At 49.9% G+C, this 57671-nt stretch carries 43 protein-coding genes and 1 pseudogene (1 of these 44 running past the window's edge); 13 read left to right on the top strand and 31 right to left on the bottom strand.

Going from position 1 to position 57671, the window contains the following annotated elements:
• Nucleotides 1-1386, bottom strand: the 5' end (the start) of a protein-coding gene (locus ACFSUS_RS20925; RefSeq protein ID WP_381525699.1) for a VCBS repeat-containing protein. The gene continues 2244 nt to the left of window position 1, outside the view; 1386 of the gene's 3630 nt are visible here — the first part of the coding sequence; its start codon is at nucleotides 1384-1386; its stop codon lies off the left edge, out of view.
• 569 nt (nucleotides 1387-1955) lie between these two features.
• Here ACFSUS_RS20925 and ACFSUS_RS20920 point away from each other — a divergent pair.
• The 9 genes from ACFSUS_RS20920 (at nucleotide 1956) to kynU (ending at nucleotide 14574) form a co-directional block, all read left to right on the top strand.
• On the top strand, nucleotides 1956-5300 hold the full coding sequence (locus ACFSUS_RS20920) for a SusC/RagA family TonB-linked outer membrane protein (RefSeq protein ID WP_381525698.1): 3345 nt from the start codon (nucleotides 1956-1958) through the stop codon (nucleotides 5298-5300).
• Between the two features lie 94 nt (nucleotides 5301-5394).
• Nucleotides 5395-7146 (top strand): RagB/SusD family nutrient uptake outer membrane protein, encoded by a 1752-nt coding sequence (locus tag ACFSUS_RS20915; protein ID WP_381525697.1) that lies wholly within the window; start codon nucleotides 5395-5397, stop codon nucleotides 7144-7146.
• Nucleotides 7147-7321: 175 nt separating this feature from the next.
• On the top strand, nucleotides 7322-7771 hold the full coding sequence (locus tag ACFSUS_RS20910; protein ID WP_381525696.1) for an HYC_CC_PP family protein: 450 nt from the start codon (nucleotides 7322-7324) through the stop codon (nucleotides 7769-7771).
• Between the two features lie 77 nt (nucleotides 7772-7848).
• Nucleotides 7849-10071: a TonB-dependent receptor gene (locus ACFSUS_RS20905; RefSeq protein ID WP_381525695.1), complete on the top strand. Its 2223-nt coding sequence runs from the start codon at nucleotides 7849-7851 to the stop codon at nucleotides 10069-10071.
• Nucleotides 10072-10088: 17 nt separating this feature from the next.
• A complete protein-coding gene (locus ACFSUS_RS20900; RefSeq protein WP_381525694.1) occupies nucleotides 10089-10655 on the top strand; it encodes an AraC family transcriptional regulator in 567 nt (188 codons plus the stop codon).
• Between the two features lie 130 nt (nucleotides 10656-10785).
• On the top strand, nucleotides 10786-11136 hold the full coding sequence (locus ACFSUS_RS20895; RefSeq protein ID WP_381525693.1) for a four-helix bundle copper-binding protein: 351 nt from the start codon (nucleotides 10786-10788) through the stop codon (nucleotides 11134-11136).
• Nucleotides 11137-11193: 57 nt separating this feature from the next.
• Complete coding sequence (locus ACFSUS_RS20890) at nucleotides 11194-12702, top strand: hypothetical protein (RefSeq protein ID WP_381525763.1); 1509 nt, start codon at nucleotides 11194-11196, stop codon at nucleotides 12700-12702.
• A 64-nt stretch (nucleotides 12703-12766) separates the two neighbouring features.
• On the top strand, nucleotides 12767-13129 hold the full coding sequence (locus ACFSUS_RS20885) for a heavy-metal-associated domain-containing protein (RefSeq protein WP_381525692.1): 363 nt from the start codon (nucleotides 12767-12769) through the stop codon (nucleotides 13127-13129).
• 134 nt (nucleotides 13130-13263) lie between these two features.
• Nucleotides 13264-14574, top strand: coding sequence for a kynureninase (kynU, locus tag ACFSUS_RS20880; protein WP_381525691.1), 1311 nt, complete (start codon nucleotides 13264-13266; stop codon nucleotides 14572-14574).
• On the opposite strand, the gene ACFSUS_RS20875 is transcribed toward kynU, so the two are convergent.
• Both ACFSUS_RS20875 and queG read right to left on the bottom strand, forming a co-directional pair.
• The gene (locus tag ACFSUS_RS20875; RefSeq protein ID WP_381525690.1) at nucleotides 14551-15243 is read right to left on the bottom strand and encodes a TetR/AcrR family transcriptional regulator; all 693 of its coding nucleotides are present in this window, start codon (nucleotides 15241-15243) and stop codon (nucleotides 14551-14553) included. The two genes, kynU and ACFSUS_RS20875, sit on opposite strands and share 24 nt — an antisense overlap.
• 154 nt (nucleotides 15244-15397) lie before the next feature.
• Nucleotides 15398-16339, bottom strand: coding sequence for a tRNA epoxyqueuosine(34) reductase QueG (gene queG, locus ACFSUS_RS20870; RefSeq protein ID WP_381525689.1), 942 nt, complete (start codon nucleotides 16337-16339; stop codon nucleotides 15398-15400).
• Nucleotides 16340-16541: 202 nt separating this feature from the next.
• Here queG and ACFSUS_RS20865 point away from each other — a divergent pair, with 202 nt between their 5' ends.
• The 3 genes from ACFSUS_RS20865 (at nucleotide 16542) to ACFSUS_RS20855 (ending at nucleotide 20279) form a co-directional block, all read left to right on the top strand.
• Nucleotides 16542-17147 (top strand): nucleotide exchange factor GrpE, encoded by a 606-nt coding sequence (locus ACFSUS_RS20865; protein WP_381525688.1) that lies wholly within the window; start codon nucleotides 16542-16544, stop codon nucleotides 17145-17147.
• Between the two features lie 113 nt (nucleotides 17148-17260).
• The gene (dnaJ, locus tag ACFSUS_RS20860) at nucleotides 17261-18430 is read left to right on the top strand and encodes a molecular chaperone DnaJ (protein WP_381525687.1); all 1170 of its coding nucleotides are present in this window, start codon (nucleotides 17261-17263) and stop codon (nucleotides 18428-18430) included.
• Nucleotides 18431-18680: 250 nt separating this feature from the next.
• On the top strand, nucleotides 18681-20279 hold the full coding sequence (locus ACFSUS_RS20855) for a Na+/H+ antiporter (protein ID WP_381525686.1): 1599 nt from the start codon (nucleotides 18681-18683) through the stop codon (nucleotides 20277-20279).
• A 177-nt stretch (nucleotides 20280-20456) separates the two neighbouring features.
• Here ACFSUS_RS20855 and ACFSUS_RS20850 read toward each other — a convergent pair whose 3' ends face one another.
• The 15 genes from ACFSUS_RS20850 to ACFSUS_RS20780 form a co-directional block, all read right to left on the bottom strand.
• Nucleotides 20457-21515 carry a winged helix DNA-binding domain-containing protein gene (locus tag ACFSUS_RS20850; protein WP_381525685.1) on the bottom strand — a complete coding sequence of 353 codons (1059 nt, stop codon included), beginning with the start codon at nucleotides 21513-21515 and terminating at the stop codon, nucleotides 20457-20459.
• Between the two features lie 441 nt (nucleotides 21516-21956).
• Entirely contained in the window at nucleotides 21957-24236 is a 2280-nt protein-coding gene (locus tag ACFSUS_RS20845) for a tetratricopeptide repeat protein (RefSeq protein WP_381525684.1), read from the bottom strand.
• Between the two features lie 49 nt (nucleotides 24237-24285).
• Nucleotides 24286-25953 (bottom strand): thiamine pyrophosphate-binding protein, encoded by a 1668-nt coding sequence (locus tag ACFSUS_RS20840; RefSeq protein ID WP_381525683.1) that lies wholly within the window; start codon nucleotides 25951-25953, stop codon nucleotides 24286-24288.
• Nucleotides 25954-26055: 102 nt separating this feature from the next.
• Nucleotides 26056-26769, bottom strand: coding sequence for a DUF6733 family protein (locus ACFSUS_RS20835; RefSeq protein WP_381525682.1), 714 nt, complete (start codon nucleotides 26767-26769; stop codon nucleotides 26056-26058).
• Complete coding sequence (locus ACFSUS_RS20830; protein ID WP_381525681.1) at nucleotides 26769-28307, bottom strand: flavin monoamine oxidase family protein; 1539 nt, start codon at nucleotides 28305-28307, stop codon at nucleotides 26769-26771. The genes ACFSUS_RS20835 and ACFSUS_RS20830 overlap by 1 nt, the downstream gene beginning before the upstream one ends.
• 89 nt (nucleotides 28308-28396) lie before the next feature.
• Nucleotides 28397-28684, bottom strand: a complete 288-nt coding sequence (locus ACFSUS_RS20825) for an antibiotic biosynthesis monooxygenase family protein (protein ID WP_381525680.1) — start codon at nucleotides 28682-28684, stop codon at nucleotides 28397-28399.
• Between the two features lie 79 nt (nucleotides 28685-28763).
• A complete protein-coding gene (locus ACFSUS_RS20820; protein WP_381525679.1) occupies nucleotides 28764-30827 on the bottom strand; it encodes a tetratricopeptide repeat-containing sensor histidine kinase in 2064 nt (687 codons plus the stop codon).
• A gap of 44 nt (nucleotides 30828-30871) precedes the next feature.
• Nucleotides 30872-31537 carry a cyclic nucleotide-binding domain-containing protein gene (locus tag ACFSUS_RS20815; protein WP_381525678.1) on the bottom strand — a complete coding sequence of 222 codons (666 nt, stop codon included), beginning with the start codon at nucleotides 31535-31537 and terminating at the stop codon, nucleotides 30872-30874.
• Between the two features lie 14 nt (nucleotides 31538-31551).
• Complete coding sequence (locus ACFSUS_RS20810) at nucleotides 31552-32667, bottom strand: hypothetical protein (protein WP_381525677.1); 1116 nt, start codon at nucleotides 32665-32667, stop codon at nucleotides 31552-31554.
• A gap of 58 nt (nucleotides 32668-32725) precedes the next feature.
• Entirely contained in the window at nucleotides 32726-33349 is a 624-nt protein-coding gene (locus tag ACFSUS_RS20805; RefSeq protein ID WP_381525676.1) for an SET domain-containing protein, read from the bottom strand.
• A gap of 464 nt (nucleotides 33350-33813) precedes the next feature.
• The gene (locus ACFSUS_RS20800) at nucleotides 33814-35472 is read right to left on the bottom strand and encodes an aminotransferase class V-fold PLP-dependent enzyme (RefSeq protein WP_381525675.1); all 1659 of its coding nucleotides are present in this window, start codon (nucleotides 35470-35472) and stop codon (nucleotides 33814-33816) included.
• 160 nt (nucleotides 35473-35632) lie between these two features.
• Nucleotides 35633-36862, bottom strand: a complete 1230-nt coding sequence (locus ACFSUS_RS20795; RefSeq protein WP_381525674.1) for a 4-hydroxy-3-methylbut-2-enyl diphosphate reductase — start codon at nucleotides 36860-36862, stop codon at nucleotides 35633-35635.
• A gap of 222 nt (nucleotides 36863-37084) precedes the next feature.
• A complete protein-coding gene (locus ACFSUS_RS20790; RefSeq protein WP_381525673.1) occupies nucleotides 37085-38179 on the bottom strand; it encodes a hypothetical protein in 1095 nt (364 codons plus the stop codon).
• Nucleotides 38176-38763 carry a hypothetical protein gene (locus ACFSUS_RS20785; protein ID WP_381525672.1) on the bottom strand — a complete coding sequence of 196 codons (588 nt, stop codon included), beginning with the start codon at nucleotides 38761-38763 and terminating at the stop codon, nucleotides 38176-38178. The genes ACFSUS_RS20790 and ACFSUS_RS20785 overlap by 4 nt, the downstream gene beginning before the upstream one ends.
• Before the next feature lie 128 nt (nucleotides 38764-38891).
• On the bottom strand, nucleotides 38892-40763 hold the full coding sequence (locus ACFSUS_RS20780) for a tetratricopeptide repeat protein (RefSeq protein WP_381525671.1): 1872 nt from the start codon (nucleotides 40761-40763) through the stop codon (nucleotides 38892-38894).
• A gap of 140 nt (nucleotides 40764-40903) precedes the next feature.
• Between ACFSUS_RS20780 and ACFSUS_RS20775 the strand changes: the two genes are divergently transcribed.
• Complete coding sequence (locus tag ACFSUS_RS20775; protein WP_381525670.1) at nucleotides 40904-44041, top strand: ATP-binding protein; 3138 nt, start codon at nucleotides 40904-40906, stop codon at nucleotides 44039-44041.
• Between the two features lie 74 nt (nucleotides 44042-44115).
• On the opposite strand, the gene ACFSUS_RS20770 is transcribed toward ACFSUS_RS20775, so the two are convergent.
• The 13 genes and pseudogenes from ACFSUS_RS20770 to ACFSUS_RS20710 all read right to left on the bottom strand — a co-directional run.
• Entirely contained in the window at nucleotides 44116-45243 is a 1128-nt protein-coding gene (locus ACFSUS_RS20770) for a Kelch repeat-containing protein (protein ID WP_381525669.1), read from the bottom strand.
• Between the two features lie 364 nt (nucleotides 45244-45607).
• Nucleotides 45608-46225: a DUF6624 domain-containing protein gene (locus ACFSUS_RS20765; protein ID WP_381525668.1), complete on the bottom strand. Its 618-nt coding sequence runs from the start codon at nucleotides 46223-46225 to the stop codon at nucleotides 45608-45610.
• Between the two features lie 95 nt (nucleotides 46226-46320).
• Nucleotides 46321-46956, bottom strand: a complete 636-nt coding sequence (locus tag ACFSUS_RS20760) for a transposase (RefSeq protein WP_381525667.1) — start codon at nucleotides 46954-46956, stop codon at nucleotides 46321-46323.
• 100 nt (nucleotides 46957-47056) lie between these two features.
• Nucleotides 47057-47218: a hypothetical protein gene (locus ACFSUS_RS20755; RefSeq protein WP_381525666.1), complete on the bottom strand. Its 162-nt coding sequence runs from the start codon at nucleotides 47216-47218 to the stop codon at nucleotides 47057-47059.
• Nucleotides 47219-47401: 183 nt separating this feature from the next.
• Nucleotides 47402-49045: a DUF7133 domain-containing protein gene (locus ACFSUS_RS20750; protein WP_381525665.1), complete on the bottom strand. Its 1644-nt coding sequence runs from the start codon at nucleotides 49043-49045 to the stop codon at nucleotides 47402-47404.
• Between the two features lie 73 nt (nucleotides 49046-49118).
• Complete coding sequence (locus ACFSUS_RS20745; RefSeq protein WP_381525664.1) at nucleotides 49119-49391, bottom strand: DUF4242 domain-containing protein; 273 nt, start codon at nucleotides 49389-49391, stop codon at nucleotides 49119-49121.
• 95 nt (nucleotides 49392-49486) lie between these two features.
• Entirely contained in the window at nucleotides 49487-52084 is a 2598-nt protein-coding gene (locus ACFSUS_RS20740) for an ATP-binding protein (protein WP_381525663.1), read from the bottom strand.
• 271 nt (nucleotides 52085-52355) lie between these two features.
• On the bottom strand, nucleotides 52356-53213 hold the full coding sequence (locus ACFSUS_RS20735) for an Rpn family recombination-promoting nuclease/putative transposase (RefSeq protein ID WP_381525662.1): 858 nt from the start codon (nucleotides 53211-53213) through the stop codon (nucleotides 52356-52358).
• 58 nt (nucleotides 53214-53271) lie between these two features.
• Nucleotides 53272-54192, bottom strand: a pseudogene (locus ACFSUS_RS20730) (DUF4062 domain-containing protein); the annotation flags it as partial.
• Nucleotides 54193-54602: 410 nt separating this feature from the next.
• Nucleotides 54603-55622, bottom strand: coding sequence for a transposase (locus ACFSUS_RS20725; RefSeq protein WP_381525661.1), 1020 nt, complete (start codon nucleotides 55620-55622; stop codon nucleotides 54603-54605).
• Between the two features lie 43 nt (nucleotides 55623-55665).
• Nucleotides 55666-55878 (bottom strand): hypothetical protein, encoded by a 213-nt coding sequence (locus ACFSUS_RS20720; protein ID WP_381525660.1) that lies wholly within the window; start codon nucleotides 55876-55878, stop codon nucleotides 55666-55668.
• 506 nt (nucleotides 55879-56384) lie between these two features.
• A complete protein-coding gene (locus tag ACFSUS_RS20715; protein ID WP_381525659.1) occupies nucleotides 56385-57110 on the bottom strand; it encodes a DUF4369 domain-containing protein in 726 nt (241 codons plus the stop codon).
• Between the two features lie 364 nt (nucleotides 57111-57474).
• The coding region (locus tag ACFSUS_RS20710) for a PIN domain-containing protein (protein WP_381525658.1) at nucleotides 57475-57671 on the bottom strand (197 nt) is incomplete at its 5' end.

The following is a 57671-nucleotide window of genomic DNA, read 5'->3' as shown; positions in this document are numbered from 1 at the left end:
ATCGTCGGGCTGGCTTCCTATTTTATTGCGAAAGGCGTAATTATTGATTTTAATAACCGGAATCTGATTCAGCATAAATTCGCGGGTGGCTACGGCTCCGCTTTCGGCCCGGAAAGCCATAAAATCCCGGTCAGTCACATCTTTTGGATAGCCATTGGTGACAATCAGGTCCCGGTATCCGTCGTGATCAAAATCGGCAACCATGGGTGTCCAGCTCCAGTCGGTTTCGGCGACATCGGCCAACAAACTAATGTCGCTAAATACGGGATGAGCCGAGTCAGGATGAGCCGCTGGTCGATTGCCTTGATTTAGCTGAAGCGTATTACGAACGAACTGATAGGCGTGGTGATATTCTTCATTATTAAGGTACGTCTGGTAATCATTCGGCCCCAGCAACATCTTCTTCCGCTGGTTGTTACGCGACATCATGTCCAGCACCACAACGTCTACCAGACCGTCGTTGTTAATATCAGTCACGTCGTTACCCATGGCCGTGTTGCTGGTGTGCTTAAAATATTGGGGAGCTCGGTCGGTAAACGTACCGTCGTGATTGTTGATGAAGAGAAGGTCGTCGGAGAGGTAATCGTTGGTGACGTAGATGTCTTTCCAGCCATCGCGGTTAATATCACAGATATTGAGGCCCAGCCCATAACCTTCCAGCTTGACTCCAGCTTTCTGCGATACGTCCGTAAAAACTGGATGACCAAGCTTTGGGTCGAAATCGTTACGGTACAGATGGTCGGCATTGGGTGATGAGCCGTCAGTTATTTTAGCGCGATAAACGTTGGGGTACTGATCAATCATGTCGGTCAAGACGTACAGATCCAGATCGCCATCGTTGTCGTAATCGAAAAATGCGGCATTCGTGGTGTGGCTATCATCAGCAATACCATATTCTTTCGCCATTTCACGGAATACAGGAGGCTGGCCGTTTTGGGCACCCTGGTTTACGTAAAGCAGGTTTTCGCGCTGGCTGGCGATCTTACTCAGTGTGGCTCCGACGTAAATGTCCAGCCAGCCATCGTTATTGATATCGACCAGGGCAATTCCTGAGCACCATTTACCACCCCCGCCTACGCCGGCTGTTTGGGTAATATCGGTAAACTTGAAATCTCCCTTGTTTAGATACAATCGGTTCGTTACCTGATTACCGGAGAAAAACACGTCTGTACGGCCATCGTTATTGAAGTCGCCCAGAGCTACGCCACCACCGTTATAGAAATATTCGACGTCGAGAATGCTCATCGAATCATTGTCGGTGATCCGGTTGGCGAAGGTGATGCCTGTTTCTTCAGCAGGTAAAAGAGAGAAGAGGGGGTTTTGCGTAAACTGGCAGGAGCATACTATCCAGCCGAAAACTATACAAATACACAAACGTCGAATCATTGTCAGGACTTTACAACTAAGTGGGTATATGTCAAAGGTAGACTGAGAGAGGCTCAGGTAACACAAAATTAGCGTCCAATTTACGGTATTTCCGGCTACTATATGTAGAGTATGATTACTCTTATTAACCAAATCGTATTAGGCTTATAAGGCAATTGTTGCGTTAACATGTATATAAACGGTGCTTTAAATAGTCTTGCATATTAGTAGAGAATATAATTTGAGCAATCTTTTTTAGTGACAAAGCCACTGTTAAGAAAATAATATCGCGTTAAAAGATAATTTTAATCGAATTTTAATCTCTTTATTAGAACACTTAGTAAATATACTATTTGTTGAAATAGTGTTAAGTAATAATACTTAAGAAATAGTGTTTAAACTATTGATTGTCAAATTAATGCTTTTTAATGTCAGCATTAATGTAAAAAAAGTACGATATCTCTATATTCATACTACATTAAGATAAAGTTAAATTCTAAAATAGCTTCTTAGAAAAGTCCACTTGGAACATAACAGAACTCATACAAAATTGCATTGAAAACTAATCCTAGTAATTTCTATCTGGCATTATGAAAATGAGGTTTTACCAGTTTCTGCCGACAATTTTGTTAAGTACAATCATGCTGCTCATCAGTATGACTGTGTCGGCTCAGGACCGTCGTGTGACGGGCAAAGTTACAAGTGCTGAGGGACCGGTTCCCGGCGCTAACGTAGTGTTGAAAGGAACTACGACCGGGGTGGCGACCGACGCTAATGGCAGTTTCTCGCTGGCGCTGCGGGGCGACAATCCTGTTCTCGTGATTTCTGCGATCGGGTTCAAGACTCAAGAGGTAACGGTCGGAAATCAATCGACAGTTAATGTAACGTTAGCTGACGACGCAACGGCCCTCAACGAAGTCGTTGTAACGGGTTATACCACCGACAGCAAACGTGACAATACAGGTGCTGTATCAACTGTGAAAGCGAGGGACTTAACGGTTGTTCCATCGGCCAACGTAGAAACGCAGCTGCAAGGCCGCGTGGCCGGTGTTACCGTTATTGCCAGCGGACAGCCCGGCGCTAATAATACTATTCGCGTACGTGGTTTTGGTTCATTTAACAACAACCAGCCTTTGTACGTTGTTGACGGTGTGCCATCGGGCGGTAGCGGTTTTATCAGCCCTGATGATATCGAATCGACCACTATTTTGAAAGATGCCGCAGCAGCTTCCATTTACGGAGCGCGTGCTGCTAGTGGAGTAATTGTAATCACGACCAAGAAAGGCCAGCGCAAATCCCAGAAACTGTCAGTTTCTTACGATGGTTTATATGGCTTCACTGACCCTGGTAAAGGACAGCCTATTCTTACTCCCCAAGAGCAGGCCGACTGGACCTGGAACGCCTATCGCAACGGACTAACTGCTATAGGTCAGCCTGTTGGACCTAATAGCTTCACGGGTATTGCCAACGGCCAATACGGCTCAGGAGCAACCCCTGTTTTGCCAGAGTATCTGATGGTTGGTAACCGATTTGGTGTAACGGGCGGAGTTGACCTAGCCGCTGAGCGATTGAAATACAATATTGATCCTTCTGTTGGACCCATCTATCAGGTAGTACGGGCGAACAAGGAAGGTACCGATTGGTACGGTGCTATTACCCGTACGGCTCCGTTGATGCGTCATACGCTGGGCTTTTCGGGTGGTAGTGAAACTAGCCGCTATTACGTTAGCGTTAGTCAGCAGACCCAGGCGGGTATCTTGTTGAATAACAATTTCAGCCGCTATACCTTCCGAGCTAACTCAGAGTTTGACATTCTTAAAAGTAAGAAGCTGAGATTTGGCGAGAATTTGCAGGCTACCTATATCGATAACACCGGTCAGATTGGAGGAAGTAGTGGACAAGCGCTTGCGCAGGAAGAAAGCGAAATTTTAACTGCGTTCCGAATTGCCCCCATCATCCCAATCTACGATGAATTTGGTGGATACGCTGGTACGGCGGCTAAAGGATTCAACAACCCGTCGAACCCAAGAGCTAACCGCGATGCTACTAAAAATAACAGAAACTTCAATTTCAGTATGTTCGGTAACGCGTATCTTGAGTATGACGTCATTCCGGCGCTGACATTGCGGAGTAGCCTTGGTGGTTTTATATCAAACTATTACAACAAAACCACCCGGCGTAACACGTACGAGAATGCCGAAGGTAATGGAAGTGGTTTCCAGATCAGCGAAGGAGCAGGCTACTCGATTGGCTGGACGTTTACAAATACGGCTCAGTATAAGCAGAAATTTGGCATTCACAGCATTGACTTGTTAGCGGGTATAGAAGCGCTAAATACTGGCTTCGGCCGTAACATCAGCGGGTCGGGTCTCAACCCATTCTCTACTGATCCAAACTACGCCAGCATTTCTACCGCAGCGGCTGGTGGTCGTCAGTCAAACAGTGATCTCTTTAACGGAATAAACTTTTATTCGACGTTTGGTCGTGTCAACTACATCTTGTTAGACAAGTACATCTTCACCGGTGTTGTTCGCCGGGATGGTTCGTCCCGCTTCGGCCCGTCGAGCCGGTACGGTGTATTCCCTGCTTTTTCTGCAGCATGGCGCATATCGGGCGAAGAGTTCATGAAAAATTTGCCCTGGATAACGGATCTGAAAATTCGTGGGGGCTGGGGTCAAATGGGTAACTCGAACAACGTCGATCCCAACAACCAGTATAGCCTTTACCAATCGAACGTTGCCAACTCATATGACATTGCTGGTACAAACTCGCCGAACGTAGCGGCTGGCTTCTTCCGTAGCCGAATCGGTAACCCCGACGCTAAGTGGGAAACCAGCGAAACAACGAACGTAGGTATCGATGGATCATTCTTAAATGGTAAACTGGATGTTGTATTCGACATCTGGCGGAAAGACACCAGAGACCTCCTGTTTCAGGTTCCTATTGCTGGCGTAGTTGGTCAGCGTGCCACAGCTCCGTCGGTGAATGTCGCTAGCATGCGGAACCAGGGTGTTGATATTCAAGTCACTACCCGAGGTAAAGTGGCTAATGACTTTGGTTACGAATTGAACGTGAATGGTAGTTTTCTGAGTAACAATGTTCGCTCGCTCGCTCCTGGTATTTCTTACGTTGATGTGTCGCCGACGAGTACCAACCGGCTGTCCGGGACTTATACCCGGAACCAGCCTGGACAGCCTTTAGCTTCGTTCTTTGGCTATCAGGTAGTTGGCTTATGGCAGAATCAAGGAGAAATCGAAGCAGCAAACTCAGTTGCATTGGCAGCTGCTAAAGCTGGTTCGACAAACCCTGCCTCAGTAACGGCCGCTACCTTTCAGGAAGGTGCCGGCTTAGGTCGTTTCCGCTATGCGGATGTTAACGGTGATGGTAAAATCACAACCGATGACCGCACATTTATTGGTAGCCCAATTCCTAAGTTTACGGGTGGTTTAAACTTTCGTGTGGATTTCAAAGGGTTTGATTTGGCGACTTATCTGTATACGTCGTTGGGTAACAAGATTTTTAACGCATCGAAGTGGTTCACCGATTTCTATCCTTCGTTCCCAGGGGGAGCTATCAGTGCACGCGTGAAGGATTCTTGGACACCTACTAACACCAATACGACACAGCCAATTTTCGAAAACGTTGCTGCTAACTTGAGTACTAACCAGGTGCCTAACTCTTTCTATGTAGAAGATGGGTCGTATTTACGGATGCAGAACATTACGCTGGGCTACACCTTACCTGCCGGATTGTTAGATAGGATTGGCCTGAGCCGTGTTCGGGTTTCGGTCTCGGCTAACAACATCTTCACCATCACAGGCTACAAAGGATTAGACCCTGGCGTAGGTGGATCGGCTGACCAGAACTTCGGTGTTGACATTGGTAACTACCCAGTTACTCGGAGCTATAATGCTGGTCTGAGCATCGGTTTCTAAAAACTAGTTTGGTCAAGTAATCTTGCTTAGACAGCCTGAACAAGGTTACTTGACCCAGACTTATGATTAACCTGTTTTTTGAAAACAAAATAATATGAAAAAGACAATCACAAAAGGAGTGGGTTTAACGCTTCTTTTGACTATAGGTTCATTAGCTTGTAAAGATTCGTTTCTTAACGTAGCTCCAACTGGCCAGTTAGTGGGTTCGCTCCTTAACACTAAGGATGGTCTTGAAGGGTTGCTCATTAGCGCTTACGCTGAGTTAAACGGGCGCGGATACTCACAAACGTCTAGCCCAACGAACTGGATGTATGGAAGCATCATGGGTGGAGACGCCAACAAAGGCTCCAACCCTGCTGACTTTAGTGCTATAACCCCTTTCCAAACTTATCTGGTGAACTCAGTTAGTTCGGAGTTAAACCCTCGGTGGCAGGCCTTATACGAAGGCGTTAGCCGGGCTAACTCAGTGCTTCGGACTATACCCACTGCGGTAGCTTCGGTGAATGACGCTATTAAGCAACGGATTGGAGGAGAAGCTCGCTTCCTAAGAGGGTTGTATTATTTCGACCTTAAACGGACGTTCAATATGGTTCCTTATATTGATGAAACCGTCGATTATGGTACTGGTATTACAGCCGTACAAAATAATGTAGATATATGGCCGAAGATCGAAGCTGATTTTAAATATGCTTATGATAATCTGCCTGAAACGCAGACGCAGGCCGGACGGGCTAACAAGTGGGCTGCCGCTGCTTATCTGGCTAGGACATACATGTATCAGAAGAAATATGCAGAAGCAAAGGCGTTATTTGATCTAATTATTGCGAACGGCAAAACCACCAACGGTAAGAAATATGGCCTGGTGCCGCAGTATGCCAACATATTCAATGTTGACAACGAAAACAACGAAGAAGCCATTTTCTCTACGCAGAACGTAGCTAACGCGGGTAGTACGGATGTGGCATCGAACGATTTGAACCTGAACTATCCCTACAGCCCAGGTATTGGTGCTACTTGCTGTGGTTTCTTTCAGCCAACGTTTGATCTGGCTAACTCGTACCGCACCGATGCGACTGGTTTGCCGCTTGATGTAACATTAGCGAATGGAGCTTATGACAGAGCTGAAAACGAGTTGAAAACCGATCAGGGCTTAGCCGCTGATGCTGCCTATACACCCGACACCCGTCCGGTAGATCCTCGCCTTGACCATTCAGTTGGTCGTCGTGGTATTCCTTATCTCGACTATGGAGTTTTTCCTGGTGTTACCTGGATTCGCGACCAAGCGTTTGGTGGTCCATATTCTAACAAGAAATATGTCTTCTTGCTGTCGCAAAAGGATCGCGTAGGTGATAAATCAAGCTGGACAACGGGTTGGGCGTCAACTAACGTCATTTTGTTGCGTTATGCTGATGTGCTACTTATGGCAGCTGAAGCCGAAATTGAAGTAGGAAGCCTGGAAATAGCTCGTAGTTATACGAATCAGGTTCGCCGACGGGCCGCTAACCCCGCTGGTTATGTAACGACCGCTGCTGGTCAACCGGCTGCTAACTACGTAATTAGTGAATATCCTGCTTCGGCTTTTGCTTCGCAAGATGCGGCCCGTGCTACGGTTCGATTCGAGCGTAAGCTAGAACTATCGGGTGAAGGTCAGCGGTTCTTTGATCTCGTTCGTTGGGGAGTTGCTGCACCAACCTTAAACGCCTTCCTGGCTTATGAGAAAGCAAAGTTGCCTGTTGCTTATGCGGAAGCTAATTTCGTAGCTGGCAAAAATGAGTATCTGCCAATCCCACAAACTCAGATTGACCTTCAGGGGACAAGCGTCCTGAAGCAAAACCCTGGCTATTAAGCCAAATACACCCGTCAACGAAAAAAGGTGCTCCAAACTGTGGGCACCTTTTTTCGTTGATAAAAGGTCAATATATAAAAATTAAGTATAGAATTCAGGATCGGGTTTACAGAATTAATGCCTTTTTCATCATCTGTTTGCTTTTTTTACTGGTTGGGTATACATTTGAGCCGTCATGAAACGCACTCTGTTCCAACTGTTCAATGTCCTGATGGCCTGCATCGTACTGCTAAGCAGCACGGGTTTTGGGCTGGTTGAACATTCGTGCCAGATGCGTGGCAAGAAAAAGACCGTAGTGGTTGCGTTCAGCAGCGTTGGCGCACAAAAAGGCTGCGCTGAGGGCAAGCAGCCAATGCCGTCGGACCAAACGGTTGTCAAAAAGACCGAATGCTGCCAGGACGATCATCAATACGAAAATGTTGACATTTCGTCGTCGCTGAGCCAGTACGTTGCCAAGTTTGTAAAGAGCGTCACAGAAGCGGTTTTTACTGGTGTTACCGTTTTATTGACTTGGTTGGTCGAGTGGATTTTCCAGAAAGAATCGTCGACCCTTTCCGTTGTCACGTCTCCACCGTCCCTTTCTGGTCGTGATATTCTCACGCTCATTAGTAGCCTCCTGATTTGATTTATTGATTGATAGCTCTTCTGCCTGTGTCGTAATGACATGGGTCGGTTGTTTTTGTCTATTCAATCAATACATTCATGCGATTCATACCACTATGGATGCTGCTCATTGGGTACACACCCGTGTTTGCGCAATCCGACTCAACATCTATTCAAGGCACTGTTGGCGAACTTGTCAATAATAAACGGGTACCACTGGTGGGAGCCACCGTTCTGTGGGCCGGAACGCCAACCGGTACTGTAACCGATTCAGCCGGACGCTTTCAGCTGCAACGGGAGGGAGCCACAAATCAATTGGTGGTCAGTTATGTCGGCTATCAATCCGATACGATCAGCGTCACAAATCCGGCCCCGCCACTGACCGTGACACTACGTTCTGAACGAACCTTACAGGAGGTTACCGTGTCTGGCACACCGGGCCAAATTGACCGCATTAACCCAATTCAAACCGAGTACATTTCACAACGTACGCTGGCTAAAGCGGCCTGTTGCAATCTCTCCGAAAGCTTTGAGACAAATGCATCGGTAAGTGTGTCGTACAGCGATGCGGTCACGGGGGCGAAGCAAATCCAGTTTCTGGGACTGGGTGGACAATACGTGCAGACGAATGTCGAGAACATTCCAACCGTACGTGGATTAGCTACCACCTTTGGCCTGAACTACATTCCCGGTACCTGGATTACAGGCATCGACGTGGGAAAAGGAGCCGGGTCGGTGGTTAATGGTTATGAGTCCATGAGCGGCCAGATGAACGTTGAGCTTCAAAAGCCCGACGATAAGCAAAAGCTATTTTTAAACGGTTATGCCAATAGTTTCGGGCGGCTGGAAGGGAACGCTAACTGGTCAACATCGCTCAGCCCTAAGTGGAGTATGGGCGTGTTAGGACATGTCAGTACCCTTCGTAATGAGATTGACCAGAACGGCGACGGTTTCCGCGATTTACCCCTGTATACGCAGGTTAACGCTATAAACCGCTATAAGTATAGCAGCGAGCGATTCATGGCCCAGTTTGGGGTCAAAGCACTCTATGAAGATCGGGATGGCGGGCAATTATCGAGCTTCGGATCTTCGCGCTATGCGTTCCTGAACACAACAAAACGGCTGGAGTTTTTCTCGAAGACCGCCAAACTATACCCGGAGAAGCCGTATAAAGGTCTGGGCTTAATTATTAACGGGGTGCATCATGAACAGAATGCTCAGTTTGGGTTTGTTCCTTACAATGGGCAGCAGCAAACGTTATACGCCAATCTGATTTATCAGAGCATAATCGGTAACACAAATCATAGCTTTAAAGCGGGTCTGAGTTATTTGCTGGACGATTATCAGGAGCAATACCGGGCCACTCAGACAGCCCGGACCGAATCTGTACCCGGTGCCTTTGCCGAATATACCTACGTGTACCCTGAGAAACTGACTATTGTAGCGGGCGGGCGGGTTGACGTTCATAACTTATATGGCACGCAGTTTACTCCGCGGCTGCATCTGAAGTACAACCTCAGTCAAAATGTGGCGCTCCGGGCGTCGGCGGGGCGCGGGTTTCGGGTGCCGAATCCGTTTGCCGAAAACTTTGGCTATCTGGTTAGTTCGCGGGCGGTGTTCCTGATGGAGCCGTTACGTCCGGAAGTATCCTGGAATTATGGAGTAAGCCTGACCAATGATTTCACGCTTTTTACCAAGAAGGCGTCGCTCGTGCTCGACTACCACCGGACCGATTTTCAGAATCAGCTAATTGTGGATCTCGAACATCCGCAGGAACTTCATTTCTATAACCTGCGTGGTGCTTCGTTCGCCAATAGTTTTCAGGCAGAGCTGAATGTACAGCCCGCCAGGCGATTTGACGTGAAAGCGGCCTATCGACTCTTCGATGTACGCCAAAGTATGGGTGGGCCGTTTGGCGAGGAGCGATTGCTACCTAAAATGATGGTTAGCCGAGATCGGGTACTGCTCAATGTCGGTTATGCGCTCCCGTTCGACAAGTGGAAATTCGACGCTACGTTGCAATGGAACGGGCCACGACGTATTCCGTACCTGCAGGAAGGCTACGTACATACGAGTTATCAGAACATGCCGCTTGCGTTTGCACCGAGCTTCTACAATTTGAACGCCCAGGTTAGTCGGGCCTTCCGCAGTGGGTGGGAAGTGTATTTGGGGGGCGAAAACCTGACTGGATTCCGGCAGACCAATCCGATCGTGGCGGCTAACGATCCTTACAGCGCAAGTTTCGACGCTGGCGCACGTGTGTGGGGTCCCATCACGGGACAAATGGTGTATGTAGGATTCCGATTTAAACCTCAATACTAGTCTGAACCGAGAATAATATGACACTAACCATCCGAAATATGGTGTGCGACCGGTGCAAGCGGGTCGTGCGCGAAGAACTCGAAAAGCTTGGATTGACCGTTAACCGAGTCGAGCTAGGGGAGGTCGACGTAGATCAGCTACCTTCAGCCATTTCGCTGGAAGCGGTTCGGGAAACCTTGCAGGCGAATGGGTTTGACCTGGTTGAAGACCGAAAGCAATCGTTGGTTGAGTACATGAAAATACTGATTATTAACGAGATACAGCATTTAAAAGGTGAACGGCTGGCAACTGAGAACTACTCGGCGTTTCTGGAGCGTAAGCTTGGGTATGAATACTCCTATTTAAGTGGGTTGTTCTCCGCCAGCGAAGGGCATACACTAGAAAAATACATCATCGCGCTGAAGATAGAAAAGGTGAAGGAGTGGTTGCGCTACGATGAACTGACGCTGAGCGAAATCGCCTGGCGCTTAGGTTACAGCAGCGTTCAACACCTGTCAAATCAATTTCGGCAGGTGACCGGCCAAACGCCAGGGCAGTTCCGAAAGGCTACTCAGGTCGAGCGTCGGCCGTTGGATTCAATTTGACCATTGGACTGGTCTGTTTTCGGTAACAACCTTACACAGCCAGTCCGGAATTATGTAAAAACTGAACTAGACTCAGGCGGTTATTTTGTCAGACCAATACTGGCCAAAACCATATAACCACTTTACGTTCATGGAAAACACAATGGCTCACTCACACACCGACACCTGTTTTGAATGCGCTGAAGCCTGCGAACGCTGTGCAACGGCTTGTATTATGATGCACGACGAAGACAGTCGGCATCATGACATGACGCAGTGCATTCGGCTTTGTCGGGACTGTGCCGACATCTGTACCCTGTGCGGGCGTCTGGAAGCACGAGGCTCAGATTTTATGAAACAGTACATGCAACTCTGCGCTGATGTTTGCGAGGCTTGCGCGGCCGAGTGCGAAAAACATGCTGATCACCACGCACATTGCAAAGCCTGCGCCGAAGCCTGTCGGAAATGCGCTCAAGAATGTCGGCAGATGGCCAATGCGTAAGCGTAACAAGAGATGATACGTGCAGACAAGCGTATCATCTCCTTTCTCAACGGTATGATGAACAAACTTTTCTTACTACTTATGATTGGCTGGAGTGGTGCCGTTTTGGCGCAACACCAGCACCATGAAGGTATGACAATGCCTAAAAAGGAGCCGTCGGGTAATCGGCCAAAGGCTGATACCACAAAGCCGATGGATCATGCTATGCCCGCTGGACATAATCATGGCGACATGGATATGGACGGGGCTATGAAAAACCACGACATGAATGGAGCGACAGACATGGTGAATTATGGCCTGACTATGGATACCACCATGGGAATGACGCATTCACTGTCGCGCAACCTGCCCATGAACCGCAATGGGTCGGGTACGTCGTGGCACCCTGATAACACGCCCATGTACGCCTACATGAGCCATCCTTCACCCAAAGGCTGGAGTTATATGTTGCACTACGCCATTTATCTCCGGTATACTAGTCAGAACATGAATAACCCGGATGGACGTGGTCGCGGACAGCAATTTGGGGCGCCGAACTGGTTTATGGGGATGGCCCAGCGCAAAATAGGTCAGCGTGGATTATTTCAGGTGCGGGCCATGGTCTCGCTCGATCCGCTAACGGTCAGCAACGGGGGCTATCCATTGCTGTTTCAGACCGGCGAAACCTACCAAGACCAGCCACTTATTGACAAACAACACCCGCATGATCTGGTTTCGGAATTGTCGGTAAGTTATAGCCACGCGCTTAGCAAAGACATTGATTTATACGGATACGTTGGTTACCCAGGCGAACCGGCCGTTGGTCCCCCGGCTTTTATGCACCGGATTTCGTCGTTCAATAATCCAGATGCGCCGTTAGGGCACCACTGGCAGGACGCTACGCACATTCTGTTTGGCGTGACGACGGTCGGCTTTCGCTACAAGTGGGCTAAACTGGAAGGTTCTGCGTTTAAAGGACGCGAACCCGACGAAAACCGGTACGATTACGATGCATTCAAACTCGATAGCTATTCATATCGGCTGTCGGTGAACCCGTCGCCGTCGTTGGCATTGCAATTTTCGCAGGGCTTCCTGCATAGTCCAGAACAGGCTCATCCCGAAGAAGATGTTACGCGTACAACGGCATCACTTTTGCACAGTAAAGCCCTAGGACCAGATAGTTATGTAACGACGGCGTTGGTGTGGGGGCAGAACAGCCATCATGGTGTAAACGAAGGGTCATATTTAGCCGAAAGCAGCTTACAACTTAAGCGATGGGCGTTCTATGGCCGTTACGAAAACGTTGGAAAATCGGTTGAGGAGCTGGAATTACAGGGCCAGATAGAACCCGAAGACCAGGTGTTGACAATCAATAATCTTACGCTCGGCACAAATTACCGTATCGCCCAGCAGCGGAATACGGATTTGGTACTGGGCGCGCAGCTAACCGGTAGTATGCCCGATAAAACGTTACAGACTTTTTATGGTAAGTTGCCTATTTCGGGCGAAATTTACCTACGCCTGACCCCAAGCCTGATGACTATGCGTACTATGAGTGGTACGCATCACATGAAAGGGCACCATTGATGTTAAAACTACGTTATTTATTCACCATAACCCTGCTTGCCGGGTGGGCAAGCCAATCAAGCATATGATGCGTAACCTGTTTCTGACGGCCCTGACTTCATTGATGTTGATGGGTAACTTATTGGCCAGTGCACCAACCCGCGATGACAAAGAAAAAGAGGTGAAGATTAAAACTTCGGCTGTCTGCGGCATGTGCAAGGCCCGCATTGAGCGTAACTTAGCCTTCGAAAAAGGAGTAAAGGAAGCTGACCTCGATGTGAAAACCAAGGTGGTAACAATTAAGTACAACCCCGCTAAAACGGACGTAGCGAAGCTGAAAGCCAATATCAGCAAAACGGGCTACGACGCCGAAGAAGTTGCCGCCGACGAAGCTGGCTACGCTAAGCTGCCGAGCTGCTGCAAAAAGGGCGGAATGGATCATCAATAGTAAAACCTTGTAACGCAACTGGCCCGGCATCATCCAGATGATGCCGGGCCAGTTGCGTTACAGGCTGTTTAAGCGTAGGAGCTGAACAAAAAGAGCACATCCTACTTTGTGGTTAAAGCTTACTAATATTGTACATGACCTACGAAAACACCCTTGCCTTTGCTCAGCAACTCGATCGCCAAGATACCCTTCGCGATTTCCGCACTAAGTTTCACATCCCGCAGCGCAACGACCAGTCGCTTGTTTATTTATGTGGGAACTCGCTTGGCTTACAGCCAAAATCGGCACGGGAGGCTTTAGAACAAGAGCTGAATACCTGGCAGAATTTAGGCGTTGAAGGATGGTTTGATCACGCGGGCAATCCCGAAACAGAAGGTGCTGAACAGACGTGGCTAGGGTATCACAATACGTGCAAAGGGCCACTGGCGCAAATCGTTGGTGCTGAGCTGTCGGAAGTGTGCCCGATGAATGCACTGACCGTAAATCTGCATTTACTGCTGACATCCTTCTACCAACCTGCCAGTGCGGTGGACGCGTCGGTTAAACAGAAATACAAGATCCTGACCATCAAAGGCGATTTTCCATCTGACCAATACGCGCTTGAAACCCACATTAAGCACCGGGGGCTTGACCCGGCTGATACGCTCATCGAAGTTGCCCCGAGACCTGACGACGGGTTGATCCACGTAACTGATATTCAGGCGGCCATTGCTGAAAACGCCGATTCGTTAGCCGTGATCTGGATGAGTGGCTTGAATTACTATACCGGTCAGGTCTATAACATGGCTGCCATTGCCGAAACAGCTCAGCGGCATTGCATACCCGTTGGATTTGATCTGGCCCACGCCATTGGTAACGTACCCCTGCGCCTGCACGACTGGGGCGTTGACTTTGCGACCTGGTGCTCGTACAAATACCTCAACGGTGGCCCTGGGGCAGTGTCGGGCGTGTTTGTTCATCAAAAACATCACGACCAGAATCTACCGAGGTTAGCAGGCTGGTGGGGGTATCGAGAAGATAAACGGTTTGAGATGCAGCCCGGTTTCTTGCCCGCCCTAGGTGCCGATGGGTGGCAGCTCAGTACGCCTAACATCATGGCCTTGGCTTTGCATCGCGCTGCATTAGCTATCACGGCTGAGGCCGGTATGGTGCCTCTCCGCCTGAAAAGCGAGCGGTTGACGGGTTATCTGGAGTACTTGCTGTCTTCGTTTCATGACATACAGATCTTAACGCCCGACGATCCTAACCAACGGGGTTGCCAGCTTTCGTTATTAGTCCGAAAAAACGGGAAAACGTTGTTTGCTCACCTGGCCGAACAAGGCATTATTGGCGACTGGCGCGAGCCCGATTGCATCCGACTGGCGCCAACTCCGCTTTATAACACATTTGAAGATGTCTGGCGAGTGGGTGAAGCCTTACGATTATTTTTTAGTCAGGCCGTCTGACGATTGGTTGTTGGTTTGCGTGATTGGAGCTTTGTAGGCCCCTGAACTATTTTCGCTGCGTCGTTCTCTGATTTGCAGATAAGCACCCCGAAAGATGCCTCGAATAACCGTTTCAATCTGGTTCTGTCCTTCTTCGGTAGTAGGGTCTACACCAAAAAGCGACTTTTGTTGCTGGCTCATCAGTGTCAGCATCGTGATCGCGCTGTATAAAAACGCAGCATAAGCCGGACTGAGTGTTGTTTGTAATAACTCACCGACCTGGTCAATGACGAGACGAAGGTGACGCCTTTGTTCGATTGGGAATGCATTCTTGGGTATATCCATACCCAGTAATTTTGCTTTTAACAACTCCTGAGCCTGGGTGTCATTGCGGAACTGCCTGTATTCTGCAATCAAATACTCACAACAGGCGTCGAAGACCTCGTGAAGCGGAGCAGACCGCAATCGGTCAATGTCTAATCGAGGTAAAACCGGATTAGGTCGTACTCGCTCTAAATAAGATTCCAGCAAACCATTCAGACCGCCAAAATAACGATAGATGAGAATCTTGTTGATCCCCGCACGATTAGCGATCCGATTAATACCAAGCTGATCGTACCCTTCTTCCGAGATAATCTGGCCGACGGCCTCAATCAGTCGTTGTTCGGTTTGTGCCCGGTCGCGTGGCATAGAAACGAATTGTAAAAGGTGCCGAAGTCTTTATGTCTACCAGATAACCCATGGTGAATACATAAGCGTATGTGGTTAGTCGCCAATTTATCAAAAGGGATCAACATGTTTCAATATAATCTCCTGTATGAGCTGGCCAACCAGTATCGGTGAATTACTCTTCCTTATCCGTTTGTAAAAACAGAATATTTCGTTTTAGGCCAGCTAGTTTGGTTCGCTTAACCGCCGATCGGCGAAATACTTCGCGGAATACCTCTTCGGTAATCTCCTGCCAATCGTTATTGGTAAACGTAGCCAAGTCAGGATGGGGGTCAAATGCCGGGGTTTGGTGAGGACGCGCAAAACGATTCCAGGGGCAAACGTCCTGGCAGATGTCGCAACCGAAGGCCCAGTTCTCAAACTTTCCCTGCACTTCGTTGGGGATAGCTTCTTTCAGCTCAATGGTATAATACGAGATACATTTGCTGCCATCGACCACGTAAGGCCCAACAATGGCGTCGGTAGGGCAGGCGTCGATACACCGGGTGCAGGTGCCACAGTAGTCAGTGATGGGGCCGTCGGGTTCCAACTCAAGATCGAGAATCAGCTCACCAATGAAGAAATAAGAGCCAATCTGACGGTTTATCAGATTCGTGTGCTTCCCCACCCAGCCCAGGCCCGACCGCTTCGCCCAGGCTTTATCCATGACCGGTGCGGAGTCGACAAAAGCGCGCCCACCAACCTCGCCAATCTCCTCGTGGATATACGCAATTAAGTCTTTGAGCTTGTCCTTAATCACGAAGTGGTAATCGTCACCATAGGCGTATTTCGACAGTTTAATGTCGTCGCTGCCTTCGGGAAGTTTCTGTTCGGGGTAATAGTTGAGCAGCACCGTCACGACTGATTTAGCGTCATCGACCAATAAGCGCGGATCGAGCCGTTTGTCGAAGTGATTGGCCATGTAATTCATCTGGCCGTGCATCCCGCTTTTCAACCAGGCTTCCAGCCGGGGGGCCTCTTCGTCCAGAAAGTCAGCCTTGGCTATTCCACAAAAATCAAAGCCCAACCGGGTGGCCTCGGCTTTAATCAGTTGAGTATAACGGCTGGTTTGGGACACGAATGTTGCGGATAGTCGAATGATACACGGATAGTCGGCATCAGATTAACAATGTACATGTCTCAAAAAATTCGCGTTAATCTGTATTGTCCGTAAAATTCGTGACCCAATTAATGTGTCAAGTTGGCAGAAAAAGCGGTTTTGGCCGGTCTTTTGCCCATCTTTGCCTATGAATTTCTGGAAGCGAAATAGAAGCTCATCAATGGAAAATAAAGACATTTTGGACGAAAAATCGTCTGCTGATACACAACAACCTGACAACCTGACCAGTGAAGAAGCCATAACTGTCAACGGAGGTGAACCTGAAGAACTAACTGCCGAGGTAGTGGGCGATGAACCCATAGCCCAAGCGGAAGCTACCCCAACAGATCAAACCAGCCGGGAAGTGGCCGAATTGAAGGATAAATACCTGCGTTTGTACGCTGATTTTGAAAACTTCCGTCGGCGTACCTCGAAAGAAAAGCTGGAGTTAATTAGCAATGCCAACGAGAGCCTGTTGCAGGCATTGATTCCGGTGGTGGACGACTTTGAACGGGCCATGCAGTCGATGGATAACACCGACGACGTAACGGCGCTCAAAGAAGGCGTTACGCTTATTTATAACAAACTGTTCAAAACGCTGGAAGGCAAGGGTCTGAAGCCAATGGTTTCTAAAGGCGAGCCGTTTAACGCTGACTTACATGAGTCCGTAACTCAGTTCCCGGCCCCTAGCGACGACCTCAAAGGCAAAGTGATCGACGAGGTCGAAAAAGGGTATTACCTGAATGATAAGGTTATCAGATTTGCGAAAGTTATTGTAGGTTCTTGATAGCGAAAGAGTGAGAGAGTGAAAGAGTGCCGCAACGGACGTTGAAAGCTATCCGGTACCTTAATGGCCGGCAGCCCGCTCTTTCGCTCTTTTACTCTTTCACTCTTTAAAATATGGCAACGAAGCGCGATTACTACGAAATATTGGGCGTTGATAAGAACGTCTCTCCGGAGGACCTGAAAAAAGCCTATCGCAAAATGGCGATCAAGTACCATCCGGATAAAAACCCTGACGATCCTACTGCCGAAGAAAAATTTAAGGAAGCGGCTGAGGCTTATGACGTCCTGAACGACCCGCAGAAGAAAGCGCGTTATGATCAGTTCGGTCATGCTGGAATGGGTGGGGCCGCCGGTGGCGGTGGCTACGGTCCCGGTGGTCCGTCGATGGAAGACATATTCAGCCAGTTTGGCGATGTGTTCGGCGATGACTCGCCATTTGGTAGCTTCTTCCGGGGGGCAAACGGCGGAGGAGGCCAGCGCCAACGCGTTCGGCGCGGTTCTGACCTACGGATTAAGCTGAAGCTGAACCTACAGGAAGTGGCCAATGGCGTTGAGAAGAAAATAAAGGTAAAACGGCACGTTACCTGCACCACCTGTGGAGGAAACGGTTCTAAAAATGGAACAGCCGTGCAAACCTGTACGACCTGTAGTGGTACCGGCCAGACCCGCAAGGTGGTGAATACCATGCTCGGTCAAATGGTATCGACCAGTACGTGTCCCACCTGTAATGGCGAGGGTAAACTCGTGACTGACCGTTGCGACGTTTGTTTTGGCGAAGGACGCGTGTTGCAGGAAGACGTTATCCCGATCAAAATTCCGGCCGGTGTAGCCGAAGGAATTCAACTGTCAGTTGGCGGTAAAGGTAATGTTCCTCCCCGTGGGGGCGTTGCCGGCGATCTGCTGATTGTGGTTGAGGAGGAGGAAGATGCCGACCTCAAACGCGATGGCAACAACGTAGTGTTTGACCTCTACGTTAACTTCGTTGATGCCGCCATTGGTACGAGTGTTGAAGTGCCGACCATTGATGGTAAGGCCCGCATTACCCTTGAGCCGGGTACGCAAAGTGGCAAGATCCTGCGGCTGAAAGGCAAAGGCATCAAGGAGTTGAACGGCTACGGTCGGGGTGATGAACTCGTTCACGTCAACGTCTGGACACCAAAGGTGTTGTCGTCTGAAGAACGTTCGATTCTAGAGAAGCTCCGTAACTCGCCCAACTTCCAGCCAAGACCGAACAAGAACGAGAAAGGGTTCTTCGACAAAATGAAAGATTTCTTTCACGGTTGATTGATAACGTGATGAACAGTAAAACCGCCAGTGATTAGTCGCTGGCGGTTTTATTTTAATCAATCCAGTACGTTGTCCAGGCTATGGGGCGGCAGTTGCCCGTCAAGACTACGGTTAGCGTTCTGGGCTGAGTGGGTAGGCTTACTCAACAACTGGCTCTGCTACGGATGGTTGCGGAATTGCCCCTGTGTCTTTTATCTTTCGGGATAGAATCCGTCGAGAGGGTTATACTAACTGATTCCCAAAATCCATGCACCAAACTTTGTTGCTTTGCTTATCCTTGATGGTGGCCGTTTCCTTACTCGTCATGATTGGTCAGCGGCTGCGGATTCCGACCCCAATTTTTCTGGTGTTGGGCGGACTGGCACTTAGTCTGTTTCCAGGAATTCCGCAAATTGAAATTGATCCTGACCTAATATTTCTGATCTTTTTGCCGCCCTTGCTCTACGAAGCAGCCTGGTTTATGTCCTGGAAAGAATTCTGGCGCTGGCGACGCATTATTACTTTTCTGGCCTTCGGACTAGTCATTATTACGGCCTTTGCCGTAGCTTATATGTCGAGCACCTACATTCCTGGCTTTACCTTGGCGCTGGGTTTTTTGCTGGGCGGTATTATTTCGCCACCCGATGCTGTTGCAGCTACGTCTGTCTTGAAGAACGTAAAGGTTTCTAAAGCTGCGGTCAGCATTCTCGAAGGCGAAAGTTTAGTGAATGATGCATCCAGTTTGGTTGTGTTTCGGTTTGCGCTGGCAGCTGTGTTATCGGGCTCGTTTGTTTGGCAGAAAGCCGCCACTGATTTTTTCCTGGTTACGCTCCTGGGTATTGTGGTTGGGTTGGCTATTGCCGTAGTGTTTTATTGTATTCATCGTTGGTTACCTACGTCCACGCGGATCAGTATTCTGCTGACCTTCCTGGCTCCGTATATTATGTACTTAACCGCCGAAGAATTTCATGTCTCGGGGGTTATGGCAGTTGTGAGTGGAGGACTATTTCTGTCAAATCAGAGCCACGTTATCCTAAACCATAGCGCACGAATTCAGGGTACGGGCATGTGGGCTACCGTCGTTTTTGCCTTAAATGGCTTGGTCTTCATCCTGATCGGGCTGGAGTTGCCCGTTATTATCAATAGCCTGGGCGATTATTCCAAAATGGAGGCTATTGGGTACGCGTTGCTGATTACGTTCGTCGTGATCGTTACGCGGTTGGTATTTGCGGTCGTTTCTTCAATCTTCACTCGTTTTATTGGGCGGTACATAACCGTCGCTCAACGTAATCCCGGTTTGCGGGGCCCTATCATTATTGGCTGGGCCGGTATGCGTGGGGTTGTGTCGCTGGCCTCCGCCTTATCGGTGCCGTTGACCTTAAGCAATGGACAGCCATTTCCGCACCGAAACCTGATCTTGTTTATCACGTTCGTTGTGATTCTGGTTACGTTGGTTTTTCAGGGGTTGACCCTGCCGCTGGTGATTCGATGGGTTAACTACCAGGACCCCAACCCTCGTATACCGGAAGAGACACAGGAGTCGAAGATACGCCTGAAGTTACAGAAAGTGGCCCTGCAGCATTTGAATGAGAATTATACCGCCGAATTGGCAGACAACGAGCTAGTTGCCAATCTGAGAAGTCGGATCGAAAGTGACCTGCGTCAAACAAAACGGCACCTGGATTCGCTAGAAAACGATGGAGATATGTTAGCGCTGTACAATCACATTCTGGGCGAAATTCTCAGCGTCAAACGTAATGAATTACATCGCTTGCGCGGCCGACAGGAATTCGACGACGAAGTGATTCGAAAAGAGGAAGCCCGCCTTGATCTGGAAGAAGAAAAGATAGACCATCCCATCCACTAGTTGTAAAGGTATTATAGGAGTAAAGGTTGTTACTCGGTGCAACTAGATCTGATCACCGTTGTAGGCTGCTGATTTTTATGACTATTACGATTAATTATGATTTGTTGAAGGATGACAAACCTGATTAATTGTATTGAATCATGAAAATCAGTGGTCTATTGACCTTACAGAACCCAGTTAATGATAAAACGCCCGATAGTCTCGCCAGGCCTGCTCAACTAAGCCCGTTTCGGTTTCAGACAACGATCGGGATAGATTCATGGTAAACGTACTCGTTGATTTCGCTTTGACTACCTTCCAGGTGCCAACGATCCGGCCGTTCAGCACGATGGTTCGGTGACTTAATATGGCTCCCTGCATATGTAGCGGGCCTTCGTAGCTGGGCTCTAATAAAGTCTTTCGGTCGGCGTAGGCAACGACGTATTCGTCAAAGTTGGGCAGTAGATAGGCTTGGTCACGAAAAGTGCCACCGTCGGCGGATGAGGGCCCGTACCAATACGTATTGCCTTCGATTGTTTCGCTTGCCAGCTGCGTTTTCACGGCTTCCAGGCCAAGTCGAACATCGGTCAATGTAAGCCCCGACCACCAGCTAAAATCGCGTATCGTAGCGGGGCCATGACTACTGAAGTACCGAAACGTCAGTTCAGCCAGCGCTTCCTCGCGCGTTAATACCCTGCTCTGGGGAGCTCGCTCCTCCAACAGGGCGTAGGTGTGTTGCCGACTGCGCATAGCTCCGCTACAAATGATACCGTCGATCTCCGCCCGGGCCAGTAGATGAGCCAATGCGTTCGATACCAGAGGGATACCGTTCTGTTTGAGTACCTCCGCCACTTCCGGTCGAGTCAGGTGCTTGCTGCCTTCTAATGCTCTTTGAATCAGGGTATTGCTACGGGCGAAAATTGCTTCGTCTAATCCCAGCTTGCGGTCATTGGTGCGCATGAACGCCTTGATGCGCGGGGCGGTTAGGGCCAGCATCCACCGTATATCGGCCGGCGACACAAAATGCCAGGTTGGTCGGAGTACGTGCGTACGCAGGATGGTGCCCGCGTTGAAGGCCTCATTAAAAGCCGCTTCTGATAAACCGGGTATACGCTGGCCTATTGACCACTTAGCGTCGGTAAACTCCTGCGATTGCACGGCGCCCAGCCAACTCACAATGTCTGGAACTGATTGGGAGGGTGAGTACGCTAGTTGCTGATTCGCTAACCGAAGTCGTAGAAGATGACTTATGTCCATAAATATGCATTGGAAAACTACGCTGCGCAGCCCGCTCCGCCTAATTTGCGAACGGGTCACAGCATTATGTAAGACGTAGTTTGTAGGACAAAGATAGATGCCCCTCTTGACAACCCTATGTCAGCAGTCAACTTGCAGGTTGGCTGAAAAACATGACATAGCTAAGCGAAACGCCCCGCAAGTAACGGGTTATGTTGGGTGCCAACACCAACGGGTGTCGATGCCTTGCAAGCTAGTTGAAACAACGGCCAGACCTGCTGCCTTTACACACTTAGCGGGCTAGGCCCTATCGAATCGCGGAAACAAGTAGTGACTTCGTCGATAGAGCCGGGCGCTAAAGGAACCTGGACAATGCGTGCATACATAGTAGTAGTTTAAGTGAAAGACTATAAAGTGGTTTACCGTAATGTAATCCATCAACATCTAGCCGCAACAGAAACTTCATGCAGGTAATTTTATCGTTATTAGTGTGTACTGATCGGTGTCTGAATCGACACTCATCTCACCGCCATGGCCTTTGGTAATAATGTCATAACTCAGCGACAAGCCCAGACCCGTACCCTGGCCGGTGGGCTTGGTGGTGAAAAAAGGCTGAAAAATCTTGCTCCTGACCGACTCAGGGATGCCGGTGCCATTGTCACGCACCCGAATCTCCACTACATTTCCAACACGCCGGGTGCTCACCCAGAGGGTGGGCTGGTAGGGACTGGGCTCGTCAGCGGCTGCACCCGTTGTTACCAGGCTCAGCTGCTCCCGCTTCTGAAGCAGCGCATAGAAGGCGTTGTTAAACAGGTTGAGCAGTACCCGCCCGATGTCCTGGGGGACTACATCTACCTGCCCGACGTTCGGATCAAACTCGGTGATCAGTTCAGCATTGAAGCGACCCGTAACCCGGTCTTTATCCTTAGCCAGGATGCCATGATACGCCAGCTTAAGGTATTCCTGCGTTAGAATATTCAGGTTTGACGCCTGCTTTTCTCCGCCACCGCTTCGGCTGTGCTCCAACATGCCTTTAACGATGGCACCGGCCCGTTTACCGTGGTGCGTTATTTTCTGAAGGTTCTGCTTGAGGTCGTTGAGAAGTTCGCTTTCCAGGTCGGTATCGCGCTCGGGTCGTTGTTGTTCTTCTTCAAGCTCCTCGATCAACTCGGTGCTGACCTCCGAGAAGTTGTTGACGAAGTTCAGCGGGTTCTGAATCTCGTGGGCAATGCCTGCTGTCAGTTCGCCGAGAGAGGCCATTTTCTCCTGGTGAATAAGTTTGTCCTGGGTTGTCTTCAGCTCAGTTAAGGTATTTTCAATGGCTTCTTTTTGCTGCTGGAGCAACACGTTCGCTTTTTGCTTACTGCGAAAGGCGCTAAACGCCACGGCGGCCAAAATCAGGGTCAACACCAGCCCACCCCCCAAAGCGGCCTGTTTAATGGTTGCCACGGCTTTTTCCTGCTGCTGCTCCGCCCGGGCGGCCAACTGCTTTTTTTCGAACTCGGCATTCATAATCAGCTCCGTGGCCTGCTGAATGTTTTCTTTACTGCGGATCGAATCGGCAATCCCGGTCGAGGTTTTGTAGGCCGATAAAGCTTTCTGGTAGTTCCCCGTTTTTTCGTAGCATTCGGATAGGCTCCGGTATGACAGTCCGATCTGTTCTTCATAAATGTCTGATCCTTTGAGCGCTTCCAGGCCTTTCTCAAAATAAGGAATGGCTTCCCGGCAGTTGTTCTGAAGATGCTGAAGTTCGCCTTTAACCGCATAGACCTGATACGTAATCAGCGGTTGGCGGGCGGAGTCAGCAACGACCAGTGCTTGCTCAACAAAACTATTTGCTTTGGTGTATTGGTTTTGATGACCCAGGGCCGAAGCGGCTTTCGCTAAGCTGGCGGCCTGTATGCCCTGATCGCCCAGCCTGGCGCCCAGAACAGCGGCTTTGCTGGCAAACTGGTACGCTTTCGGGTAATTACGTTTGCTTTCGTACAGATTCGAAAGATTGGAATAAGCGTATAGTTCAACGTTCTGAATGCCCGCTTTCCTGGCCATGCTGATCGCTTTGTACAACGTCTGCTCCGCCCGGACTAAGTCACCCATCGTCTTGTAAGTAAGCCCCATGTTCATCAGCGAATACGCCTGCGCATTGGCATTCCCGGCTTTCTCCCCTAAGGCTAATGCCTTTTGCTGGTAGGCTAAGGCTTGCTTATGATTCGACTGCATCTGGTAGGAGACGGCAATGTTCTGGTAAAAATTACTCAGCGATGGGTGATTTATTTGCTGAGCGATATGGATGGCTTTCTCAAAGAAATAAGTAGCGCTGTCGTACTTACTCTGCATGCCGTAATACACCCCGTAGCCGGAATACAGATCACAACGCATGGACAAATCTTCCTGGGTATTAAGCAGTTGATCGGCCGTCCGCAACGTTGTCCGGGCTTCCGGGAACTTGCCTTTCAGGCAGTAGTTAACCCCCAGCTTCAACGTCGCTTTTGTTTCTCCGCGCTTATATTTGATTCGCTGCGCTTCTTTAATGGTTTCCTTACTCAGCTCAATGGCAGCATCCAGATTGTTTTCGCCGAGCAGGTTAGTCTTCGCGTTGGCTAAGTTTACCCGTCCCGTATCTGTTTTTGCCTGACGAATGAGCCGCTCCAAACTGTCCAGCTTAGGGGTTTGGGCACCAACACGCTCAAGGCCGGCCAGTAACCCAGCTAGTAAGGCCGCCGACAGAAGAAGTGATTTCATAAACAAAGTGAGTTAAGGTAGCCCAGCGAACATCATCTGGGCTACAGGGTCAATGAACGGCTACAAGCCGCTCCCAGCGGCTCAGCGGGATCGCCAGTTCGGGATCGATGCGGCATTCCAGCAAAAACGGCCGATCTCGTTCGGCAAACGCCTGCGCCAGCAGGCTGTCGATGTCGGTTTGCCCATCAATCATGGCGGCATCGGCTCCGAACGCTTTGGCCAGCGCCACAAAGTCCGGATTGTGCAGGTACGTACCGAAGGGGACATCCTGCTGGGTCTTCACGTTTTGCAAAACCCCGTTGTTAAACACAATCAGGATAATCGGCAGCTTGTATTGCACCGCCGTCGCCAGCTCACCCACCACCATCTGAAAACCACCGTCTCCGCTGATACCGATGGCCCGGTGATGGGGTCGCGCCATCTGAAGGCCGATCAGGGCGGGCAGACTGAAGCCCATGGTGCCTAAATGACTGCTGACAATGACCGGCTGCTGGTGAGCCAGTTGCAGATACCGGGCTGCCCAGACGGTGTGTGCTCCGGTATCCAGTACGAGCATTGATTTTTCGTCCAGGAAACGGTTCAGCTTCGTCAGGAAATAGGCCGGATGCACGTAGTCCGGATGCGTACTGTCGAAGCCCATGTAGGCTACCTCCTGCAGATGGTCCTGTTTGGTTTCAAAGGCTTCGGTAATGGATAAGTTGGTCGTTGGCTTGTCTGGCAGTCGGCGGGCCAGGCCGTCGGCAATAGCCTGCAAAGGGCCGACCAGCGTGCGGGTCCGGCGGTACTCCAGACTGATCGTGTTGAAATCCGCTTCGCATTGAATCAGTTTCCGGCGTTGTGTATTGTCTGCATCGGTCAGGAACGGCTTGAGCGTATCGACGCCAAAGGCCAGTACAGCGTCCGCCCGTTTGATGATCTGCTTGGTGCTTTCCACGCCTGGTAACCCGAAAATGCCGAGCACTCCCTGGGTATGCGGATGCGTTTCGTCAACAATACCTTTGCCGTCCAGACTCGTGATGATGGGCGCTCCAAGGCGCTCGGCCAATTGCATGATCGCGGGTCCGCAACCGACGGCCCGCCGACCAACGACGATGACGACCTGGTGGCATTGCCTGAGCTCGTCGGCTACCATGTCGAACGCTTCCTGGGGCGGGGGCATCAGCCGCAGGGGACGAGGGAGGTAGTCGGAATCAATGGAAAACAGCGAATCATTGTCGGCCACGGGCGTGCTGAGCACATCCGACGATAGGGCCAGATGAACGGTCTGCTGATTTTGCCAGGCGTATCCGACCGAATTGCGCAACAGCGGTACCAACTGACGCGGATGCACACAACTGCTGCTCATGGGCAACACCGTCGACAGCAACTGCGCCTGGTTGATGTCCTGAAATTCGGAGTGGCCCTGGTTGAAGGTAGGGACCATGCCTGTCAGGGCCAATACCGGTGCCCGATCCAGTTGAGCGTCGACGAGTCCGCAAATAAAATTGGCGGAACCGGGGCCGGAGGTGGCCATGCACACGGCCAGTTCACCCGTCAGGCGAGCCTGCGCCGAAGCAGCCATCGCGGCTGAGTTTTCGTGCCGCATCAGCACCCATTCTATGTCCGACTGCCGTTCAATGGCGGCCATAAAAGGTAGAATGGGTGTGCCGGGATAGCCAAATACCTGCCGGACACCAACGGCTTTCAGAAAATCAACGATGTAATCAGAAACATTCATGGGAGGGTTGTTTTAGGGATTGTTTAATCAGAGGATGCGTTTTGTCAGCTTAAATCATTCCGCAAACACAAGTCAGTGTTGGTGCACTGCCTGCGTTTGCACTCATAGCGATCGACTTATACCGATCCGGAAAAAGAGTCGCTGATCATCGTTGCGTGTCCAGCCACCCATGGCTTGCGCTGTAAACTTGTTGGGTAGATAAACCTCAGTCGCCAGACCTAAGCGCGGTACACTGAACTCCGTCGTGTCGAACCGATTACGGGGTAGCCGTACGTTGGCTAACTGTTCATAAACCAGCCCGAATCGCCAGTATTTCGATACGTAGCGCCCAGCCTGAATCGAACAGAAAAGAAAATCATAGGTCCAGGGAGTTAACCGTTTCCACGCGCCGTAATAGCCGCTGTAGCCCTGAATGAATCCAAGCGGGCCCTCGTGCTGGATCGTAAGCGTACCGACAAACCCTTCGGCCATTGTAAACGGCTGCTCAGACACAAACAGACTACCGCTGACAAGCCCGACTCCCGGCGTCACCGACCAGTTTCGACGGGCTGTTGAAAAACCGACGCTAACGCCAGCTTCCAATCCAAAAAAAGCCGGATTGGTGTAGTAACTCGCGTAGGCGGTGAACTCCCGTAACGAATCAATAGTCAGGCTAGCACTGAGGGTAGGATAAAACCCAAAGTAGCTGTCGTAATCCATTCGACCCGCATACCGCACGGTTCGGTCAGGTTTGAGCACTTGCCCCCAACTGAGTTGCGACCCGATCATCAGGATCATAAGGTAACGGCCGTGTTGTTTCCGGAGGGTTCCCATCATCAGGCTGGTTGATGCGTGCGTGGAGCCGATCGAGGTACGGAAGCGCCCAGTGTCATCACGATCTTTTCAGCGGCCTGGCGACCCGTTTCGGCCGCTCCGTTCATAAAGCCCTGAAACTGTGGACTACAATGTTCACCCGCAAAGAAGATGTTGCCGACCCGTTCGCTTTCTGCCTGGCCAAGCGTGGTCATCTGCCCCACTCTGTAGCAGGAATAAGCGCCACGCGTTAAGGGGTTCCGGCTCCAGTTGTACAAGCTTTTGCGGCCACTGGCGGCCTGTTTCATGCCTGGGAACACCTGGTCGCATCCGGTGAGGTACTGGTCAAACTGAGCCAGAGTTAACTTTCGGCCATGTTCGCCACCCAGCAGTAGGCTATATCCACCCGGTCCGCTGTTGTTCTGTTGCATGTGGCTACTGTCCCAGCCGTTCTGAATGTGCTCGCTGAAGGCAATGCCCGAACACCCACACTGTCGCCACAGCCGCTCATTCACACCAATAAATAACTTCGATGTAGTGCCGTAGCCCAGTTCCTGAATACAGCGCCGTTTCCGGGGCGACATGTCAACGTCGAATGTAACGGTACGTAAAACCGAAAACGGCAGGGTCATCACCACATAATCGGCGGTTACTTCCCGGCCGTTAGCAAAGGAAAGCTGGTACCGGTTGCCTTTCTGAGTAATTCGCTCCAGATGGAAGCCGGTATGAACCGGACTTTTCAACCGTTTATGAAGCTCAGTGGCGATGCGTTCATTGCCGCCGATTACTTTGTAGCGTTCGTCGCTTTCGCCGTAAAGCTCAAATCCCTTTGTGATATCCGGATTGAGCAGGATCAGCATGTTCAGACAGGACTGCTCGCCGGCCGCTAAGCCGTACTCACTCGTAAATGAGGTGCTGATGAGGTTAAATAACCAGCCCGATATGCCCAATTGATGAAGATACTCATCGATGGATAGACGATCCAGGTTCTTAACGGCCGGATGGTTGGCAGCAAATGAGCCTCCCAGGTGACCGACGTCCCGACGAATGCGTTCGGCAAAAGGAGTGAAGGCCTGAATTATCTCGCGCTCTTCAACGTGTCGTCCACCAAATACGTAGCAGATTCGGTTTAAGGAGTGCTCAGTAGAGGCTTTGGTGTCCAGCAGCGGCAAATCAAACGTCCGACACAGAGTCAGGATGTCCTTATGATGAGAATCAATAAATTCAGCGCCTAATTCTGTAACAATACCATCGGCCAGTAGATTTTTAGCCGACATAACCCGGCCCCCAACCCGGTTGGCTGCGTCGAATAGTTCGGCTTGTAATCCTGCTTTCTCAAGATAATAGGCCGCCGTTAGCCCTGATAAACCCGCCCCGACAATCGCAATTGATGGCCGCTGTTGGTTAGCACACCCGAGGAAATTGGTTGATACAGCGGAGCCAGCCGTAGCCAGGGCTAGTTGCCGGATGAACGTACGGCGAGATTCGTTGACTTCAGGATCAGTGTCCTGGCCAACTACTTTCTTTAGTAGGCGTAAGGCGCCGGTTTGTGGATTTCGCATGATAGTTGGGTTTAGCGGACGGGGTTTGCAGGGCAACTATAAACAGACCCGGGACGGCAAGGTCTTATGCCTGCCGTCCCGGGTCTGTTTTAAACAGCAATTTCGTAGTATTCTACGGTGGGTTTGCCGTCAAAATAGCTTCGTAGATGCTTGAGCACATCGTTGAGAAGACCGCTTGTCTCGGCGCCAGTTCTAGCCTCTTCAGATTCCCAGGCCGATACCATCAGACAATGATGGTCCGATGGAGCATACAGGCATCGGCTGTAGGCAAAGCCGGGGTGCTGCTGAAGGGCTGGCGTGACCGTGTCCCGAAAGTAGTTGATGGCTTCGGCAGCTGTGTCAGTTGATAGGGAAACGCGAACAACACGTGCGAACATAAGGGTAAGTGATTAAGGTGAAAAATAAAGAAACAGGTAAGGACAATAGCATAAGAGGGGGCATCGCTACCACGAAAACTTATCCGGGTATTTGTATGGTTATGGCCGTGTATTCACCGGGTTGGGAGTCGACGCGTATGGTTCCTCCGTGGCCTTTAGTGACAATGTCGTAGCTCAACGAAAGGCCCAGACCCGTGCCTTCGCCGGTTGGCTTGGTAGTGAAAAAGGGCTGAAAGATTTTCTGCTGGACGGGTACGAGCATGCCCGTGCCGTTGTCCCGTACCTGAATCTCGATGTGATCGTCGAGTCGTCGGGTAGAAACCGTCAGGCGGGGATGGTAATCGCCTGTATCCGGCTCTACGTCTCCAGCCAGCACCTGACTGATCTGTTCCTGTTTTTGCCGCACTGCGTAGAATGCGTTATTATAGAGGTTGAGCAGGACGCGGCCCAAATCCTGGGGCACCACATTAACTTTACCTACCCTGGGGTCAAAGTCAGTAACCAACTCGGCATTGAAATCTTTGTCCTTGGCTCTTAAGCCATGAAAAGCTAACTTAAGGTACTCTTCGGCCAGGGCGTTAAGGTTGGTGAGCTGCTTGCTGCCGGTGGCTATTCGGCTGTGAGACAGCATGCCTCTGACAATGGTGTCTGCCCGCTTGCCGTGGTGAACTACTTTCTGGAGGTTCTGGGTCAGGTCATTCAACAGTTCGTCGGCGTAGGCTTTTTCCGGCTCGGGCAGGTGATGCAATGGCCCCTCCCGCAGTTCCTCAACCAGTTCGGTGCTGACCTCCGAGAAGTTGTTGACAAAGTTGAGGGGGTTCTGAATCTCATGCGCAATACCGGCTGTGAGCTCACCCAGGCTGGCCATTTTTTCCTGATGAATGAGCTGAGTCTGAGCGGCCTGTAAGCGTTCAAGAGCTTCTTCGGCTTTACTACGTTGCTGGTTGATCTCTTCTTTTTGCTGACTCAATAACTGATTACTTCGCTTTTGGCGTTGGGTGGTGCGCAACAGCAGCAGCGCAATCAGCAACGAGACGGCAACCAGGGCCGACAAGCCGTAGGTACGCAGGCGGTTCTGGTATTCCGTTTTCGCGGCTTCGATTTCCTGCTGGCGCTGCTGCTCCTCAAAGTCCAGGGTAAGGAGTTGTTTAACTTTTTCCTGGCTGAAGAGGCTGTCTTTGGCGGCTACGGCTACCTTATAGTAGCGCAGGGCCTGGGTGTTGTCGCGGCCTTCGTAAAGTTGGGTTAGCAGTTGGCTGGCGGATTGAACCCCGGACAGATAGGCACAGCTTTGACTGGCGGCAAGAGCCCGCCGAGCGTTGACAATGCTGGAGTCGATGGTCCCCATCTTTTGATAGAGCCGGGCGATACGCAGGGAGATGTCGGCTATTAGGATTGTAGAGCTATTTTGTCGGGCAGCTACCAACCCCTGCCGGTAATAACCAAGCGCTGCCGTTGGATTATTGCGCTTTACCTGTAGATCACCCAATACGTAGAGGGTGTGTTCCAGGACAGGTCTGCCTGCTTCCTCTTCAGACAATGGCAGGGCCTTTTTTAGATAGTAATCGGCCGAATCGACTTGATTGAGCAAAAGGTGAGCCTCGCCAAGATTCCCGTACATGGTGGCATAGACGAGTGCATCTTTAGAAGCATCATTACCGTGAACCTGCTCATAGGTATGGACTGACTCCTGCAACAAGCGCGCGCTACGGCCGTAGTCTTTTTGCTCCTGATACGGTAAGGCCATATTGTTGAGCACCTTCCATGTCGCCGATTTGTCGTTGATGGCACGACTAATTTGAAGGGATTGCTGGAAAAACCGAATGGCTTTCGGATAATCACCTAAGCTGGAAAGACCACAACCCATCAGGTCGAGGCTACGAGCCTGTCCGGGCTTATCGTCTAATTGCTGAGCGAGCCTGAAGGCCTGCTGAGCCAGGCGGTAGGTTGTATCAGGCTTATATTCTAGACAAAGGCGGCTTAACCGGTTGAGCGTACGCACCCGGCTGGTATCAGCGGAATGATTCGCTAACCGCCGTTTCAGGCTGTCTATCTCCGCAGACTGAGCATAGCTGACAGAACCGATTGCTCCGCAAACAGTCAGTGCCGTAAGCAAGGCGTTTCGTAAACGAGATAATTTCATAATGCAAAGTCGTTAATGATAATCATGGGCTATGGGCGGCATTGTTAACCTGCTAACTGGAGATTCTGGTGCTTAATTTTCTCGATGATATCGCGACTGAAAACGGCGTATAATTCGTTGTTCAGGCTTTCGTCAGCTTGCTGTAATTTATTAATGGCCGCTTTGGGCCAGCTGACCAGCGTGGCACCCCGCTCGACCTCTACCGTGGCGGTAGGTACCTGCCCCGTCAGCAGACTCATTTCGCCGATAAAGCTGCCGCTGCCAAGCTGGGCAATCGGTTTGCCTGACAGCGTGACGTCGGCTGCGCCATTGGCCAGCAGAAAGAGGTAATCGGTGCGTTCGTTTTCGGCGATCACGATACGATCTTCGCTGAGTACTTCCCAGGTGGCGGTCTTCATCATTTTTTTGAAATTGCCCCAGTCCATTGCATGGAATAGCTGTTGATACAACGCCTGTTCCTGAGGGCTCAGGCCGCTTTTACGCCGTTGCAGCAGAATCAGCATAATCTGGTACAGGTTCAGGCCAGTAATGAGACCACACCAGGCAATGCTGGTCCAGAGCGGTTCGGGAGCTGCGTAAACGTAGTAGACGAGTTCGGCGACCGCGCCCAGTACCCAGGACAGGCGCAGGGCCAGCGACCCTTTGATGACGGAACCGACCAGGTAGATGGTGTTAGAGATATGCCCGAAGATGTCAGCCAGGGTAAACATGATCGTAGGAAAGGTTAGGCTTGGGTTAGCTGAGCGGTGAGCGACAATAAGTCTTTAGCTACATCGGGTGTCCGGCGTCCTAGTCCGCATGAGGAGGCTACATCTACCGTTTTGCCCAGCGCGGCTTCGATGCTGTTCAGAATATGCCGGTTTTCGGCGAGGGTTCGCTTTTCGTGCACAAAACCGGCTACAAAGCGCGTGTCAACCGGCAGTTGGATGTGTTTGAGCGGAGCGTAATAACTGGCTTCAGTGGCGGGTGGGACCATACCTTCGGCAAACGGATAATGCACATACACCAGCTTGTGCTGGCTGGGCCATTCCTGCACTAATCGGTTTGAAAAAGACACCATTTTGCCCAACGCTTTCGGGTGTACCAGCGCTTCGTTATGGAAGTCGCCGAGGCACAGGTGTATCCCAATCTGGGCACCGGGCGTAATCTTGCTCAACAAATCCTGGATGGGCAGCAGCGCCAGTTTCAGCAATGGAGTGGGAAGTTTATAGGCTGCGTATAACTCGGGCGGCACCTCGATCTGGACAATAACGTCGTGGCCTGCTTCTGCCAGAGCGGCATTGACCTCGCGGGCAATAACCGTATTGAAGGCGTAGGTGTACCGCAGCCAGGTAATGGGACTGGCGAAGGCAAAGCCCATGGCAAACCCCGTTGGCACGCCCAGTTGAAATTTCAGATCCGGGAGTTTGTGCTGCTGGCGCAGACGTTTGAAGATCGGATAGCTCCGTTGAAAAAAATCATCGTACCCCAACTGAACGTGCTGGGGCATGTCGGTGGGGGAGTAGCGGGGCTTCAACTTCTGAAAGCTGTCGTAATTGACGGCCATGCCATCGGCTCCACGAATGGGTTCTTTAACAATCTGCCAGCTGCTCTTATCCTGGGTCAGCTTTTCAATGGCATAAACAACCCAGGCAATGCGGTTTCCTTTGGGGAACGAGGGCGTTTTTTCGCCAATTTCACCATCGGGTAAACAGAATAACGTAGGGCCGAGGGCGTCGAGGGCGCGTTTCATACAGGTCTCTTCGTTGGCAAACGGAAGACTGCCAACTAACATGGCAGAGCGTTTGGCCAACGAAGCGGCTTTAGTGGCGACGGTGGGCTGATCCTGTTTCAGTGGCATAGTGAGTAGTCGTTACTGAAGTGGGAGAGTTGAGAGCAATCGACCCGTGGCGCAGGGCTTAAGGCCAGAGTGGTTTGATGCGGGTCACTAATTGAAAAGCGCGTTCTGCCTTTTCGGCCACTGCCGGTTCATGCGTCGGTGCATAAGCATAAAGCAGATCAAAAAAAGCGTCGTTTTCCGATGACTTGACGTTGAGCAGCAGTTGTTGCTGGTTAAGTAAGGCAGACCGGATGTCGGTCAGACATAGTCGTAAATCAGGCCGGTAGGAGTTGATTTGCGAAACCGTACCCCGGCAGTTGGGCGCCCCACACTGACACCGGAACGATTCGAAATGGCCGAAGTAACAAGAGTAATCTTCTACGATTTCTTCGTCGGCTTCAATGGGGCGCAGGGCAATGCTGATGTTATCGAACTCCAGAATACCGGTGGAATTGGGCGCGCAGGAGTGATTAACATATTTGCCCTCGTCCCAGGGAATGATCACCCGGTTCTGGTAGTCCAGGTAACTATAAATATTCAACTTTTCCTGTTGTAAGGTGTCGAGGGATAGGTAGTCAGAGAGCGGTATCCTGGCATCGATGTCGTCGGCAATCCAGAGTATGGTTCCGCGCTCGAAGCGTCGTTTGGCAAATAAGCCTAAGCCTTTCGGGGTGTTTTTCAGGTAGGTGTCGGGATGAATCATAAAGGCAGCGTAACGTTATAGTATTGGATATAGACAGGACGGTCGGTGTCGTTGACCCGACAAAAGAGGCTGACTAATGGCGAAAACCCTAAAAAAAAGCGTGGACAAAAGCGTGGACAAATGAGAGAAGGCCGCAAGAGGTGGATAGATCCTGTTGGAATGGAGTAGGAAGGATCAAAAAAGCCGGACCCATAAGAGCCCGGCTTTCAAAACGTTTAGTACTAATCGAAGCTCTTAGTGGGCTTTAACTACCTTTATTACCTGGCTCTGGGTAGGTGTGCTCACCCGCAATAAAATGCTTAACTGCGAACCTATTCTAAGCCGTAGACAAAGACCTGGACAAAACAGTAATTATCCGTGAAACAGCTGCGTATTGTGGTGAAGTATAGCTGGCTTTTCAGGCGGAGCGCCTGATAGTTACAGATCTGGTCTGACTGCCGAGTAACTGATTGACGCGCTTGATGTCAAACTGCAATAGTATCTTCTACAACCATGTCGTCGGCCAACGCGTACCACCGGAGGGGATTAGTCACCTGTGAGTACCTATACGTCTGCGTCGTCACGTCTGGCCATTCCATCAGAGCTTGCCCGGCAAGGGCGTTGGCTTGTTGCAGATACGATTCATACTCGTTGACTCGATCAATTGCCGTTTTAGAAGCAGCGGCTTGTTTGTGGGTCAAAAAATTGCTGAGTGAGCTAACCGGTGCTTTATAGCCAAGTGGGTGCCAAAGAGCCGTTTGGTCGTCAAATTCGTAGAAATTCAGCAGTTTCCAACCATGAGTGGCTAGCCAGAGAATAGCGTCTACAATGAACAGAAATTCAGCTTCTGGAATAAAATAGTTGAAATTTAAGCGTACCCAACCCGGTTTGCTACCCACATTGCCAGTGGCTAATTCGTCCATGTACGCCTGCGATTTGGTTTCACTTAAGGCTAACAAATCATGCCCGTAGGGACCAGCACAGCTACACCCTCCTCTGGCCTGAATGCCAAACAGATCATTCAAAAGCGCTACCACGAAATTGTGATGCAGAAACCGATCGGCACAGCGAATGTGAAACGCTAAAAAGCCTAGTCGGGCCACATCGGTATTGCCCAGAATATACACGTTGGGATGTTGCTTAAACTGATGGATGGCTCTGGTAATATAATTACGTTCCCGTTTTTCGATATAGTCCGCCCCAACGGTATCTTTCAGCTTAAATACCAGACCGGCCCGGATCGAATCAATAATGGCTGGAGTGCCTCCTTCTTCGCGGGTTTCGATATCTTCAAAATAGCGTTGCTGTGTTTTGGTTACGAAATGTACCGTTCCTCCGCTTGGCATGGTCGGTACTCTGGTATTAAACAAATGCTTTTTGACCACTAATATACCTGGAGTACTGGGACCGCCTACGAACTTATGAGCGGAAATAAAGACCCCGTCTTTATTCAAGATAGTACCCGGATTCATGTTTATTTTCGTGTAGGGGGCGGCAGCGGCATAATCCCAGAATGAGAGTGCACCGTACTGGTGAAGCAGGGCCGTGATTGAATCCACCGGAGCCAGAATCCCCGTTACGTTAGACGCAGCCCAAAAGCTACCGATCAGGGGGCGAGCCGTGTATTGATAGTGTTGAAGTTTTTCTTCGAGGACGTGTAAATCAATGAGTCCCTCTTTGTCAACCGGAATCTGTACGACATCGAAGTTGCCCTCTCGCCAGGGAAGAAGGTTGGAATGGTGTTCGTAGGGGCCTAAAAATACAACTGGCTTATTCTGCCGATGGAATCGGTCGACTTGCAACCGGCGAACCACTTTGTCGATGGCACTGGTAGAGCCTGACCCACAGAACAAGACAACGTCATCGGGCCCTGCGTTCACGGATTGCTTAATAAACTGACGCGCTTCTTCCCGGTAATGGCTCGTTTGGCGACCCGTAAAAGATGCCTCCGTATGGGTATTGGCATAGGTTGGCAGTACAACGTCCTGTAGGTATTCTTCAATGAAGATTAAGCTCTGACCCGAAGCAATATGATCGGCATACGTAATGAGACGCTTACCAAACGGCCCCGAAATGCATTGATGAGTGCAATATTGCGATTGGTAGATTTTCTCTACCAGAGAAGCTTTTGATACAGTTTCCATGAAAGGTAAAGGAGTAGAAGTGAATAAGGTCAGTTACAATCTTTATTGCTTGATAAGGGGGTAAGGGCATTGTAACGGATAAAAAAGAGGAGCTACGAGTTACCAATGCCGGAAAGTAAAGTGTTTAAAATCAATAGTTTGCAACAAAGTCTTTTACCGGTTAGGCCAATTCAGCCAGAACCTCCTCAATCGGCCTCGCGTTCGGGAAAAATGAAACGATGCGTAGCAAAATGCCTTCTACCACCGAGTCAGGACAGGAAGAGCCGCAAGTCAGTGCAATGGTTACTGGATCAGTGTCTGGTAAGAACCGTCCTGTCACGACCTCCTGCCTGCTGTGCAGGTCATAATGCTTAATGAGCGAGTTGGTCAGAATCTTCTGCTCCGAATTGATGAAGTAGGTCGGCAGCTTTTCTTCGCAAAGCTCAACCAGGTGGGACGTGTTTAAGCTGTTATAGCCCCCGGCAACGATAGCCAGATCGGCCGGGTGGGTAAGCAACTCGTAGGCGGCTTCCTGGTTGTCATTGGTTGCGTAGCAAAGGGTATCGCGGGTATTGGCAAAATGGGTTTCTATTAAATCAGGCCTGTGCAGGTCGTACTGCTGAATCAACACCTGCTTCAGGTAGTCGGCAATACCCTGCGTGTCGGAAGCCAGCATCGTTGTTTGATTAACGACGCCAATACGCTGTAGATCCCGAACCGGATCGAAACCGGCGGAAAACTGACCGGCAAACTCATCAAAAAATTCAGCCGACGTTCGGGCACCGGTCATGTACAGGGCCAGTCGTTGAGCCTGCGTCATATCCTTTACCACTACGGTGGGGGCATTTACCTGACTTCGGGAAACAATAGCGCGGGTTTCCTCGTGTAAGGGCTTGCCATGCACCACCACGGTATAGGCTTTCTGACCAATCTGGGCTGATTTGTTCCAAACTTTAGTAACAAACGGGCAGGTTGTATCGTACTGTTTGACGTTAACCCCAATTGCCGTCAGCATCTGTTCAGTTTCGAGCGGGGCACCATAGGCGGAGATGATGACAATATCATCGGCGTTCAGCTCAAACCAGGGAATAAGCTGGTTGCCCTGCGTATCCAGGAGAAAACGTACGCCCCGGCTCTGTAAGTCCGCATTCACGTCGGGGTTATGAATTATCTGACTCAGCAGGAAGATACGCTTACCGGGATTTTCGGCGATGGCTTTGTACGCAATCTCGACGGCGTTCTCGACACCGTAGCAGAAACCAAAATGCCGCGCCAGCCAGAATCGAACCGGCCCAAAATCGAGCAGAGTAGGCGTGAAATCCCGCTTGAGCTTATCTTGTTTCTGCCGATACGCTTTGACGGGCGTAAGGATGGCACTGCGGTAGTAAGCGGGAATGTCGAAGGTTTTCATCGATAGTTGGGAGTAGATATAGCGTTAATACAGCATTGCTTTGACGGATTCAAAGCACGCAGACTGACCAGAAAATGCCAAGTTGTGGGTGTGGACAAAAGCGTAGACAAACGCACAAAGGCTGAAAAACGGAAAGCAAACCGTATTTGGCCTTTTTGTCTACCAGGAATAGCTCATTGCCTCGTTCATATGCACCATCTAAAAAGGCACGTCTCTTCAAGGTCAATAGAGCTGATAAAGCGCAGCGTTAAGGTCTTCCTCTAAAGCCGACCAGCTTTCTGCATTCAACGCACCGGCTTCGCTACGTAGCGACTCCCGAAGGGCTTCATAGTGACTGACTAATTCACTGGCCGAATCGGCAGCATCCAATTCTGAAATAAACTGCATGGCCACCGTGCTTTCAAACATTGATTTGGTGGTGCTGCCGGTGTTACCGCCACCGTGCACAATCATGACACCGCCGTTAGATGTTTTCTGAACAATGCGGAGTTCTCTGTCATCGACGCTCCAGGACCGAATGCATCCTTTTTCTAGAATCCTAACATCCGGATGCTTCCGGGCCAGACCATCTTCGAGCGTAATGTCCAAATCATACACTCGTCTGACCACTTCCCAAAAACCAGCAATCGCCAGCTTCTCAGATTTTCGGATGGCCTGGATTCGCTCTGCTTGTTGCGTGTCATTCTTGGGTACGTCGTTATCGCCTTCAAAAGGGTAAGTGCCTACAAACAGGTACCCGCTGCCAATACATAACGTGTATTCAGTTTCACCGTTCTCTTTTTCAAGAATGACCGGCTCAACATTTAAATCGGCGACTTGCGATAGATAAGCCTCGCCGTCTACCGTAATCTGCATCTTGCCTCCGTGAATTTTGCAGGCTTTGGGAGTCAGGCCCATACCACGAATCAGTCGCTCAGCAGTTTTGCCGGTAATGTGCGCCCAGAAGCCTTTCATGCCGCATATATGCTGGTCCGCATTTTCGCCCCTGAACAAGCCTGGTTGAATATAGGCTCCGCCATGAAACAGCAGATGCCTCGAAATATGGAGATGACCGTCGCGGGTAACCACGCCTTCTACCTCGTTGTGTGCGTTATAAACCACCTGCGTCACTTCATGATCGGGACCCAGGCGAAAATCTACCCCTGCTTTTTCGAGCTTAGCCAGAATGAATCGGGTTATGGCTTTAATGTTAAAGGCGAGTCCATGCATGATTAGCGCCCCGCCTTTGATGAACGATTCCTTTTCGATGCCCGCCTGATAAGCAGCAAACTCAGGGTTAAGCATGGCTTCATCGTTGTAGAATGAGGCTTTTATCATCCCCTGGCTGCCAAGCGTTCGTTTGGCCCCTTCGAATAAGTCTTTTCATCGTAAAACCGGTGAATGCCTACGCTTAACGAAAGCTCCTGCGCCAATTCGGGCGTTTCGGTTAAAAACAGGGCCAGTTCCTGATACCACAGTTTCATGCTGGAGATGTTTTCGGCAACGTACTCTTTAAATAGTTGCTCGTTCTGTAGCCAGGCCTGTCGGTCGTTCTTAATGGATTGGTTAATCACTTTCCGTTTGTTGAGGAAGCGTTGCGTTTCCGGACTGAACTCCGCTGCCGGTAAGGCTAGCATACCTCCTTCAGCAATTGTCTTTTCGAAATCGCTGGCAATATCTGGGTACATCTGTGTCACATAGCCGTCCAGGTCAAGATAGGGATGGCCTTCCGTTGACGTGATGTACCGATTGAAGGAACCATCGTGGGTTGACGATTGAAATAACTGACCAGCTTCCGATGTGCGGGTGCAGGGCGACTTACTAAGCATGGTAACTGTCAGTCCCTGCTCGACGGCTTTTAAGGCAGAAACAAGGGCAGTAATGCCACTACCGACAATGATGATTGATTCATTAGTATTCATAAGGTTTAGGGCTTTATAGGAGTTGGCGTTCGTTTCGCTTGAACGAGACAAAGCAAGCCCTAAACCTTATGAATTACCTAGTATTGACCGTGGACAAAAGCGTAGACAAAAGGTTAATCTGTTGATTGTCAGGCATAAGTCGAAGATGCGTTTTCTTCGGCTAACAGGTCTACCAAATGGGAGGCCCCTGCCGCGCCCAGCTTTTTACGCATTCGATATTTGGCTTTACGTATAGAATCAGTTGAAATGCCCAGCATCCGGCTCATCTGGCGGGTGTTCACCCGAAGCTTAGATAATGCCAACAGTCGTTCTTCAGCGGGGCTAATGTCGATGAATTGATTCTTCAGGTGTACAAAAAAGCTCGGGTGTACCCGCTCAAACCGTCGCCGAAATTCGTCCCAGTCCTCGTTGGTCAGCAGACTTGAGTTGAGTAGAGTTTGCTGCGCTTCTGCGAACTGCTGCCGTTCGGTGCTCTTGAGCTGACTTTGAGATAGTGCTTTGAGTTCGGCCGTAATCGTATCGATCAGGGTATTTTTTTCGTTCAGATTGTCCATAAAGAACGCTAAGTCGGTCTTGGCCCGGTGGAGTTCGTCTTCTATAATGTGTTTCTCTAAACGTAGTGACTTCTCTTTTTCGGCATTGATAACCTGGTCTTGTCGGCGCATGGAGCGGACGAACCGGAAACGCAGAAAAAATAGCAGGGCCACCAGGGTTAGAATTACCCCAAAAATCCAGAACAGGAGCCGCTCGGTGTTTTTTTCTTTCTGCATAGCGTCCACTTTTAGCTGGTGTTTCTGAATAAGTAATTTCTGCTCGGCCAACGAAATCTGCCTGGATTCATAGCGTTCGTTGATACGTTCGCTCAAGAGAGTCAGGCTATCCATACACACATACGCTTTAGGCAGATTGTTCATAGCCTGATAGTATTTACGCCCTACGTCGTAATAGTCTCTTAGATACTGTTCGTCGCGCAGGCTTCTTCCAAAGGCGACAAACGTAGGGTTAATTAAGTTGAGTCGGTAAAGCTTCATGGATTGTTGAAGAAAATAAAAACAGCTATCCCATTGCCGCTGCTGCGCATAAATAGCGGCTATGTTCAGCGCCGTTTGGTTCGGCAATACGCGATGGCCGCCAAACTTCAGGCCAATAGCATAGTCGATCTTGAGCGCTGCCAGGGCCGCCCCCCACTTACGTTGCTGCTTATATACATCGGCTAAGCCAGCGTAGGTAATGCCGATCCATAACGAGTCGTTATAGGAGGCTGCCACCTGTCGTGCTTTGTCATAGCTTCGTTCGGCTAGTTTTAGGCCAGTTGGATTCTTAGGCTGACTGAGCCGGGTGTAGGCCATACCCAACGTGTTATAGGTTTGGATCGCCAGGTTGTCGCTGAACGCCGGATAGCGGGCCGACTCATTCAGTAATTCGATGGCTTTCTTGTAGTCACCGAAGTAATAATAATTAAAGGCCAGCTCGTAGAGGTACCGGCTTAGTTCAGGAATGCGCTCCGGTCCAATTTCGCGGAAAGCTTTGTTCGCTGCCAGCAAGTGTTCAAATGCTTTACCATATTCTTCATTGAGAAAGTAGTATTGTCCCGCAAAGTGCTGACATATAGCCGCTATCTGGAGATCGTCATCTTGCGTAGCTTTTTGGCCTACCCTTAAGAACAGAGCTGCTTTCTGAGCGTTGCTGAGATTACTGTTTTTAGCATACGTATCCCTGATGAGTCGGCAGTACCGAATCAGGCGGTCGTCCTGCGTTTGTTCGCCAATGCTATGGAGTGTATCTAATAAGCGAAAGGCGTATGGCTGATTTTTGGTGAGTACCGAACAGGTGTCAAAATGATTGAATACCATGTTCACGCGATTGGCCGGTGTTGCCTGCCGAATTCGTTGAGGAAAGGGGGTCGCCGAGCCTGCCCTAGGCATGAGCAACCAACAGAGCAAACATAACGAGTAACAAACGCGGACAACTTTGTCAGGGTTGGTACAGGTAACTAACATGAGTAGGAAGGATTGGGTTGGAGCATGAATTTCTCGCTTCCACCAGCCAAAGTCTACCACAATTGAACCATTATTAGCTCATTTGTTCCATTTTCATATACTTAGCTTTTGTATATTTAACGGTCTGCTCCAGCATCCCGATGAAGCCACTCGTTTATTGCCTGTTTTTGTTACTAATTATTGTTATAAATGAACAATTACGAGCCCAGCAGTTTATGCTTCCACCAGCTCCTCAACAGCTGGTTCAGCCGCAGGAGTTTGACTTGTTTGGGGGGGGAGTGACTCCTGAACGGCGGGAAAAACTGTGGCTTTTATACGCGGGGCGGAAGCCTGTGCATCTGGAAGGCCGGCTGCTGCGGGCTTATTACGACGATACGACCCAGAATCAGCATGCGCATTATAACTACGTAACCCGCACCGCTGGTGGGCGTATTTGGCTGATTCAGAACAGCCCGGCTTCCGACAAACGACTCGTGTACATTGACTCCATGAGACAGCAGGTTACCAGCTTACCCGATACGGCCCCTGTCGTGCGGTCATTCCTAGGCAAGTACAGTATTAACCAGCTATTGCTCGATCGGCGGGGAAATTTTTGGATCAGCGTGCTCGATCATGGACTGCTTCGCGTGAATCCTCAAACACTGGCTTTTGAACATGTCGTTCCCCAACATATAACGGTCAGGTGCTTGACCGAAGGGCCCGACGGTCGGATATGGTTTAGTACCGCGACCAAGTTAAATGTGATCGATCCGCGCACTAAGCAGCGGCAGACGTATGGCCGCGATGATCAGCAGCCGTCTGATGACGATGAGGAGATTACGGCATTGCGGGTGCGCGATAACGGCGATGTGCTGATTAGCCGGTTCAACCGAATTGATATATTAACTCCCACCACGGGTAAGGTTCGCAACATACTGTTGCCGCTGCCAACGCCAACCAGCCGGATGTGGACACAGAGTTTTGTGCCCGATCAACTAGGCAACGATTATTTCTCGGTGGGGGTGATGGTCTGCCGCATTACCAGGCTCGGTCTGCTGGAACGTATCGATTTTCCCCGGCCTGCCGAGAAAGTTATTAGTATTTATATCAGTCAGCAATCACCTTCATCGCCCGGCCGCCTATTAGTGAGCACCATGCAGCAGTTGTATGCGTATGATTTAAGTCGCCTGCGGCCCATTGATTCGTTCAATATTCTCGATGTGCTCATAAATGGTACCCGACTCATCGAAAACGAACATACTATTGAAGATCGGTATCAACGCGATTCGACGGGGCAACCCCGTATTACGATGCAGGAAGGTGATTTTGTACAATTCCGATTTACGGCCTTCGCCGAATTGAAAAAATCTTACTTTCGATACAAACTCGACGGGTATGACAAGGATTGGGCAATTTATTTTGACAAGATTGGAATTGCTACTTACCAGCCGCCCCCTGGCCAGTACTATTTTCTGTTTAATAAAAACGGTCCTGGTGGTTGGGAATCAACACCTGCTCGTTTATTGATTGAAGTAAAACCTATTTTCTGGAAAACCATCTGGTTCAGGACCTTTGTGTTTGTTAGTCTGGCCGGTCTGCTATTCTGGCTCGTCCGCGCCCAGAATCGGCGCCAGAAGTTACGGCAGGAGTTGGCCCGACGCGAAGGTGAAGCCGCCAGTCTGCGCCAGCTAGACGAATTTAAGAGCCAGTTCTTTGCCAACGTAACCCACGAGTTTCGCACGCCATTGACCATCATTCTGAACGCCACCGAGCAGTTAACGGACGCGTCGCTGAGTCAACGACATCAGGAGCGGCTAAACGCTATTCAACGCAATGCCAATCAGTTGTTGAGGCTCATCAACGAAACCCTCGATATGGCGAAGCTCGACGCGGGCAAGCTCGATCATTACGCCCACCTCGGTGATCCGTTAGCCTTCCTGGGGCTGATTGTGAGTCAGTTTACCGGGCTGGCTGAGCAAAAAAACATTGACCTGCAATGGAAAGCTGAACCACCGCCCGACAGTGAGGGCGGACAGCTATATTACTTTGACGATACCAAGTTTGAAAAGATTGTTTATAACCTATTGGCTAATGCCCTGAAGTTTACGCCAGGTGGCGGGCATGTACGGGTCGATTGCCAAATTACCGATACGCATCGCTTTGTGCTGCGGGTAGCCGACACGGGTATCGGCATTCCAGCCGACCAGTTGCCACGTATTTTCGAGCGGTTTCATCAGGTCGACGCCAGTACGACACGGGCTTACTCGGGCACCGGTATTGGGCTGGCCTTGGTTCGGGAGCTGACGGAGTGGTTAGGCGGCAGCGTTACGGTTAAAAGCACGCTAGGGCAGGGGAGCGTTTTCACGGTCGAGTTACCCTTGAACCGTGACATTCCTTATCCGCCGGGCACTGAACAACATCCATTGAGCCCTGCTTCCCATCAGGTTTTGAATAGACATTCGGTTGGGGCCCGTGCAGTAGAGCTTCGTCCGCTTATGGTAGGTAATGGAAGTAATGAAAAGGCCGAAGACACTAACCAACCACTAGTGCTGATTGTGGAGGATAACGCCGAAATGAGGGCGCATGTGGTTGATTACCTATCCGCTTATTACCGGGTATTGGTCGCCGAAAATGGACGTCAGGGCATTGACCAGGCGCTACGCGAAGTGCCCGATCTGATCATTAGTGACGTAATGATGCCCGAGCTGGATGGCTATGAACTGGTGGAGCGCCTGAAGTCGGATGAACGAACGAGTCATATCCCCCTTATTCTGCTAACCGCTAAATCATCTTACGATAGCCGACTAAAGGGGTTAGGTGCTGGAGCTGATGACTACGTCGGTAAACCATTCAGCTTAGCCGAGCTAAACCTACGTATCGCTAATTGCCTCCGTACCCGCCAAAACTGGCAGCAGCGACTCAACCATCGGATGTCATCCAGCGAGACAGTACTGGTGGAACCGTCGGAGGCACTTCTGGAAAAAGAAGCCCGTTTCGTGGATCGGCTGCGCCAACTTATTATTGATCATGTTGAAAAAGAAACAGTGGATGTTGACTGGCTGGCTAACCAGGCTGGCATGAGCCGTACGCAGCTTCATCGTAAACTGACCGCGCTCACTACCTTAAGTACCAACCGCTTCATTCATCGGGTCCGGCTCGAAAAAGCCGCTGAGTTGTTGCAGACGGGCGAATTCAACGTAGCGCAGGCAGCCTTTAGAGTCGGGTATAGTTCACCTTCGCATTTCACCAAAGTATTTCAGGAGCATTTCGGCTACCCACCCGCCAAATTGAAAGTATAGAGCGAAGCCCATCCATATAGCCTGTGGTCTGAAAGCACCGACCCCCGGTTCTACAATGCTTAGTCTGCCTTAGGCTATTTTACATTAAATTCTGCAAATCCGTTTTCAAGCCCGGCGGGAGTACCATTAACGAAGCCATATTCCCCCAGGCCAATGTACAAGTGATTATCAATCGCGTAACCAACCGACCATGAGAGTGATTTGTTGGGAGCAATCAATAAACTGACCGATGTACGATTCAGCTGATTTGTTGCCGGATCATACCAGAATAATTGATTGGCAACAGGATTACCTTGGTCGAAGCTCCCCTCATTCAGTAACCACAATTTATTGGCTGCTGATAAGCCAAGTCTAAAATAAGGAGCTACAGCCATACCACTCCCAAATGGGTTCGTTGTTAGTTTGAGTACTAGTTCATTGGTCTGCGGGTTCAATTCATAAACGCAGGCAAATCCATCTTCACTGCTCAGCGACTTTCCTATTTTCGCTGTAGGGTAGGCGTTAACAACCCAATATGCCTTACCGTCAATCACTACCGCCTGACTCGGGGTCCCGTAAGTTAATCCTGGAGGGAGGAGTAAAGGAGTGTCAAAGCGTTTCGTCCATTGAGATTTTCCAGGATCATATTCGGAACAGTAAACCTTATACGTATTACTCAACGCACCATTGACGATTTCAGTGACGAAGGAACAAACGTATCCCTTTCCATTGGCAAAAAACGAGATTTGAGCTTCGGGGTAGGGGGTACCATTGCCCGGCAAAGGATTTGACGAAGCCCAGCTGTCAGTAGCCGGATTATAAACGTACAGAAAGACCGGAAAGTCGTTAGTGCCTGGTACTGCAATGATACTTTGACCACCAAAGTAAATTTTATCGCTGGAAGAGAAGGCAAACAGCTTTACTGCTGCAAACCCACTGTTATCAAAATTGGGCAGTTCGGGAGGGGGTGTTCTTGCTGTATACGAGCGAGTAACGGGATCGTACTGCCAGAATGTTTGCTGTTGGTCAAGTAAAAAGCATCTGGTTCCCACTTGCATGGCATATGCCTGTCCGCTGGGGCCACTTGTAGTCGGTGGTACTAAGGGAGCTGATTTTAGTGAAATTGGCGGATTAATGTGATCCGTCACACAGCCGCTAAGCCAGTAGATGACAAAGCTCAGAAGAAAAAAGACTGAAAGAAAACGATTAACAGATAAGTACATATTTCTACAAACTGGCGATATTCTGGTTACTGTGTACATCAAAACATCTATATTTCGTCGAGTTGAATACCTTTATGAGCCGTCTTACTTGATGTTCGAGACGCCGAAAAGACTGTCGGCAATTGTTTTAGGTTATTCCGTAAATTAATTCGAACGTCGCACGATCTTCATGAAAGGTTGTGTCAGTTAATGAGAAGAGAAGCACTGATTTTACAATTTGTCTAACGCTCCAATTGTTAATAAGGTGGCAAATCAACAGCGACAAAGCACGTGCCAACTACCTTGACCCACTCACGAGTTGGGCTGTTTGCCCGATGTTAAGACGTGGGCCCTGTTGCTGGTAAACTATTCGATATACAGAGAACTAATCAGAAAGCCAACCTACCTTTCTGCGCCAGGCATCATACTCTGCTTTCTCCCGTTGTCTTTCGGTTGCCGCTGGTTGGTTCTTCTGCTCGACGTTCATCTGGGCTGTCAATTCGGCTAATCGCTCCTCAATGGTGTTTAATCCTAACTGTTGACGACGCTGATTTACCTGGTCGACGGAGTCGTCAAGCTCGTAAGCAATAAGCTGGCCTTGACTATCACTTACAAACTGAGTACCATACGATTGGAGACGATTCTCATACATGGCGATTCGGTCTGACAGAAAAGCCACATTGACGGGATCAATGGTTCTGGTTTTCTCTTGTTCATTCATCAAGGCAAGACAGCTTTTCATGAACGAAGGCAAGCTAATGGCATGTTGGACAATTAACCACGCTGCTTGACTGGCTTCTTCTCCAACCTGCTCCTGGGCTGGCCAGCCAATCTGAACAATTATTTCCTGAAGTTGCCGGGCATTATCGAGATGTACCTCTTCCATTTCCGGGTTATACCCACGAAACAGCTTTCCTTCCGTAATCAATCGTTGTCTAACGTCAAGGTCGTGATTACGTCGTTCGATTAGCTCTTGTGCAATGTCAGGGTACAATATCTCCATCGTATTAAACGAACCGATAAACGATTAACATACCTACTAATGCTCTTTACCGTCTCGCACGGAGGGCTGTGTATTCCGGCCAAAGTGGTTCAGCGTCAATTTAGGTGAATAGTTCTATTTCGAGCCAACACCCGGATGCGTAGCAGGTCGAAACGGGCTTTGCCATACATCTGCCGTTTCAGCGTTTTGAGCCAGTTTACTTGTCCCTCTGTCTGGCCATTACTCCAAACGGAACCAATCGCTTGCTGCACCGCTGAGTAATCCTGACGAAGACCCTTCTCAAAGTTACTTAACCCGGCCGAGACACTCGCATCCTGACACCACAGCGCTAACTCATCGGGCTTTTTGTCCTTTATCATCACTTTGAAACGTAGACATAAGTCGCGTACCTGGCCAATAGCCTCGTCTTGGCCTACCAGATAACTTAGAAAAGCCCGTTCCTTCTCCGGCCAGTCGCATTCAGGCAGCCCCAGCAACCGACTTACTTGCCGACATGAGTAGCGAACCCCTTTCTGAGCGGGCGGTAGGCCGGGCTCCTGGACTAAACGCAGATAATCCGCTAAGAAGGTGGTCAAGATGGTATATTCTCCGTTGTAGCCCTGAGCTTTAATCTCTTCCAAGAGCACCTTAACATTGGTTTCGCCTTCTACCCATCGTTTTCGCAGGTAAGCTTTATAGGTCAGCAGATTCGATCGTTTTGACTTGGGGCGGGGGGGCAGACGGAGTGGCATGATTGGGCAAATACTTTGCTAAGGCAGTCGGTCAGTGGGCAGAAAAACTTGCGTAGCCGCACCTGGAGCTTAATGCGTTTACCACTCATAGGTAGGTCGGCTAAAGTTCGTTGGTAAAACTATGCACTCGGTTGGTGGGCGTCAAACAGAGCGGGCAAGTACCAACCGCATCGGTGGCGATTAGCCCAATGACGAGCGAATCGTAGGCGACTTTCTCGTTACAGAACAGGAATCCAGGAGGCAAGAGTGGGGACAGGTCCATACCCACTCAACAAAGAAAAGTATTAGGATTCACCTAAATTGACGCTGAACCAGTTTACTCCGAAATACTCACAACCACAGGGGCGTTTCTCGTGTCGCAAGGAAGTGGCTCCGTTTGTCAAAACCAGCCAAGTGGGACGTTGCCTTGGCAGCCATTAGCTGGCAATGAAAGCTTAAAGCCGTCTCAATTGCTCAAACTAACCAGGTAATCCAACAGCGCTTCCCGTTGTTTATCCGTTAGAGGGGTGAGAAGCCCTTCGTACATCAGTGATTTAGGTTCATTCACCGTTTTTTCAATTGCCTGGCGTGGTAGTTGGACGATCTGGTTGCCAATTAGCATAAGGGAGATATAGTGTTCATTTGAATTTACCACTCGGCCAATCAAGACGGTGCCGTCTTTCTTAGTGACACGTACCGCCATCATACTGGGTTTAATTCGCGCTGACGGCTTCAGGATTTCTTCTAAAATCTCGGCGCGAGTCAATCGACTGGCTACGTCTTTAAGATTAGGCCCCAATAATTCGGTAATGCCATCTACCTGATGGCAACCCAGGCAAGCCCGTTCAGCAAACAACTGCTTACCCGCTTCCACCGAATTTTTTGAAAACGACCGGTCCGGCACTTTTCGGATTTTTATAGATGCAGCTAATAAAGTTGGGTCATACACCAGTTTATAGAAACTGCCCTGGTTCTCATAAACGGCATTATACCAGTAATCGGCTTTGCCATGATTGGCCAGATACAGCGAACCATCTTTACCGAATGCTAAGCCCGAAAGCTTGGGAATGTCGGCTACAGGAAACTCTTTATACGTATAGCGGCCATCGGTTAACCGTTCTATCTGAATGCGGCTGACCCCGCCACGTGTCCACCGCTCGCCCGGGCCGTAAAAAGCGATGAATAAATTACCTCCGGTACCTCCAAAATCATTACCGACCCGGTTGAACTCAATGCTGGAAGGAGCCGTTTCGGTTTCCAGCGTATGCACCGGCGCTGTTATCGATTCGTAAGCGTATTTTGACGGATTATGGCCATAAAAGCTGTCTTTCACCAGCCGATTCAGCTCTTCCTTCGGATTGCCACCGCCTTCGTTATCGGTGAAGAACAAATCGCCTTGCCCATTAAAGCTCATTCCGTAAACTGACCGGATGCCCGTAGCAACCCGCTCCACTTTTTTACCATCGGGCGATACCCGCAAAATAGCGCCCCGGTACCCATTGGGGTCCGGCGAAGGCGCGGCATTCCACGAATCGGTACTCAAGGCAAAATACAGCCAGCCATCGGGGCCGAAACACAAACCGGTGGTCCATTCGTAGGGGTGTTCGCTATGGGGTATGTTGTTAACTACTACCCAGCTTGTATCGGCTTTTCCATCTTTGTTTGTATCAAGAAAGGCCCGAATCTGTTGCGCCGTTCCTACGTAAATGGTATCGCCCCGATGAGCGAACCCCGATGGTGAACGCAGACCAAACTCCCTGACATTACAATACATGAAGGCCATATCTTCCAGCCCGTCCTGGTCCGTGTCACGCAGCGAGTACACTTCGCCGGTTTGGTTGGCGGCATAGAGTACACCCTGGGGGCCGAGCTTTACCTGAATTGGGTTGGCAATTTTTACTCCTTTGGTGATGGGTAGCTTTATGGCTCTGTAAGGTCCATATACCGATATAGTTGTATCAACATGCCTGAGTTGGTTAGGCATTACTGATTTCAGGAGGGTGAAGCTGGTTAAACCCGTGCCTGTAAGCAGGGTAATGAATCCAATGGCCGAAACGATAGCTATAGCCTTTTGTATCACTACGCGCGGATAGTGTCTGGTTGCGTTCATACCGTTTGTCGAAAGAGGCTCCCCAAACGCATGACCGTTTGGGGAGCCTCTTTCGATAGTTCTGGATTAGCAGCTATTGGGCGGTTATCGGATCAATGATGGTCACTACCTCGCTGACCGAATTAACGGGAAAGCCTCCCAATCGGGCATGTTCGCGGACGGCCTCCTCGCTTTCGGCCAGGTGAATGCAGTAAATTTTGTCTTCGGTCACAAACGATTGAACCCACTGATAGGACTTTCCAATTTCGCCAATCACATTGCAGGACGTCTGAGAAATAGAGCGTAATTCCTCCGCTGACAGATTGCCCGCGCCGGGCAGATTCCGTTCGATCACAAACTTTTTCATACAAGGACATTTTTAGATGATTGATGTCCACAAAGGTCTGCCGGCGGAAGGCGTTTCTTGTCAGATATTTTCCCTATTTAAGGGGGCCGGATTCCCTATTTTAGAATGCCCAGCCGCAAGGCTTCCTGTACAGCCTTCGCACGGGAATGTACATTCAACTTACCAAGAATGGAGGAGATATGATGGTCGACGGTTTTGGCCGATATAAAAAGCCGGTCGGCAATTTCTTTGTTCTGCAGGCTTTGGCGTAACAGTTGCAAAATTTCCAGTTCCCGATTCGTGAGCCCGGCCGGATTGCTTTTAGTACTCGGGCGTTTTCCCCGCGGAATGTTTCTAACGCGCGCTGATTGCATGTCTTGCTTCATCCGACGGATCGTAGCCACTGCTTCGAAGGCTTGAACCATTTTCAGGGCCTCCCTTTTCTGGGCATCCGTTCCCTGAAAGAGCACAATTGCCGCTTCGTAAGCACAGCCTTTGGCTTGCCAGTACTGAGCCGCTTCGGCCACTTTACCCTCGGTGACCAACTCAAAAGGCAACGACAAGGAGGTAATGGTCAAAAGCGGTCGTCGGGCCAGTTGCAACCAAAAATTATACTCACTCGTGAGTGGTAACTCATCGACCTGGTGGAGCATGGTGGCTACTTGGTCAATTTCATCATCACTGATGAGGCACTCATCAGTAAGCCATTCCAGTTCAAGCAGGGCAATCATGACGGGCAAGACCCGTTGGTATTCTTCAGTGGCAAAAGCCATTTTCTTGGCTGTATCCAGCCATTCTTTTGCCAGTGGCTCCCCGCACCGCATGCCGATGGTGGCCTGTATGGTCAGGGTCCCGATTTTAACCACGGGCGGTTGGGCTTGATTCTGTAATAAGTGCTGGCAAATAGTCATTGCTTGGCTCCACGCCCCGGTCTCGAATAACATCCGGGCTTTCCAGGAAAGTTTGTACGTGGTCCATGAATCAAGATCCCGCTCCTCACAATACCGCAGTCCCTCATCCATATACTCAGCGGCCAGCTCATAGTCTTTAGTGGCAATGTAAATACTGATCAGGTTCGTATAGGCGCGCGCTACATGCTCATGGTACCCGTTAGCCAAGGCAATACGAAGGCTTTCTTCCAGCAATGATCGGCCGATTTGTTGCGATTCACTACTTCGCAACTGCACCGAACCGGTGTTGTTCAAGGCATGACAGAGCGTTTCGTCATCCTTCATCCTGGTCGCCATGTCGATGGCTTTAGCACCCCAAACCAAACACTCCCTTTTTTTCTTTTGGAGCATGTATAACTGCGAAAGATTACTGTACGCCATTGCCTTGATAGACGAGTCAGGCTGGTCGGCCAGGGCCGTAATGGCGGCTAATGCGTAATGTTCAGATTGAGCATGGTTGCCCTCAAACCACCACAGGCGGGACAGAAACCGCAGGCTGTTTCCCACTTGTACCAGGTCATCCTTCTGCCGCCATATCGTTAAGGCTTTTCCCTGGTAGATGATGGCTTCCTTAATCTGGTTGGTTAAGTAACATTCGTAAGCGTAGGCTTCATACCAGTGGAGTAATACGTCTTTGTCCGCTCCCTGGTAGTATTCTATCGCCGATAAATACAGTTTAGAAGCTTCGATATGAGCGCCGACGGATGCGGCCTGACGGGCGGCTAACGGCGCATAGTGGGCCACTAATTCGTATTCATTCGCATTTTTCGCATGGTGAATAATGCGTTCGATTTGCCCGCTTTCCTCGAAACTCAGGCGGAATAAATCCAGTATTCGTTTATTAAGGGCAACTCGTTTTAAAGGCGACAACGATTGTTCAATCGTTCGGCGATACAGTTCATGTTTAAACTGAAGCCGTCCTTCGTGCAGGAGTAAAATACGTGACTCCAGCGAGCGCTCAATAGCGGCTTCATAGGGGGTGTCTAACCTGACGAGGTAGTTGCTTTCCAGACCAGTGGGCAGTACAGACAGGATTTCCCAGATGAACTTTGTGGTTTCGTCCTGCCGGTTATACACGAACAGGATTGAATCCTTGATATTATCCGGAATACCAGGGCTGTAGCTGGCCAAAATCTCCTGGACATAGAACGGATTGCCACCCGATATGCTATAGACGTCTTCGCCCTTGTAGCCTTTTTCCTGGGCCAGTTTTTCAACCGCCTGCTTAGACAACGATGGCAACGTGAGCCGGGTGAAAGAGCCTGGTACTAACTCACCCAGCACATTTCTGAGCGGATGGCGGGCATGAATCTCATTGTCCCGATACGTAAGCAGAAACAGACAAGCCGTTTGCGTGATTCGCCGGCTAAAGAACTTGATAAAATCCAGCGTAGCCTCGTCTGCCCAGTGAATATCCTCAAAGACAAGAATACCCCGTTGCCTAGGGGAGCTTAATGCCCCAAAAAACTGAGAAAATAAGATTGCCCGGTCGTCAAGGGTCTTGCTGTTTTCCCAGAGATGATTGCCCATCTGCAAGGCGATGTCATACAAGGGCGCCAGTGGACGTGGTGAAAATAAAGCGTCGCAGGTGCCCAGATAAAGTTGGCAACTGTCTTTCAGCGGCTGGCAGAAGGCTTTTACTAATGAGGTTTTGCCAATTCCTGCTTCTCCAGCAATGAATACACAATGCCCTTCACCCTGACTCGTTTTTTCAAACTGTACGTGCAGGGAAGCCAGAAATTCTGCTCGCTCGATTAGTCCCATATTGCCGTAGCGGTTGGTCAACCAGCCAGATCGCCGATAATCTACCTTTGTCTGTCTAGGTTAGACCCACTAATGTAGGCATTTTTTCAATCGTTTGGTAGCCTAAATGTAGAGGGTAAACCTGCCCAACCTGCGCGTTTATGTTGCCCCTGGACGCTGAGATTGAAACAACTCTGGGGACCTTGCGCCCAACGACCCCATGTGTCGCTGGCGACGTAGGAGCCTTGACGCACATGGACGGTTGGGTTGTCAATGCTGACCTCGCGGCCTGCTACCTGTCGCCGGAGAGCTTGCGTACAAAATCTTCAGTCACGCCAACGGTTTTTGCAATCTGAGCGACACTCAAAATGTTCAAATCCAATAAATTTCTGACCGTTTCCGCTTTTACAGATTGTTCGTTTTGTTCTACAGCTTCCCGAATTTTCTGCTTCTCAGCCTTGACCGCTTCAGCATTGGCTGCTGTCACACGGGCAAAGTAGGCCCGCTCTTCCGGGGTCATCTTCCGGGTGTCCAACTCATCAATGGCTCGCCGTAGCCATTCCTCGTTCCAGAAAGCAGGGTATTGTGTCGGTTCGGTCGTATGGAGCGTCTTCATGGTATAAACCAGTTTCTCTAAATCAGTCTCTATGTCAGCTACTTGCTTGCTAAACTTAGCCAATTCTACGATGATAAACGTCATTTGGCTATCAATGATTTCACCGGATTCGCTTCTCAGATTTGCCACTGTGTGAAAGTGTGCCACTGGCAAGATGCTTTTTTCCAAGAAGGCGATGGTGTACAGCTTGGGCAAGTTGGCGTAGTCAAACTCACCGCGTTCCACCAACGGGTTAAAGCGGTGGAGGGCGTAGAATTTCATACGTTGCACAAAATGGGGAGCATAGCCCAATTGCATCTCCACGATGAAGTGATTGCCCTGCTCATCAGTACAAGCTACGTCAAAAATCCCGCTTCGGCTGTCAACGGTCAGTGCCTCAAACGCATTTTTGTCAAAATGTACTTCCCGAATAGGCGTATCCGACTTGATGAGTGCCTGTAAAGCCTTGCGAAGAAATAAACTATCGGCTTCGTTGCCGAACGTGGCTTTGAAGCCATAGTCCGAAATAATGGGAATGTAAATGCCGGTTTCCATGTCGCAAAGCTATTGGAAACTCGGTAAATACCTTTGCTGGTGTTTATGAGCTACAGCTTTAGTCTGAGTCTGCACTAGGATTAGGTAACTCTCCAATTATTCTGAAAGAGCTTTCAGGCAAACCAACTGCTTCGACAACTGATCGTGTTAATCGTTGAAAACTGTCAGGGCTTTGGTGAGTACCCAAGTATAGTTTTGTCAAAGGAATTTTATGAGGTCGGCTGACCTTCGATTCATCGAACGTAAAAAATGTTGCTCGATTATTGTTTAAATTCAACAACACATCCGGGTCTTTGAATCGCTTTTGCTCGGCAAAGATTCCTAGCACCTTAGTTAGCATGTCTCGCCAATGCTCAACCGTGTGCATAGTTCCTTGTAGCTCAAACTGTTTCAAAGTTCGTTTCGACTTTGATTGCTTTACGCCGTTTTTGCGTAGGCTGGCAATCTCTTTCTTCAAATCAGCATTTTCCTGTGTAAGAGCCGAAATTTGGTTTATAAGAGGCTTTATATCAATGACCTCACTTCCCCTAACCCAGCCTTCTAAATTGTAACGGCTATCAATTTCAATCATTGACTGAAAAATAGCCAATTTGATGCCGTCCAAGCTATCAAAGAATTTGACGATTTTTGACTGTACTAGCCTTTTGAATTTCCGGTACTTGTCAACGTTATCCTGCTCAAGCACCGATCTACCAGCTTGCAATATTTTGGCATCCAAATAGCCATCTGACATGACGACCGCGAAAACCGGCTTTTTCCTATCAAGAGCGTATCTATACTCGACTTCTGTATAAGCAAGTTTGGTTTTAGGGTCCAAAGAACCGTATCTGCCTCCTAAAAGGAGCATGTACACATCGGAAGCATCAATCCATCTTTTTATTGTTTCAAGCTGCGTTTCGCTTCCTGCTGCAAATAACTCCATACCTGCTGGTATGTGGCCTGCCTGAAGAATAGTTTCGACGCAAGCCTGACGCTCTTCTAATAAATCACTCTAGGTGGATGATACAAAAACTTGTAATTTTTTCATATTCAAAACTAACTCTATACGCTCTGAATACACGTTCGTACATCAAATATTTCAGACTTAGTTGGTTTGCAAAAAGCTGATTAAAAATCCCGTCTTGCCTAACGGGGCGTTTCCTGTGTCGCCCGGAACACCGAAATGGAAACCTACAAGCTGGCCCGTTTGGGGCGTTTACGCTGTCACACGCCAGCCGGCTAACGAACCGAAAGCACCCTATCGAGCCGGGCGACTTGTCGACCGAACGCTGGACTTTGAATCACTGGCTGTTTGGCATCACCCAACACCTCCATGTGCTGATGGCGACGCAGGAGCCTTTACACACATGGATGGATGTACGCATGCTTTCTAACCTACTCATTATCAGACTACGGCCAAGTTAGCAAAAGACCTAAATCTGCTCCTGTTATCCCAAACTTAACTAGCTTTTTCTTCATCTGTCGAATCTGTTGCTGTTTGACTTGCTCGGCATCTCGTACCAGCTTCGTCGGTTCGTATGCTTCTCCAGTTGTCAGCATTTTGGAGACCACTACGGCTAATTTACGAGCTGTGGCCGTAATCGCTTTGATCCGGCCTGCTTTGTAAGCGATTCGCTGAAAAAAAGCCGTCATGGGGTTGGGCTTCTTCATGTTGCCCAACGAGTTGGCCACCATCCGAAATGTGTTCGGTAAGGTCGACTTGTTTTTCAAGGTTTTCTTCGACAACACTTTGCCGCCCGATGCCTTGTTGTTCGGGGTAAACCCCAGCCATTTGGCAAAGGCTTTGGCTGAGTGAAATTTGGCAATTGATTCCCCAACCTCGGCCATGAACGTCAGCAATGCATCCCGACCAAAGCCGGGTATATTGCTCAGGTCAACGCCCAATAGTTTGTGAGCATACTGCTCAATGGGCAATCGAGGGGTATTGCGCGACTGTCGCAGTTTCTGACGGCCAACCGTCGGGTCGGCCACGGCTTGAGGCTGGTCGATACCGTTAGTATGGTCGGTGAAGTGGCGATCCAACTCCTTGTCTAATTCAGCGATTTCGGCCTGGAGATTCAAGTAGAGCCGATAGTTGCTCCTCACCTCAAAGCGCATGGCTCCATTCCAGTTACCTCGTAACAGTTCAATAATTTCGGCCGGCTTCTTCTTGCAGCCACTGTCGACCAAAGCCGCCAGTTCAACCGGGTTTTCTTGACCCTGACAGATGGCCCCAATCACCCGTAGCCCGGATACCGAATTGGTATCCGTCAAGACAGCATCCAGCCGGACATTACCCGCCCGCAGAGCCTTCTGGATACGGCGAATATAGTCAGCAGCATCCTCGACCAGACTCCGACGCAGTCGAACTAAGGGCCGAATCAGGGTCGAAAACTCATCAGGCAGGAAGACCGGTGGCAGCAAGCCCAAACTGTGCAGAGTGCGGATGTGGATGGCATCCGACGTGTTGGATTTAAACCGGCGATAGTTTTTGCCGGGCCGCCGGAGCGGTATTCGCTCCTGAGGTGACTAATACGTCAAATCCAGCCTCTTGAAGGAGGTTGACCAGGGGTCGCTCGTAACCGCCAGTGGCTTCCAGAGCAACGTGTTTGATCTGGTGGTCGGTCAGCCATTGGGCTAATCGAAAGAGTTCTTTGACGGGCCGCCGGAGCGGTGGAGACGCCAAACTGCTGAACGTGTTGCTTGGGGGTTGTCGCTAATGGCCACTACATGGAACTGGGAGCCGATATCAATGCCCGCCACCTGCTGATGGACGACGGGCATGGCCAAATGATTGTTCTGCTTTTTCATAGTCGAAATGGGGTAGCAGTGAACAAAAAGGCTATCAGCGGGCTATTTTAGAAAGACAATAATCAGGATGTACGGAGTAGGGGCCGCAGCCCCTCTACCAGTTGGGTTCTCAAGGCATGAACGGGTCAACCCGTTCATGACGAATAGCCAAATCGGGCAGTTGGACGGGTTGATAAGCACCAACAAACGAGACGATCTTCCCTGTGACGGGCTACCAATAGCCATGTAAATATAAGGCCAAAGGTGGGCTTTCTATTCTCATGCGTTCTTCTGGGTTCGTTCGTCCGCGAACCCAGTGGATGTTGGGCTGCTAAGCTGACCTCGGGGCGGGCAGCCTGTCCCCAAACCAGCCCCCAACGAGCAATAAAAATGCACACACTCTTATCTACTGCCATTGGATGCGTTGGCCTTGCGAGACGCTTCAGCCAGAATCTCCCGGCCAAAATGCGACTGCTGCCAGGCAGGGCTTAACGTTCGGTACATTTCTGAATAATCCGCCTTTGTTAAGTACTCCCCAAGCGTACAAAGATTAGGCAAAGCAGCCCCCGCCCCTGTATCATGATAGCGTTTTACATATGTCTTGAGCAGGTCAACTCGGTAGGATTGCATTTCATCCATTACCTTCTTCAACGCATGGGCGTTAACGGTGTCGCTCTTGCTCATAAGGGTCTCGTAAACTTTTCTGACCTGATACCGTTGATAGCCGATTCGTTGATCGTCTTTCAACCAGTCTTTCCATTGCTGGTCAATGTCGGAGCCACTGACCGCGACACTATCATATTCGGCTTTAGTACCTTTCACATAGACTGTCCGGTTGTCCAACAGAATGTCGGCCAGCTTTTTAGACGCCTGTCCTTTCCCAGCGTGCAAGTAGATATGAGCCGGTTCGGAAAGATGACCATCGATTATAAACTGGCCGTTTTTAACCATTGCCGAATCGATTACTTTTCTTTTACTACCGTCAATCAAATACATTTTGGTTCCTTCTGATAGCCCGTTTATGTTCCCTATGACTTTGTACATCGACGCACCATTCGTGCTTTGGCCTACAGCGAGTAGAGGAATTATGCCTACTAACAACGCACTAACAACTTTGCAAAGGCTCATAATCTCAAATTTTGGTAGATAATCGTCTTCCTAATTAAATCCGTTGAGCTGTCACCAAGAAGTGCCCTAACAAGTGTCAGGTTTGCCCAATGGGGCGTTTCTGGTGTCAACCGAAACCGCCTAACGAGCCAACAGCCGCCCAGTCGGGGCGTTTACGCTGTCGCAGGCCAGCCCGACATGGACGCCTAAGGTTTCCTTTTCGAGCCGTGATCCTTGTCCCACGGAAGCCCACAAACACTCACTTTACAGCATGTTGGCAGCACCCAACACCCACGGGGGTTGATGGGCGTAGCCCTTTACGCCCCTGCCCGGTTGGGCTGTCGGCCTGACCTCGCGGCCGGCCTCCTGTCGCCGGGGAACCGACTTACGCAGATTCAGGACCGTATTGATGTTTGTATTTAGGCCGGTAAAAGCTGATGCCCTCGACAAAATCGAAATCTTTTTTGTTGAAGGTGAACAGTTCAACCGGATACGTTAAAGCAGTTGCCGCAATAATCATGTCGGCTATACCCGGTCGCTTGGCGTAGTGTTCCCAAGTCAGAGTGAGGAGTCGGCGCGAGA

Origin of the sequence: Spirosoma soli (genome assembly GCF_042684525.1) — a bacterium.
GTDB classification, from domain to species: Bacteria; Bacteroidota; Bacteroidia; order Cytophagales; family Spirosomataceae; genus Spirosoma; species Spirosoma soli.
The sequence above is the reverse complement of the archived record's forward strand: the minus strand, read 5'-3'. Positions and strand labels throughout refer to the sequence as shown.

What these genes read in the sequence shown, in the direction of transcription:
- ACFSUS_RS20815 (WP_381525678.1), bottom strand. Translation starts at nt 31,537, where the DNA reads ATGTTTACCCTGGCTGACATCTTCGGGCATATCTCTAACACCATCTAC.
- ACFSUS_RS20910 (WP_381525696.1), top strand. Translation starts at nt 7,322, where the DNA reads ATGAAACGCACTCTGTTCCAACTGTTCAATGTCCTGATGGCCTGCATC.
- ACFSUS_RS20905 (WP_381525695.1), top strand. Translation starts at nt 7,849, where the DNA reads ATGCGATTCATACCACTATGGATGCTGCTCATTGGGTACACACCCGTG.
- ACFSUS_RS20770 (WP_381525669.1), bottom strand. Translation starts at nt 45,243, where the DNA reads ATGTACTTATCTGTTAATCGTTTTCTTTCAGTCTTTTTTCTTCTGAGC.
- ACFSUS_RS20830 (WP_381525681.1), bottom strand. Translation starts at nt 28,307, where the DNA reads ATGCGAAATCCACAAACCGGCGCCTTACGCCTACTAAAGAAAGTAGTT.
- ACFSUS_RS20920 (WP_381525698.1), top strand. Translation starts at nt 1,956, where the DNA reads ATGAAAATGAGGTTTTACCAGTTTCTGCCGACAATTTTGTTAAGTACA.
- ACFSUS_RS20895 (WP_381525693.1), top strand. Translation starts at nt 10,786, where the DNA reads ATGGAAAACACAATGGCTCACTCACACACCGACACCTGTTTTGAATGC.
- ACFSUS_RS20795 (WP_381525674.1), bottom strand. Translation starts at nt 36,862, where the DNA reads ATGAAAACCTTCGACATTCCCGCTTACTACCGCAGTGCCATCCTTACG.
- ACFSUS_RS20850 (WP_381525685.1), bottom strand. Translation starts at nt 21,515, where the DNA reads ATGGACATAAGTCATCTTCTACGACTTCGGTTAGCGAATCAGCAACTA.
- ACFSUS_RS20885 (WP_381525692.1), top strand. Translation starts at nt 12,767, where the DNA reads ATGATGCGTAACCTGTTTCTGACGGCCCTGACTTCATTGATGTTGATG.
- ACFSUS_RS20875 (WP_381525690.1), bottom strand. Translation starts at nt 15,243, where the DNA reads ATGCCACGCGACCGGGCACAAACCGAACAACGACTGATTGAGGCCGTC.
- kynU (WP_381525691.1), top strand. Translation starts at nt 13,264, where the DNA reads ATGACCTACGAAAACACCCTTGCCTTTGCTCAGCAACTCGATCGCCAA.
- ACFSUS_RS20890 (WP_381525763.1), top strand. Translation starts at nt 11,194, where the DNA reads ATGAACAAACTTTTCTTACTACTTATGATTGGCTGGAGTGGTGCCGTT.
- ACFSUS_RS20805 (WP_381525676.1), bottom strand. Translation starts at nt 33,349, where the DNA reads ATGATTCATCCCGACACCTACCTGAAAAACACCCCGAAAGGCTTAGGC.
- ACFSUS_RS20835 (WP_381525682.1), bottom strand. Translation starts at nt 26,769, where the DNA reads ATGATGGGAACCCTCCGGAAACAACACGGCCGTTACCTTATGATCCTG.
- ACFSUS_RS20755 (WP_381525666.1), bottom strand. Translation starts at nt 47,218, where the DNA reads ATGGACCTGTCCCCACTCTTGCCTCCTGGATTCCTGTTCTGTAACGAG.
- ACFSUS_RS20785 (WP_381525672.1), bottom strand. Translation starts at nt 38,763, where the DNA reads ATGAATACTAATGAATCAATCATCATTGTCGGTAGTGGCATTACTGCC.
- ACFSUS_RS20865 (WP_381525688.1), top strand. Translation starts at nt 16,542, where the DNA reads ATGGAAAATAAAGACATTTTGGACGAAAAATCGTCTGCTGATACACAA.
- ACFSUS_RS20820 (WP_381525679.1), bottom strand. Translation starts at nt 30,827, where the DNA reads ATGAAATTATCTCGTTTACGAAACGCCTTGCTTACGGCACTGACTGTT.
- ACFSUS_RS20715 (WP_381525659.1), bottom strand. Translation starts at nt 57,110, where the DNA reads ATGAGCCTTTGCAAAGTTGTTAGTGCGTTGTTAGTAGGCATAATTCCT.
- ACFSUS_RS20750 (WP_381525665.1), bottom strand. Translation starts at nt 49,045, where the DNA reads ATGAACGCAACCAGACACTATCCGCGCGTAGTGATACAAAAGGCTATA.
- ACFSUS_RS20840 (WP_381525683.1), bottom strand. Translation starts at nt 25,953, where the DNA reads ATGAATGTTTCTGATTACATCGTTGATTTTCTGAAAGCCGTTGGTGTC.
- ACFSUS_RS20775 (WP_381525670.1), top strand. Translation starts at nt 40,904, where the DNA reads ATGAAGCCACTCGTTTATTGCCTGTTTTTGTTACTAATTATTGTTATA.
- ACFSUS_RS20810 (WP_381525677.1), bottom strand. Translation starts at nt 32,667, where the DNA reads ATGCCACTGAAACAGGATCAGCCCACCGTCGCCACTAAAGCCGCTTCG.
- ACFSUS_RS20740 (WP_381525663.1), bottom strand. Translation starts at nt 52,084, where the DNA reads ATGGGACTAATCGAGCGAGCAGAATTTCTGGCTTCCCTGCACGTACAG.
- ACFSUS_RS20845 (WP_381525684.1), bottom strand. Translation starts at nt 24,236, where the DNA reads ATGAAATCACTTCTTCTGTCGGCGGCCTTACTAGCTGGGTTACTGGCC.
- ACFSUS_RS20915 (WP_381525697.1), top strand. Translation starts at nt 5,395, where the DNA reads ATGAAAAAGACAATCACAAAAGGAGTGGGTTTAACGCTTCTTTTGACT.
- ACFSUS_RS20790 (WP_381525673.1), bottom strand. Translation starts at nt 38,179, where the DNA reads ATGATAAAAGCCTCATTCTACAACGATGAAGCCATGCTTAACCCTGAG.
- ACFSUS_RS20855 (WP_381525686.1), top strand. Translation starts at nt 18,681, where the DNA reads ATGCACCAAACTTTGTTGCTTTGCTTATCCTTGATGGTGGCCGTTTCC.
- ACFSUS_RS20760 (WP_381525667.1), bottom strand. Translation starts at nt 46,956, where the DNA reads ATGCCACTCCGTCTGCCCCCCCGCCCCAAGTCAAAACGATCGAATCTG.
- ACFSUS_RS20735 (WP_381525662.1), bottom strand. Translation starts at nt 53,213, where the DNA reads ATGGAAACCGGCATTTACATTCCCATTATTTCGGACTATGGCTTCAAA.
- dnaJ (WP_381525687.1), top strand. Translation starts at nt 17,261, where the DNA reads ATGGCAACGAAGCGCGATTACTACGAAATATTGGGCGTTGATAAGAAC.
- ACFSUS_RS20780 (WP_381525671.1), bottom strand. Translation starts at nt 40,763, where the DNA reads ATGTTAGTTACCTGTACCAACCCTGACAAAGTTGTCCGCGTTTGTTAC.
- ACFSUS_RS20825 (WP_381525680.1), bottom strand. Translation starts at nt 28,684, where the DNA reads ATGTTCGCACGTGTTGTTCGCGTTTCCCTATCAACTGACACAGCTGCC.
- ACFSUS_RS20765 (WP_381525668.1), bottom strand. Translation starts at nt 46,225, where the DNA reads ATGGAGATATTGTACCCTGACATTGCACAAGAGCTAATCGAACGACGT.
- ACFSUS_RS20745 (WP_381525664.1), bottom strand. Translation starts at nt 49,391, where the DNA reads ATGAAAAAGTTTGTGATCGAACGGAATCTGCCCGGCGCGGGCAATCTG.
- ACFSUS_RS20900 (WP_381525694.1), top strand. Translation starts at nt 10,089, where the DNA reads ATGACACTAACCATCCGAAATATGGTGTGCGACCGGTGCAAGCGGGTC.
- ACFSUS_RS20800 (WP_381525675.1), bottom strand. Translation starts at nt 35,472, where the DNA reads ATGGAAACTGTATCAAAAGCTTCTCTGGTAGAGAAAATCTACCAATCG.